The sequence below is a fragment of the Roseomonas sp. USHLN139 genome (assembly GCF_037145735.1).
Taxonomy (GTDB): Bacteria; Pseudomonadota; Alphaproteobacteria; order Acetobacterales; family Acetobacteraceae; genus Pseudoroseomonas.
Genome location: NZ_JBBCWY010000017.1, coordinates 1 through 47,466, shown reverse-complemented (window position 1 = coordinate 47,466; position 47,466 = coordinate 1). Strand labels below are relative to the sequence as shown.

The 47,466-nt window shown below is 68.7% G+C and carries 67 protein-coding genes; 24 read left to right on the top strand and 43 right to left on the bottom strand.

Annotation, left to right across the window (positions count from 1 at the left end):
* The 8 genes from WFI16_RS25485 to WFI16_RS25450 all read left to right on the top strand — a co-directional run.
* On the top strand, window positions 1–193 hold a 193-nt coding region (locus WFI16_RS25485), incomplete at its 5' end, for a hypothetical protein (protein ID WP_419900677.1).
* Entirely contained in the window at window positions 190–465 is a 276-nt protein-coding gene (locus WFI16_RS25480) for a DUF2312 domain-containing protein (RefSeq protein ID WP_419900676.1), read from the top strand. The genes WFI16_RS25485 and WFI16_RS25480, both read left to right, overlap by 4 nt.
* Before the next feature lie 134 nt (window positions 466–599).
* Window positions 600–788, top strand: coding sequence for a hypothetical protein (locus WFI16_RS25475; RefSeq protein ID WP_419900675.1), 189 nt, complete (start codon window positions 600–602; stop codon window positions 786–788).
* Window positions 785–2,041 carry a DUF2800 domain-containing protein gene (locus WFI16_RS25470; RefSeq protein WP_419900674.1) on the top strand — a complete coding sequence of 419 codons (1,257 nt, stop codon included), beginning with the start codon at window positions 785–787 and terminating at the stop codon, window positions 2,039–2,041. The genes WFI16_RS25475 and WFI16_RS25470 overlap by 4 nt, the downstream gene beginning before the upstream one ends.
* A gap of 18 nt (window positions 2,042–2,059) precedes the next feature.
* Window positions 2,060–2,677: an ssDNA-binding protein gene (locus WFI16_RS25465; RefSeq protein ID WP_419900673.1), complete on the top strand. Its 618-nt coding sequence runs from the start codon at window positions 2,060–2,062 to the stop codon at window positions 2,675–2,677.
* Window positions 2,678–2,743: 66 nt separating this feature from the next.
* Window positions 2,744–2,998: a hypothetical protein gene (locus tag WFI16_RS25460; RefSeq protein WP_419900672.1), complete on the top strand. Its 255-nt coding sequence runs from the start codon at window positions 2,744–2,746 to the stop codon at window positions 2,996–2,998.
* Entirely contained in the window at window positions 2,995–3,579 is a 585-nt protein-coding gene (locus WFI16_RS25455) for a hypothetical protein (protein ID WP_419900671.1), read from the top strand. Before WFI16_RS25460 ends, WFI16_RS25455 begins: the two co-directional genes overlap by 4 nt.
* Window positions 3,580–3,593: 14 nt before the next feature.
* The gene (locus WFI16_RS25450) at window positions 3,594–3,719 is read left to right on the top strand and encodes a hypothetical protein (RefSeq protein WP_419900670.1); all 126 of its coding nucleotides are present in this window, start codon (window positions 3,594–3,596) and stop codon (window positions 3,717–3,719) included.
* Here WFI16_RS25450 and WFI16_RS25445 read toward each other — a convergent pair.
* From WFI16_RS25445 to WFI16_RS25380, 14 genes are all read right to left on the bottom strand, one after another.
* The gene (locus WFI16_RS25445) at window positions 3,712–4,227 is read right to left on the bottom strand and encodes a hypothetical protein (protein WP_419900669.1); all 516 of its coding nucleotides are present in this window, start codon (window positions 4,225–4,227) and stop codon (window positions 3,712–3,714) included. The two genes, WFI16_RS25450 and WFI16_RS25445, sit on opposite strands and share 8 nt — an antisense overlap.
* Before the next feature lie 245 nt (window positions 4,228–4,472).
* Window positions 4,473–4,925, bottom strand: a complete 453-nt coding sequence (locus tag WFI16_RS25440; RefSeq protein WP_419900668.1) for a hypothetical protein — start codon at window positions 4,923–4,925, stop codon at window positions 4,473–4,475.
* 57 nt (window positions 4,926–4,982) lie between these two features.
* Window positions 4,983–5,300, bottom strand: a complete 318-nt coding sequence (locus WFI16_RS25435) for a hypothetical protein (protein WP_419900667.1) — start codon at window positions 5,298–5,300, stop codon at window positions 4,983–4,985.
* Window positions 5,301–5,691: 391 nt separating this feature from the next.
* Entirely contained in the window at window positions 5,692–6,333 is a 642-nt protein-coding gene (locus WFI16_RS25430; RefSeq protein WP_419900666.1) for a hypothetical protein, read from the bottom strand.
* Window positions 6,334–6,335: 2 nt separating this feature from the next.
* Window positions 6,336–6,848: a glycoside hydrolase family 108 protein gene (locus WFI16_RS25425; protein WP_419900665.1), complete on the bottom strand. Its 513-nt coding sequence runs from the start codon at window positions 6,846–6,848 to the stop codon at window positions 6,336–6,338.
* Window positions 6,845–7,477, bottom strand: a complete 633-nt coding sequence (locus WFI16_RS25420) for a dATP/dGTP diphosphohydrolase domain-containing protein (RefSeq protein WP_419900664.1) — start codon at window positions 7,475–7,477, stop codon at window positions 6,845–6,847. Before WFI16_RS25420 ends, WFI16_RS25425 begins: the two co-directional genes overlap by 4 nt.
* Window positions 7,474–7,686, bottom strand: coding sequence for a hypothetical protein (locus WFI16_RS25415; protein ID WP_419900663.1), 213 nt, complete (start codon window positions 7,684–7,686; stop codon window positions 7,474–7,476). The genes WFI16_RS25420 and WFI16_RS25415 overlap by 4 nt, the downstream gene beginning before the upstream one ends.
* A gap of 44 nt (window positions 7,687–7,730) precedes the next feature.
* The gene (locus WFI16_RS25410; protein WP_419900662.1) at window positions 7,731–8,879 is read right to left on the bottom strand and encodes a metallophosphoesterase; all 1,149 of its coding nucleotides are present in this window, start codon (window positions 8,877–8,879) and stop codon (window positions 7,731–7,733) included.
* Window positions 8,879–9,169: a hypothetical protein gene (locus tag WFI16_RS25405; RefSeq protein ID WP_419900661.1), complete on the bottom strand. Its 291-nt coding sequence runs from the start codon at window positions 9,167–9,169 to the stop codon at window positions 8,879–8,881. The genes WFI16_RS25410 and WFI16_RS25405 overlap by 1 nt, the downstream gene beginning before the upstream one ends.
* A gap of 44 nt (window positions 9,170–9,213) precedes the next feature.
* The gene (locus tag WFI16_RS25400) at window positions 9,214–9,600 is read right to left on the bottom strand and encodes a hypothetical protein (protein WP_419900660.1); all 387 of its coding nucleotides are present in this window, start codon (window positions 9,598–9,600) and stop codon (window positions 9,214–9,216) included.
* A complete protein-coding gene (locus WFI16_RS25395; protein ID WP_419900659.1) occupies window positions 9,597–10,448 on the bottom strand; it encodes a hypothetical protein in 852 nt (283 codons plus the stop codon). Before WFI16_RS25395 ends, WFI16_RS25400 begins: the two co-directional genes overlap by 4 nt.
* Before the next feature lies 1 nt (window position 10,449).
* Window positions 10,450–11,232, bottom strand: a complete 783-nt coding sequence (locus WFI16_RS25390) for a hypothetical protein (protein ID WP_419900658.1) — start codon at window positions 11,230–11,232, stop codon at window positions 10,450–10,452.
* Entirely contained in the window at window positions 11,229–12,881 is a 1,653-nt protein-coding gene (locus WFI16_RS25385; protein ID WP_419900657.1) for a hypothetical protein, read from the bottom strand. The genes WFI16_RS25390 and WFI16_RS25385 overlap by 4 nt, the downstream gene beginning before the upstream one ends.
* Entirely contained in the window at window positions 12,878–16,963 is a 4,086-nt protein-coding gene (locus WFI16_RS25380) for a phage tail length tape measure family protein (protein WP_419900656.1), read from the bottom strand. The genes WFI16_RS25385 and WFI16_RS25380 overlap by 4 nt, the downstream gene beginning before the upstream one ends.
* Window positions 16,964–17,053: 90 nt before the next feature.
* On the opposite strand from WFI16_RS25380, the gene WFI16_RS25375 reads away from it, so the two are divergent.
* The 3 genes from WFI16_RS25375 to WFI16_RS25365 all read left to right on the top strand — a co-directional run bounded on the left by WFI16_RS25375 (window position 17,054) and on the right by WFI16_RS25365 (window position 18,632).
* Window positions 17,054–17,308, top strand: a complete 255-nt coding sequence (locus tag WFI16_RS25375) for a hypothetical protein (RefSeq protein ID WP_419900655.1) — start codon at window positions 17,054–17,056, stop codon at window positions 17,306–17,308.
* A 266-nt stretch (window positions 17,309–17,574) separates the two neighbouring features.
* Complete coding sequence (locus WFI16_RS25370) at window positions 17,575–17,910, top strand: hypothetical protein (RefSeq protein ID WP_419900654.1); 336 nt, start codon at window positions 17,575–17,577, stop codon at window positions 17,908–17,910.
* Window positions 17,907–18,632, top strand: coding sequence for an HNH endonuclease (locus WFI16_RS25365; protein WP_419900653.1), 726 nt, complete (start codon window positions 17,907–17,909; stop codon window positions 18,630–18,632). Before WFI16_RS25370 ends, WFI16_RS25365 begins: the two co-directional genes overlap by 4 nt.
* On the opposite strand, the gene WFI16_RS25360 is transcribed toward WFI16_RS25365, so the two are convergent.
* From WFI16_RS25360 to WFI16_RS25295, 14 genes are all read right to left on the bottom strand, one after another.
* A complete protein-coding gene (locus WFI16_RS25360; protein ID WP_419900652.1) occupies window positions 18,520–19,146 on the bottom strand; it encodes a hypothetical protein in 627 nt (208 codons plus the stop codon). The genes WFI16_RS25365 and WFI16_RS25360 overlap by 113 nt on opposite strands.
* Entirely contained in the window at window positions 19,146–19,475 is a 330-nt protein-coding gene (locus tag WFI16_RS26985; RefSeq protein WP_442970741.1) for a phage tail assembly chaperone, read from the bottom strand. The genes WFI16_RS25360 and WFI16_RS26985 overlap by 1 nt, the downstream gene beginning before the upstream one ends.
* Window positions 19,476–19,483: 8 nt before the next feature.
* Window positions 19,484–19,906, bottom strand: coding sequence for a hypothetical protein (locus tag WFI16_RS25350; protein WP_419900650.1), 423 nt, complete (start codon window positions 19,904–19,906; stop codon window positions 19,484–19,486).
* A gap of 94 nt (window positions 19,907–20,000) precedes the next feature.
* On the bottom strand, window positions 20,001–21,197 hold the full coding sequence (locus tag WFI16_RS25345) for a phage tail tube protein (protein ID WP_419900649.1): 1,197 nt from the start codon (window positions 21,195–21,197) through the stop codon (window positions 20,001–20,003).
* 63 nt (window positions 21,198–21,260) lie between these two features.
* Window positions 21,261–21,674: a phage tail terminator-like protein gene (locus WFI16_RS25340; RefSeq protein ID WP_419900648.1), complete on the bottom strand. Its 414-nt coding sequence runs from the start codon at window positions 21,672–21,674 to the stop codon at window positions 21,261–21,263.
* On the bottom strand, window positions 21,671–22,006 hold the full coding sequence (locus WFI16_RS25335) for a hypothetical protein (protein ID WP_419900647.1): 336 nt from the start codon (window positions 22,004–22,006) through the stop codon (window positions 21,671–21,673). Before WFI16_RS25335 ends, WFI16_RS25340 begins: the two co-directional genes overlap by 4 nt.
* On the bottom strand, window positions 22,006–22,590 hold the full coding sequence (locus WFI16_RS25330) for a hypothetical protein (protein ID WP_419900646.1): 585 nt from the start codon (window positions 22,588–22,590) through the stop codon (window positions 22,006–22,008). The genes WFI16_RS25335 and WFI16_RS25330 overlap by 1 nt, the downstream gene beginning before the upstream one ends.
* A gap of 10 nt (window positions 22,591–22,600) precedes the next feature.
* The gene (locus WFI16_RS25325; protein ID WP_419900645.1) at window positions 22,601–23,386 is read right to left on the bottom strand and encodes a hypothetical protein; all 786 of its coding nucleotides are present in this window, start codon (window positions 23,384–23,386) and stop codon (window positions 22,601–22,603) included.
* Window position 23,387: 1 nt separating this feature from the next.
* On the bottom strand, window positions 23,388–23,651 hold the full coding sequence (locus tag WFI16_RS25320; RefSeq protein WP_419900644.1) for a spike base protein, RCAP_Rcc01079 family: 264 nt from the start codon (window positions 23,649–23,651) through the stop codon (window positions 23,388–23,390).
* 19 nt (window positions 23,652–23,670) lie between these two features.
* Window positions 23,671–24,465 carry a hypothetical protein gene (locus WFI16_RS25315; protein WP_419900643.1) on the bottom strand — a complete coding sequence of 265 codons (795 nt, stop codon included), beginning with the start codon at window positions 24,463–24,465 and terminating at the stop codon, window positions 23,671–23,673.
* Complete coding sequence (locus WFI16_RS25310) at window positions 24,462–26,849, bottom strand: cell envelope integrity protein TolA (protein ID WP_419900642.1); 2,388 nt, start codon at window positions 26,847–26,849, stop codon at window positions 24,462–24,464. Before WFI16_RS25310 ends, WFI16_RS25315 begins: the two co-directional genes overlap by 4 nt.
* 66 nt (window positions 26,850–26,915) lie before the next feature.
* Window positions 26,916–28,148, bottom strand: a complete 1,233-nt coding sequence (locus tag WFI16_RS25305; RefSeq protein WP_419900641.1) for a phage major capsid protein — start codon at window positions 28,146–28,148, stop codon at window positions 26,916–26,918.
* Window positions 28,149–28,223: 75 nt separating this feature from the next.
* On the bottom strand, window positions 28,224–28,892 hold the full coding sequence (locus WFI16_RS25300) for a head maturation protease, ClpP-related (RefSeq protein WP_419900640.1): 669 nt from the start codon (window positions 28,890–28,892) through the stop codon (window positions 28,224–28,226).
* Window positions 28,882–30,210, bottom strand: coding sequence for a phage portal protein (locus tag WFI16_RS25295; protein ID WP_419900639.1), 1,329 nt, complete (start codon window positions 30,208–30,210; stop codon window positions 28,882–28,884). The genes WFI16_RS25300 and WFI16_RS25295 overlap by 11 nt, the downstream gene beginning before the upstream one ends.
* A 122-nt stretch (window positions 30,211–30,332) precedes the next feature.
* Between WFI16_RS25295 and WFI16_RS25290 the strand changes: the two genes are divergently transcribed.
* The gene (locus WFI16_RS25290; RefSeq protein WP_419900638.1) at window positions 30,333–30,518 is read left to right on the top strand and encodes a hypothetical protein; all 186 of its coding nucleotides are present in this window, start codon (window positions 30,333–30,335) and stop codon (window positions 30,516–30,518) included.
* Window positions 30,519–30,592: 74 nt separating this feature from the next.
* Window positions 30,593–30,967 carry a hypothetical protein gene (locus WFI16_RS25285; RefSeq protein ID WP_419900637.1) on the top strand — a complete coding sequence of 125 codons (375 nt, stop codon included), beginning with the start codon at window positions 30,593–30,595 and terminating at the stop codon, window positions 30,965–30,967.
* On the opposite strand, the gene WFI16_RS25280 is transcribed toward WFI16_RS25285, so the two are convergent.
* The 3 genes from WFI16_RS25280 to WFI16_RS25270 all read right to left on the bottom strand — a co-directional run bounded on the left by WFI16_RS25280 (window position 30,964) and on the right by WFI16_RS25270 (window position 33,851).
* On the bottom strand, window positions 30,964–32,805 hold the full coding sequence (locus WFI16_RS25280) for a terminase large subunit (RefSeq protein WP_419900636.1): 1,842 nt from the start codon (window positions 32,803–32,805) through the stop codon (window positions 30,964–30,966). The two genes, WFI16_RS25285 and WFI16_RS25280, sit on opposite strands and share 4 nt — an antisense overlap.
* Window positions 32,802–33,326: a P27 family phage terminase small subunit gene (locus WFI16_RS25275; protein WP_419900635.1), complete on the bottom strand. Its 525-nt coding sequence runs from the start codon at window positions 33,324–33,326 to the stop codon at window positions 32,802–32,804. The genes WFI16_RS25280 and WFI16_RS25275 overlap by 4 nt, the downstream gene beginning before the upstream one ends.
* A gap of 192 nt (window positions 33,327–33,518) precedes the next feature.
* Window positions 33,519–33,851: an HNH endonuclease gene (locus WFI16_RS25270; RefSeq protein WP_419900634.1), complete on the bottom strand. Its 333-nt coding sequence runs from the start codon at window positions 33,849–33,851 to the stop codon at window positions 33,519–33,521.
* A 582-nt stretch (window positions 33,852–34,433) separates the two neighbouring features.
* Between WFI16_RS25270 and WFI16_RS25265 the strand changes: the two genes are divergently transcribed.
* The 3 genes from WFI16_RS25265 to WFI16_RS25255 are packed head-to-tail and all read left to right on the top strand — an operon-like array spanning window position 34,434 to window position 35,232.
* Window positions 34,434–34,640: a hypothetical protein gene (locus tag WFI16_RS25265; protein ID WP_419900633.1), complete on the top strand. Its 207-nt coding sequence runs from the start codon at window positions 34,434–34,436 to the stop codon at window positions 34,638–34,640.
* Window positions 34,641–34,681: 41 nt separating this feature from the next.
* Entirely contained in the window at window positions 34,682–34,876 is a 195-nt protein-coding gene (locus WFI16_RS25260) for a hypothetical protein (RefSeq protein WP_419900632.1), read from the top strand.
* Window positions 34,873–35,232 carry a hypothetical protein gene (locus tag WFI16_RS25255; RefSeq protein ID WP_419900631.1) on the top strand — a complete coding sequence of 120 codons (360 nt, stop codon included), beginning with the start codon at window positions 34,873–34,875 and terminating at the stop codon, window positions 35,230–35,232. Before WFI16_RS25260 ends, WFI16_RS25255 begins: the two co-directional genes overlap by 4 nt.
* 57 nt (window positions 35,233–35,289) lie before the next feature.
* On the opposite strand, the gene WFI16_RS25250 is transcribed toward WFI16_RS25255, so the two are convergent.
* The 9 genes from WFI16_RS25250 to WFI16_RS25210 form a co-directional block, all read right to left on the bottom strand.
* The gene (locus WFI16_RS25250; protein ID WP_419900630.1) at window positions 35,290–35,559 is read right to left on the bottom strand and encodes a Txe/YoeB family addiction module toxin; all 270 of its coding nucleotides are present in this window, start codon (window positions 35,557–35,559) and stop codon (window positions 35,290–35,292) included.
* Complete coding sequence (locus tag WFI16_RS25245) at window positions 35,556–35,828, bottom strand: type II toxin-antitoxin system Phd/YefM family antitoxin (protein WP_419900629.1); 273 nt, start codon at window positions 35,826–35,828, stop codon at window positions 35,556–35,558. The genes WFI16_RS25250 and WFI16_RS25245 overlap by 4 nt, the downstream gene beginning before the upstream one ends.
* Before the next feature lie 133 nt (window positions 35,829–35,961).
* Window positions 35,962–38,418: a hypothetical protein gene (locus WFI16_RS25240; RefSeq protein ID WP_419900628.1), complete on the bottom strand. Its 2,457-nt coding sequence runs from the start codon at window positions 38,416–38,418 to the stop codon at window positions 35,962–35,964.
* A complete protein-coding gene (locus WFI16_RS25235; RefSeq protein WP_419900627.1) occupies window positions 38,415–38,831 on the bottom strand; it encodes a hypothetical protein in 417 nt (138 codons plus the stop codon). The genes WFI16_RS25240 and WFI16_RS25235 overlap by 4 nt, the downstream gene beginning before the upstream one ends.
* Complete coding sequence (locus tag WFI16_RS25230; RefSeq protein ID WP_419900626.1) at window positions 38,828–39,124, bottom strand: hypothetical protein; 297 nt, start codon at window positions 39,122–39,124, stop codon at window positions 38,828–38,830. Before WFI16_RS25230 ends, WFI16_RS25235 begins: the two co-directional genes overlap by 4 nt.
* Complete coding sequence (locus WFI16_RS25225) at window positions 39,117–39,425, bottom strand: hypothetical protein (protein ID WP_419900625.1); 309 nt, start codon at window positions 39,423–39,425, stop codon at window positions 39,117–39,119. Before WFI16_RS25225 ends, WFI16_RS25230 begins: the two co-directional genes overlap by 8 nt.
* Window positions 39,422–39,697 carry a hypothetical protein gene (locus WFI16_RS25220; RefSeq protein ID WP_419900624.1) on the bottom strand — a complete coding sequence of 92 codons (276 nt, stop codon included), beginning with the start codon at window positions 39,695–39,697 and terminating at the stop codon, window positions 39,422–39,424. Before WFI16_RS25220 ends, WFI16_RS25225 begins: the two co-directional genes overlap by 4 nt.
* Entirely contained in the window at window positions 39,690–39,908 is a 219-nt protein-coding gene (locus WFI16_RS25215) for a DUF1653 domain-containing protein (RefSeq protein WP_419900623.1), read from the bottom strand. The genes WFI16_RS25220 and WFI16_RS25215 overlap by 8 nt, the downstream gene beginning before the upstream one ends.
* The gene (locus WFI16_RS25210; protein ID WP_419900622.1) at window positions 39,901–40,095 is read right to left on the bottom strand and encodes a hypothetical protein; all 195 of its coding nucleotides are present in this window, start codon (window positions 40,093–40,095) and stop codon (window positions 39,901–39,903) included. The genes WFI16_RS25215 and WFI16_RS25210 overlap by 8 nt, the downstream gene beginning before the upstream one ends.
* Before the next feature lie 145 nt (window positions 40,096–40,240).
* Here WFI16_RS25210 and WFI16_RS25205 point away from each other — a divergent pair, with 145 nt between their 5' ends.
* Window positions 40,241–40,468 (top strand): hypothetical protein, encoded by a 228-nt coding sequence (locus WFI16_RS25205; RefSeq protein WP_419900621.1) that lies wholly within the window; start codon window positions 40,241–40,243, stop codon window positions 40,466–40,468.
* On the opposite strand, the gene WFI16_RS25200 is transcribed toward WFI16_RS25205, so the two are convergent.
* From WFI16_RS25200 to WFI16_RS25190, 3 genes are read right to left on the bottom strand one after another with little or no spacing between them, the layout of a single operon-like run.
* On the bottom strand, window positions 40,458–42,566 hold the full coding sequence (locus WFI16_RS25200) for a DNA polymerase (RefSeq protein ID WP_419900620.1): 2,109 nt from the start codon (window positions 42,564–42,566) through the stop codon (window positions 40,458–40,460). The genes WFI16_RS25205 and WFI16_RS25200 overlap by 11 nt on opposite strands.
* Entirely contained in the window at window positions 42,563–42,949 is a 387-nt protein-coding gene (locus WFI16_RS25195) for a hypothetical protein (protein ID WP_419900619.1), read from the bottom strand. The genes WFI16_RS25200 and WFI16_RS25195 overlap by 4 nt, the downstream gene beginning before the upstream one ends.
* Before the next feature lie 39 nt (window positions 42,950–42,988).
* Window positions 42,989–43,264: a helix-turn-helix domain-containing protein gene (locus WFI16_RS25190; protein WP_419900618.1), complete on the bottom strand. Its 276-nt coding sequence runs from the start codon at window positions 43,262–43,264 to the stop codon at window positions 42,989–42,991.
* Between the two features lie 143 nt (window positions 43,265–43,407).
* Between WFI16_RS25190 and WFI16_RS25185 the strand changes: the two genes are divergently transcribed.
* The 7 genes from WFI16_RS25185 to WFI16_RS25155 all read left to right on the top strand — a co-directional run.
* A complete protein-coding gene (locus tag WFI16_RS25185) occupies window positions 43,408–43,623 on the top strand; it encodes a hypothetical protein (RefSeq protein ID WP_419900617.1) in 216 nt (71 codons plus the stop codon).
* Window positions 43,624–43,658: 35 nt separating this feature from the next.
* Window positions 43,659–44,759: a DNA-methyltransferase gene (locus WFI16_RS25180; protein WP_419900616.1), complete on the top strand. Its 1,101-nt coding sequence runs from the start codon at window positions 43,659–43,661 to the stop codon at window positions 44,757–44,759.
* Between the two features lie 55 nt (window positions 44,760–44,814).
* Complete coding sequence (locus WFI16_RS25175) at window positions 44,815–44,964, top strand: hypothetical protein (protein ID WP_419900615.1); 150 nt, start codon at window positions 44,815–44,817, stop codon at window positions 44,962–44,964.
* Complete coding sequence (locus tag WFI16_RS25170; RefSeq protein ID WP_419900614.1) at window positions 44,951–45,145, top strand: hypothetical protein; 195 nt, start codon at window positions 44,951–44,953, stop codon at window positions 45,143–45,145. The genes WFI16_RS25175 and WFI16_RS25170 overlap by 14 nt, the downstream gene beginning before the upstream one ends.
* Window positions 45,142–46,527: a DEAD/DEAH box helicase gene (locus WFI16_RS25165; RefSeq protein WP_419900613.1), complete on the top strand. Its 1,386-nt coding sequence runs from the start codon at window positions 45,142–45,144 to the stop codon at window positions 46,525–46,527. The genes WFI16_RS25170 and WFI16_RS25165 overlap by 4 nt, the downstream gene beginning before the upstream one ends.
* A complete protein-coding gene (locus WFI16_RS25160) occupies window positions 46,524–46,928 on the top strand; it encodes a hypothetical protein (RefSeq protein ID WP_419900612.1) in 405 nt (134 codons plus the stop codon). The genes WFI16_RS25165 and WFI16_RS25160 overlap by 4 nt, the downstream gene beginning before the upstream one ends.
* Before the next feature lie 71 nt (window positions 46,929–46,999).
* Window positions 47,000–47,466 (top strand): hypothetical protein (locus tag WFI16_RS25155; RefSeq protein ID WP_442970740.1); only part of this gene is annotated, 467 nt, incomplete at its 3' end.

Below are 47,466 nucleotides of genomic sequence, written 5' to 3'. Positions count from 1 at the left end.
CCAGGCCGACCAGGCGGCCGCCCCGTCCGACCAGCCCGCGCCGCCGGCGAACCGTGACGAGCAGTTGGCCGCCGTTCGCGCCATGGCCAAGGCCAAGGGCGCCGCGTGGCTCCGGCCGCAGCTCGCGAAGTACCAGGTCGAGATGCTGTCCAGCCTGACCGACGCCCAGCTGGCCGAGATCCTGGCGTCGTGAGCGGCGAGGCGCAGCCCGGCGCCGGGCACAACAGCGAAGTCGGCGGCATCGCCGGCGACCGTCTGCGGTCCATCATCGAGCGCGTCGAGCGGCTCGAAGAAGAACGCAAGGCACTTGCCGGCGATATCAAGGATATTTTCAGCGAGGCCAAGTCCGCGGGCCTGGACGTGAAGATCATCCGCGAGATCATCCGTGATCGGCGCAAGGAACCTGCCGATATCGAGGAACACGAGACCATGAAGGATCTCTATCGCCGCTCGCTGGGCATTTAATTTGCCCGCTTTGTATCTTATATAGATACAGAAAGGACTGTGATGCTCCAGACTTTCACTGCCATGGCCGGGTGCCTCGTGATCCTCGCGGTCGCGGCCGGCTTCGGCGCATGGCTCGGGCGGGCGCGCCGCGCATGACCCAGGACACACCGCCGGTTCCGGCACAGGAAGCCGAAATGCGCCACCAGGCTCTGCTCGCAGCCGTGGAGACGGTGGCTCGCTGCGGCTCGCCGCCGAACCATACCGTCTTCATCGCGGCCGACTATCTCGCGTTCCTGCGCACCGGGCAGAAGCCGCTGGTGCCGGCGAAGGTCGGAAAATGACCCACGCCCAGCGCGCCCATTCCGTCCTGTCCGCCAGCGGCTGCAAGCGCTGGTGGAACTGCCCGGGCAGCGTCTCGCTGACCCAGGACATGCCGAATGAGTCCTCGGTCTTCGCCCAGGAAGGTACCCGGGCGCACGAACTGGCCGAGGCCTGCCTGGTGAACAAGCTGGACGCCGTCGAGTACGTCGACCGGCAGATCGGCGGCCACACGGTCACGGTTGAGATGGCCGAGGCGGTGCAGGTCTACCTTGACGAGTGCCGGCGCGTGCCGGGCGAGCAATGGATCGAGGTCCGTTTCAACCTGGACTCCATCAATCCGCCGGCGCCGATGTACGGCACCGCCGACTTTGTGGCGTTCGACCCCGAGACGCGCACCCTGCACGTCATCGACCTGAAGTTCGGCCAGGGCCTGCAGGTCTACGCCGAGGGCAACCCGCAGCTGCGGTATTACGCGCTCGGCGCGCTGCTGAAGTTCCCCGAGCTGGACGTGCAGCGCATCCGCGCCGTGATCGTGCAGCCGCGGGCCTTCGGCAAGGCGATCCGCGAGACCGAGATCGACCCGGTCGAGCTGATCGAATGGTCCATGACGCTGATGCGCCGGGCCGAAGTCGCCATGCAGCCCGACGCCCCGCTGGCCGCCGGCGAGTGGTGCAAGTTCTGCCCGGCGGCCGGGCAGTGCCGGGCGCAGTTCGACCTGGCTGTCAGCACGGCCACGGCCGAGTTCGGCGAGGTGGTCGAGATTATCGAAGGGTCCGAGGTCGCGGCCCTGGCCGCGCCCGTGGCTATCGACCCGCGCACCCTCTCGCCGGTGCAGATCGCCGAGGCCATGGCGCTGGTGCCCGTGGTCGAGGGGTTCATCGCCGACCTGCAGAAGGTGGCGGCCGGCCTGGCGCGCCAGGGCCTGCTGCCGGGCTGGAAGATGGTCCCGACCCGCCCGTCTCAGAAATGGGCGGACGAGGCCGAGGCGGCGGGCATGCTGACCATGCTGCACGACCTGCCCGCCGATGCCGTGTTCGAGCCGCGCAAGCCGATCTCCCCGGCCGCCGCGCGGAGCCTGCTGGCCGAGCAGATGCTCGCCGCCCGGCTGGCCGAGCACACCAAGGGCCGCAAGCCCACCAAGAAACAGGCGACAGAGGATGCCGCGGCAGCCCTGGCCGACCTGATCGTGTCGGCGTCCAGCGGCGAAAAGCTGGTCCCGGTCGCCGATGAACGCCTCGCGCTGCCGCCCGGCGGCGACGAGTTCGCAACCTGACATCCTGAGATCCTGACCATGACCAAGCTCCTGACCCCGAACGTCGTCCTGTCCTACCCGCACCTCTTCAAGGCTGTGCTGCGCAAAAACGCCAAGCCGGACGAGAAGCCGCAGTTCTCGGCGGCCTTTCTCTTCGACGAGGCCGCGCTGACCGCGCCGGAGACCAAGGCGATCCTCGCCGCGGTCATGGAGGCGGCCTATGCCAAGTGGGGCAAGAAGACCGTCGACACCTGGATCGAGGAAGGCACCTTCGAGCTGCCCTTCAAGAAGGACATCGTCTCGAAGGGCTACCCCGAGCGCTTCAAGCGCTACATCAGCTGTGCCAGCGGCGCCGACTACCCGCCGGCCGTCGTCGGTCGGTTCAAGGACCCGAAGACCGGCAAGCTGGAGGTGATCACCGATGCCCGCCGGCTCTACCCGGGCGCCGTGGTGCGCGTCTCCGTCACCGTGCGCTGCTACGGCGGCGAGAAGGGCTGGAAGCCGGGCGTCAAGCTCGACCTGGCGAACGTCCAGCTGATCGACGACACCGCCGAGCGCCTGACGGCCGGCGGCGCCGGCGGCGAGCCGGACGAGTTCGGCTCGGGCGAGGAAAAGCAGGCCGGCACCGACGCCGACTTCGACTCCCTGCTCGGCTGATCCTCGCAACCCAGGCCGGACGCAGCCCGAACTGCGTCCGGCCTGTCTCTTTTAGAGCAACATTCTATGGACCAGGATCTCGAAAACCTCTGGCTCGATCGGTACGTGCTCAGCGTCGAGCAGGTTGAGCAGCTGATCCACGAAGTCGACGACCTGCGCGCGAACCAGCCCGCGGTCGACGAGCTGAAGGGTCGGATCTGCGAAATGGAGGCCGAGGCGAAGGACCGCGCCGCCGAGATCGCCGGCCTGCAGGCCGAGATCGCCGCCAGGAATGTCGCCATCGTTGCCGCCCGCACCGCTCTTGAAAGCATCGCAGCATGACCCCGACGATCCAGACCTACACCGGCCGGCTGTTCAGCCTGGCGCGGCCCTGCGCCGCCGACGTCCATATCGACGACGTGCTGATTCCGCTGACCCGCCTGTGCCGCTTCACCGGCCACACGCTGGAGTCCTCCTGGACGGTCGCCCAGCATACGCTGCTCTGCGACGATCTCCGGGCGCCCGACACGGACCCGCAGACCCGGCTGGCGATCCTGCTGCACGACGCGGCCGAGGCCTACATCGGCGACATCAGCCGGCCGCTGAAAGCGCTGCTCGGCCCAGCCGTCCGGAATGTCGAGGCGCAGGTCGCCGCGGCGATCTTCAAGGCCTTCGACGCCGACGAAGTGTTCCTGGACGAGGGCGAGATCAAGCGGGTCGACGACCTGGCGCTGGTGACGGAGAAGGCGATGCTGCTGGCCGACAGCCCGGAATGGCCGGGCCTGCCGCGCGATACGACCCGCAGCTGCATCGCGCTGTCTCGGGTGTCCAAGCTGCCGTGCGTTTTCACCGAGCTGGCGAACCGCCTCGTCGAGACCATGAAGGCCGCCGAATGCAGCCCGCTCCCGACCCTCGGCCTGTAGACCCCGACCAGGTCGTGTTCCAGCTGGAGCACGCGGCCAAGCTGCATCCTGGCTGGCATTGGGTCGAGCAGCACCGCTCGGCGATCGCCGCCATCCGCCAGCTGCAGGCTGAGATCGCCTTCCTGAAGTCCCTCATGTGACGGCCGGCCGGCACGATAAGCTTTTGTTATCGTGCCGGCCCTCCTTTGCCATTATCGCTGCCAGAATTTCGAGCTGCTCGGCCACCGTGCGGACCGGCTCCGCAGGTACCAGCCGCAAGAAAGTCTTAGGTATATTTCTAAGAACTGGTTCGGCGACATTCTCCGAACGCAGGTCCGGCGCCAGCCAGAACGACAGCCGCCAATGGATCTGGCCGCCAGTCCGCACCGGGCGGCGCTTCACGCGCAGCGCGCCGGCGGCGACAAGCCGCTTCATGCAGGCGGACACCGTGCCTAGCCCGACGCCCGCGCGATCCGCGATGCGCCGATATCCCGGATCGCACCGGCCAGTCTGCCAGTTCAGAAACGAGACGAGGCCGCCGTACACCGCGGCGTCGGTGGCCGTGTGCCGGGCGCGGCGAGAGCCGGTGTGGCGGCGCGTCGGGCCGGCGGCCAGGCGCAAGAGGGACTCGTGATTGGCGCGCGCTTCCGCACGCGTGAGCACTCGCATGGTGCACGCATCCTGTCGAAAGGCCGAGCGCTCCCGCTCGCAAGTTGGCGCTTGCGTTCGGACGGTCGGCGAGGCAGGATGCGGGTCAGAGAACTACCGCGGCCTGCCAGATAAGGCGGTCCTGAAAAGCTCCCCGGTTGGCGCCAGGGAGCTTTTCGCGTTTCAGAGGGTCGGAATCGGCGTCAGTTCTGCTCCAGCTGCTGAACGCTGCACCGTAAGCGCCTGTTCTGTCTGGCGCAACCGACTCACTCGGTCGCCGGCGCGGCCAGACGGGCGGGCTGCGGCTCTGGTTCTGGCGCGCCCTTGCCCTGCAGCTGCTGCCGGAACTTGGCATAGAGCGCCTTGCGGATCGGCTCCGGCACGGCATCGCCCAGCGCGGCTAGGCGGACCACCTGCTCGTTCACGCGCTCGATGCGATCGAGCGTGACCGCCGGTGTCACCAGCCGCACGTTCGTCGCGGCGGCGGCCGCAGGCGCGGCACCAGGCACCACGGCCGGCATGCGTCGGTCGGCCTGGATCTTCTGGCGGATCGCTCGCGAGATCCATTCGCCGATCTCCTGCCCGTCAGCCTTCGCCCGCTTGATCGCCATGTCGCGCACGTCGGCCGGGATGTTCTTGATCGTCCAGGGCTTCCAGCGGTCGGACTGGCCAGCCTGCTGGTCTGCCTGGGACGCGGTCTGGTCGGACTCGTCAGTCATCAGTCTGCCTCCACGGGGGTTGAGGCAGACCGGATAGCGCACAAGTCCGACCGCTGCCTAGCCCGGTCTGACTTGCAGGCCGGCCAGGTCGCGCGCCACGCTCAGCAGCAGCGCCTCGTGCCCCGTGCCTTCGCCGCTGTAGAGAGTCAGCGCCACGGCCGCCTTTTCCCGGCACCCGTGCAGGGTATGCGCAGACGTTTCCGCAAGCACATCCGTCGCTTCGTCCAGCTCGCCGCAGAGTCGCGCATGCTCGGCGAGCGCGGCGGCTGGCCACGGCCCCCGCACATCCGCATAGGCGTCCGCGATTTTGCGGGCAGCCTCGTTCAGGTCGAGCACCGTTTTGGTAAGCCCGGGCACGGCAATATCGTGAGGCATTTCAGTCTCTTGTGGGAGGGCAGTTCTGCATGTGCCGTATAAAACATACGTATGTCAACACTATTGCGTGAGATACGTATGTTCCACAACCTACGCAACCAGGGCATGATTAAGCCCTTGAGAGGATTCGCCTCTCGCGCGATACGGCGGAACATGCGCAAACCTCTGAAAACTGAGCGAATCCAAGTCTTGCTCTCCCTCGATGACCTCGGGCGCATAGACGATTGGATGTTCGCCAATCGGTTACGCAGCCGAGGTGAAGCCATACGGCGCCTGATCGACACCGCCCTCTCGAATGAGAACGTAAAGAGAACACCGGAACAGGGCAAGAAAAAGGCCCCGCCGTAATGTTCCGGCGAGGCCTTGTGAACGGCGCGGCTGAGCGAGAGCGTCAGGCGGCCGGCAGCGTCTTCCCGAGCAGGACGGGGCTGCCGACGCTGATGGTCGGATCGCCGGCCAGCAGCTTGCCCAGCTGGGCGGCGACCATGGCCGTGACCGCCTCGGGCGTGACGCCGCGCTTGCGCAAGGTGTCCGGCACGCGCTCGGCGACATACTCGGCACCTTCGGCGACGGCGCCGGCGATCAGCCCGGGCGTGGAGATCGGCTGGCCGGACTGCACGATCCGCGTGTAGGCCAGGCCGCCGCCGCGCCCCACGGTCTCCCAGATATCCGTGTTGAAGCCGCGCTTGCGCAGCTCGGCGACGAGCGCCCCGCCGATGCCGGTCAGCACCGCCAGCAGGATTTCGGAGAGGAAGGGCCGCAGGGCGTCCAGCACACCGCCGGCGGCCGTGACGACCGTGTCCGCGGCGTGCGCGGGCGCGGCGAGCAGCAGCAAGGCGCCGGTGACGGCCCAGGGCAGCGCGAAGCGCCGCGCGGCGAAGATCGCGGCCAGCGAGCCGCCGACCAGCAGGAACGTCAGCGCGACGACGAGTCCGCCCCAGAACGGCAGCGTCACCAGCCACCAGGACCAGTCGATATGGCCGGTCAGCTTCAGCCCGACGAACAGCAGGCCGAGCAGCGGGATAATGGGCATGGTCAAAAAGCCTTCAGGCTGAACAGGCGCCGGAACCAGCCGCGCCCGTAGGTGGAGAAGGTAGGAAGCGCAGCCATGAACAGCGCCCGCTCGGTCAGCATGTGCGCGCGGACCTGCGCGGCGCCGCGCTGCTGGACGGCCGACTGCACGGCGCGCAGCGTGGCGGGGCCGAATAGCCCGTCCGCCGGTGACCCGACGACCTGCTGCAGCCACTTCACGGCGCGCGACATGCCGCTGTTCACGGCGGCGTCGGCCAGCGCCCAGGCGATGCCCGGCGGCAGCGCCTCGAAGGACTGCGGGAAGTAGCGGACGCGGTAGATCCCGGCCGCATCGGCCAGCGTCAGGTTGCGGATATCGAGGGTCGGGAACGTGTTCGCGGCGATGCCGTACTTCGTGCCCAGCAGCTTGCCGACGCCTTCCTTGCCGCCGGTCCAGTTGCCGGGGTCGCGCGGGTCGTCGGAATAGGCGCCCTCGTGCTCCATCAGCTGCGCGAACCAGTCGTCGAAGAGGCTCACGGCACGGGCTCGAAGCAGTCCGCCGGCCAGGCGCAAGACTTCCCGTAGAGCAGCAGATGCCGCACGCCGAGAATCGTCCGCTCACCTCGAACACCGTACTTTTCGCCGGCGTAGATAGAGACGGTATCGTTGTACCACGGGTCGAGGTTCGACCACTCCTTGACGACGCGCACCGAGCGCATATCGCTGGACGTCTTCACCGGCTGATCGGCGATCGTGAAGTGCTGCGGCGCGCGTTCGGCGTGCAGCGCCTTCAGGCGGGCGACGTGCGGCGTCAGCTCGGTCATCAGCGCGGCCAAGCCGCCGGGCGTCTGCCGGTCGTCGTGCAGCTTCCCGGCGGCCTTGGCATCGACGAGGATCGCCAGGCAGGCTAGCGCCGCGGCGAGGTGCGGCACTCCATCGTCGGCGTCGACTTCCTCGCCCTCGAACCAGCGGTCCATGTGGCGCCGGAGCGCGTCGTAATAGATCGAGGCTCGCACGCCGGCGTGCCGCCAGTTCGACCGGCCGTACTTCAGCGCGCCGTTCAGCAGCGCGACGCTGCCCATGGCGGTCGCCGTGGCCGGCCAGAGGTGCAGCGGCAGCTTGTCGCTGCCGATCGCGTCCTTCGGGTTGCTGGGCTTCGTGGTCACGGGATGGCCGCCAGCTGGTTCATCACGGCGCGAGCCGCATAGCGCTTCAGAGTCTCGACCTGGGTCTCGCCATAACTCGGCATCCGGCCGGCATGCAGGTCCGTCAGGAACTGCCCGACCGTGTTGAACTCGGCCTCGAAGGCGGCCGGGTTCTCGGTGTAGTCCTGCATCCAGAGGTTGAAGGCCTCGGCCATCAGCACGTCGTCCATCGGATCGCCTTTCGGGAGCGTTCTTGTATCCTATTACGATACAGTCAGCGCCTACCTTTGCCCATTGCGATGTCCAGGACGGGCTCCTTTTCGGTGCGCTGGTAGAACTTGCCGCCTACCATAGCCGCCGGGTGCGACAGGTCGACATACTCGAATTGCGTGCGGCGGCTGTGCGTGTCGCAATGCGCCAGCAGGAAGCCGTTCGCCCACTTCTCGCCGTTGCAGTACGACGCCTCGCGCTGGTGGCCGGCGCCGATCTGGTGCCATTCCCAGGGGCCGTAGACCGGCGAGTATGCCGTCCAGACGATGTGCTTGTGATGGTGCCCCGACGCGCCCGGGATGCCCATGGCCCGCATCTCGGGGAAATGGCCGAACAGCAGCGAATTGTCCCAGAGCGTGACGTAGTTCTTGCGCAGCTGCTGGGCGACGTCCCGCTCGTTCCAGGCAGTCATGTCGGCGCGGGCGATGTAGTTGACGCCGTAGGACTCGAGGCCCAGCAGCTTCGGCACGGTGTACCCGTGCAGGTCCGCCAGCACGACCATCATGGCCTGGGTCTGTTCGCCCATGTGGCGCAGCAGCCGGAATTCGTGGTTGCCCTCGACGAACAGGATCTCGGAGTCCGGCGCGGCGCGGCGCAGGTCAGCCAGGAAGGCATGCACCCATTTGATCGCCGGCACGATCGAAAACTCACGCGGGTCTCGGGTGTGCTTGCTGAACTCGGGCAGGTCGAAGATGTCGCCGTTCAAGACGATCTTCTCGGGCTTGGCCCGGGCCGCGGTGTCGATCACGACGCGGCGGAAGAACGGGTCGCAGTGCAGATCATGCACGTCCGACAGCACCAGGGCGGTCTGCCAACGGCGCGACGACGGCCGGAGGTACTTGTCCTCCCAGCCCGCCTTCTCCTTCGTCAGCGCGCGCAGCTTGTCGACGCTGGCGTGCTTGGCGATGTGCTTTTCGAGGCGGTGCGCGTGCCGCGACAGGATGATGCCGGCCTGGCGCTTGAATTCCTCGAAGGTGCCGAAATGCACGTTCCAGGCGGACTCGGCCAGCCGGCCTTCGACCCGGAAGCGGTTGCGCGTGACGACGCGGTCGACGTCGCTCTGTGCGATCCGGCGCAGCTCGCGGATGCACTCGGCCCGGCTGGCTTTGGTGACCTTGCTCTCGTCCTGCGAGAGCGGCACGTCCCGCGCCATCAGCCGGCGCTGACCTGCTGCAGATACTGGACGATCGCCCAGCCAATGCCGGCCAGCACCAAGCCCCACAGCACTGAGCCGGCCGGCTTCAGCACGTTGCCGACGAGGTTCGAGGCGCCCTGGCGCTGAGCATTCTGCTGCAGCAGCAGGTCGAGCTTGGAATGGATCGCGGAAAGGCCGCGCTCGACGGTGCCGATACGCTTCGAGTCCGTCTGCTGCAGGACTTCCAGGCGCGTCAGGCGATCGCGCTCCGACCAGCCGGAGGCATTGAAAGGTTGCTCGTCCGACATAGCCGGTCCTTTTACTTGATGGCGTAGCCTAACGATTCCGTCAGTCACACCGCAATTGCGGCGCGGAACATAGCGTCGACTTGCGCCTCGGACAGGCCGAACTGCGTCTGCGCTGCCACAAGCCGAGCGTGCCGCCGCTCGAAAGTTTGCGCGTTCAGCCACCAGATGCGAGCGCGCTTCGCCTCGATCCGGTCCGGGTCGCTGTCCGGCAGGTTGTCGGTCGCGGCCAGTGCGGCCAGCGTGACCTCGTCCATGGCCGTATCGAGCGCGCGCCCGTCCGGCAAGATGAAGCCGGCCATGATGTCCATGGCCTGGGCGCGGCTGACGACCTGCGGCACGGGCGATAAGGCAGCCAGACGATCGGCTTCCATCTGCGCCAGGTCGGCCTCGTCCATTGGCACGAGCACGCCGTCGATCATCTTCGCCGTCATGCGTCCGGAACCCCCAGCAGGACCGCGCGGCCGGCGGTCGTGTTGATGCCCTTGAACCCGATGCGGACCGCGGTGCCCATGGCCGCCGGGATCACGCGGAAAGCCCCGACCACGCGCGACGTGATGCCGTCGAGGTTCCGCAGCTGATAGGCGTCGAAGGTGCCGTTGATCCGCCCGGCCGCTGGGCGACTGAACCGCATCTCGAAGAAGATCTGCTCGACCGTGCCGTCCGTCAGCGTGATCTCGGTCTCGCTGCCTCCGCCCGATGCGTTGATCGCCGGGCCGAAGACGCCCGCCCCGCGGAAATAATCGAAGTCGCCGGCCAGGAAGCCCGCGCCCTGGCTGAAGCGCGCATAGGCGATGCCCAGCGAGGCTGGCGCGAAGCCGGAGACGATCAGCCGGAACGCCGAGTAGCCGGCGTCCAACGTCAGGTCGACCGCGCCGATCGGCGAGGACACGACGACCTCGCGCAGCTTGTGCTCGCCGGCCTGGTACGGCAGCAGGTCGGCCGGCAGCTTGCGCGTGGTCTCGTCGAGCAGCGGCAGCAGCTGGCCGGCGGCCCAGGCGAAGACCCGAACGCTTCCGGTGAAGCTAAGGCGCGCCGTCGTGCCGGCGGTGTTCTCCAGCACCTTCAGAATCTGGATTCGGGCCGGGCTGGACAGCACGCGCGCCATGACGATCTGGCCCTGCGACCCGTCGTGCATGCCGACCGGGATCTCCGTGTTCGCGGCGTAGCGAGACAGGAAGGTGCGCGCGCCGGCGGCCGCGCCGGCCAGTGTCACCGTCGCCGAGGTGCCGGGATTGTTCGCCGTCTCTTCAACGAAGTCGCCGATGTCGTACACCGCCATGCTACAGCCTCTCGTCGATGCGGGCGCGCCAGGCGCGCAGGTCCGCGGCGCCGTACGGGAAGGTGAAGTCGCTGTTCGTCTGCAGGCGGCCGAACAGAGCCTCGCGCTGCATGTGCTCGCTGTCGGGCGTTGGGATGACCAGGATGTTCTGCCCGGTCCAGGCGACGCGGGCCATTTCCTCGACCTGCAGCCACTGCTCGGCCTCAGTCGTGGCGTCGTGCGCGAGGACGTAGCCGCGGCGATAGAACTCGGGCCGGACCAGCAGGCCGCCGTTCTGGGTCTCGCGTTCCGTGGTGCGGCCGGTGGGGCTGTATGCCGACGACGGGCTGATGTTGATGTCGGGCTGCCAGACCGGGCCGGCGAAAGCCAGAGGGATGTTCAGGTTGCCGTCTGGATTGCCGGGGTCCGAGATATCGATCCGCAGCCAGCGCGCGGTGCGCTCTGTCGGCGCGATATGCACGACCTGCCGATAGCCGCGCACCGGGCCGGGCAGCAGGCCGCTGTCATGCTGGTTTAGCGTGAACTGCGTGGGGCCGAGGCGAATGCGCACCGTGGCGTCCGGCGTCAGGTTCGTGCCGGCCAGCGCGAAATCCCGCCAGGTCACGGACGCGCCGGCGTCGAGATGCAGCGTGGCGCTCAGCACGCCGTCCTCGGTCTGCCAGGCGCGCGCCGGGCTGCCTTCCGGGCTGCGCAGGTTCTCGGCCGGCAGCGCCGCGGATTCCGACGTGACCAGCAACGTGCCGGCCAGGAACCTGTTCTCGTAGCCGAAATGGACGTTGCTCATACCAGGACCGTCAGCGTGATCGTTCGGGACTTCAGGCTGATATTCCTGCGCACGATTCGGCACAGGGTGCCATTGCGCAGCGAGCGGATCGGATAGTCGACGTGGACTATGGTGCCGAGCGGCAGCGACAGCGCGTCGTCGATGTCCAGCGGGATCTCGAAGAGTCGGCGGTCCTTCCCCCACAGTTCGCCGAAGGCCTGGCCGACTTCTGTCGCATCCGCCTTAGTCAGTAGGCGCGTGGAGACGACCGCCGGGTCATTCGGCACCCGATAGGCCTGCAGGAGGGCGGTGTCCTGCCATGCCAGCGCAACCTGGTCGGTCTGTGCCAGGAACGCGCGGCGCGCGTCCGTGACGTCCGGGTCCAGCGTGTTGCTGGCCTGCACCGTGTTGTTGCGGCTGTGGCCAATGCGCCAGCGCCAGGGCGACGGCGCCAGGCTGGTCGGCAAGCCGACCGGCCGCGGCGCGGCGAGCATCTGCCCGGCCGTGAGGCGGGCCGCCGGTACCGCATCGGCCGGCACCGCGCGGAGCAGGACGAGCGCCAGCTTGCCTTCCGGCGTCGGCACCAGCTGGGCGCCGATAGAGGCCAGGATGGGCGCGATAGCCTCGACCACCTGGACGGGGTCGGTCCAGAAATCGCCGGTGTAGAAGGGCGCTTCAGCGATAGCGGCCGTGAATGAAGGGACGTCCAGCAGCGACAGCGGCAAACCGGCGTCCTCGGTCAGCAGATAGCGGACCAGGTTCGCGGCGTAGGTCATCGGGCCGGCAACCGGAAAGTCCCCCACGGCGTCGCAGGTCAGCTCGCGCCCTTCCTGCAGCGGCGTACCGGTCTGGACGTACAGGCCGGTCGGGAGGCTGCAGGAGCGCCAGTGCCCGGCCGGCGGCACGCTGCCATACGGGTCGGTCGTATCGGCCGCCCGGTCCGTCCAGGCGTCGCCTGCGTCGTAGACCGCGGCGATCAGCCCCGGGCCGTCCGAGACTTGGTAAAGGCCGATCGACCGGTCGACCAGCACGGGCTTGACGTTCAGCACCGGATTGCCGACGCGGCCGCCGCGCAGCTTCGGGATCGGCTGGCCTTCCAGGTCGACCGTGCCCTGGTAGCCACCCGTCCCGGCGTACAGGCCGGTCAGCAGCGGCTGCTCCGTCCAGTACGAGGCGTCGCGGATCGGCAGCGTCAGCAGGTTCTCGCCGGCGACCCAGGGCTGGCCCAGGCCGGTGAACAGCGTGGCGAGGCCCGAGTATGCCGGATCGACCTCGATGCCTCTGGCGGCGTCCTGTGCCCGCCGGCCACGCCGGATTCTAACGACCCGGCGGTCGGCGTTGAAAAACCCTTCCGTCTGGTCGTACTCGCCGGTCGGGTTCAGCAGCTGGACCGAGCCCGCCGACCAGGCGACCGCCGAATTGCCCGGCTCCAGGTTCAGTGCCTCCTGGATCTCCAGGGCGCTGTCCAGGGTCGGCGGATAGGCCGCCACGCCGCCCGGGTCAGTGTTGCGGGTCCGGTATCCGGTATCGCTGGCGCGCAGCGTGGCCGTGGCCTCCAGCGGCGCGCCAGCAGGCGGCAGGCCCAGCGGCCGGATGCCGCGGGCGTAGCGCGCGCCGGCGCCCGCGCCGGGCCGGTACAGCTCGATCTCGACGATCGTCACGTCGCTCATGCGTTCACGCTCGCCCGGGCCGGCGCATTGGCCGGCAGGTTGTTCGCCTGGATGGCCGCCACGACGCGCGCGGCCATCTGCTCAATCGCTGCGGTCAGCTGGACCGTCGACGACCGTTGCTCAGCGATGAACACGGCATCCGTCAGGGCTTGGGCCGAGGCCGAGCTGACGCGGGACAGCGTGTTCGTGATCTGGCTGACCGTGTCGACGTAGCCGGTGCCGGAGCCGTTCACCTGGCCGGACAGCTGCCGGTAGGTCTCGGCCACGCCCTGCAGCTCGCCCAGCCGCGAGTAATCGCCGGCGTCGATCTGCGCCGACAGCGTCAGGAACTGCCGCTGGGCTTCCTGGAACTGCTGGCGCGGGTTGAGCACCGAGCCGGCACCGAAGGACAGCGACTGCGCATAGGCCGACAGGTTCGAGATCAGGCCCAGAGCGCTGGACGCGGCCGACTCCTGCGCCTGGCGCGCCCGCTCGGCGTACTGCTCGACGATGGACAGTCGCTCGGCGTTAAGCGTGCGCTCCAGGTCCAGCATGCGGGCAGTCACGTCCTCGGCCGACTGGCCCAGGCTTTCGAGGTTCGCCTTGTAGGCGGCGCGCTCGGCGATCGCCGCGATGTCGAAGGACAGCAGGTCGGCGGCCTGATCCTGACCGCCGGCGCGCATCCGGCGGATCTCCAGGCCGCGGTCCAGGCCCCACACCGCGGCGTCGCGCTGCTGCTGCAGGGCGAAGACCTGTTCCAGCTGCTTGGCCACCAGCTGATCGGTCGCCAGGCCCAGCTCGGTCGCCTTGACCTTGGCCGCGTCGAAGCTGGCCATGACCGCGTCGACGGACTGCTGAAACGCGCTGACGGCCTCCGGCGGGTTGACCAGGACGTCGTACACGTCCTTGACCCATGCGACATTGCCGAGCGCGCGGTCCAGGTTGTCGTCGCCGCCGTATGCCTTGCCCAGCTCCTGCTGGATGACCTGCTGCATGGTGGCGCTGCCGCCGCGCAGGCCTTCCAGAATCGCCAGCGTGAGGTTGCGCTGATCCTCTTCCGGGCTGGAGTCCTTCCCGAAATGCGTCTGTCCGGTCACGCTGGCGTCGATCGACAGCCCGAGGCTGTTGATCGTGGTGTTCAGCTTGACCAGCGCCTCCTGCATGGCGCCGACCGCCTCGGCGTCGTCCATCCACTTCGACTTGCTGCCGGTGACCGTCAGCTGGCCGTCGCTGTTCACCCCGTACTGCACACTGGCCGCCGGGTTCGGCTTGCCCGGACCGAAAAGACCGCCCAGGAGGCCGCCGGCGCCGCCGCCGATCAGCGCGCCGAGCGGGCCGCCGACCAACAGCCCGAGACCCGCGCCGACACCCGCGCCGATCATGCCGCCATTCGCCTTGCCGCCCACCAGGCTGTTGAGCAGCGTGCCGATGGCAAAGCCGCCGCCAACGCCCGCCAGCGCGCCGCCCAGGGTGGTGGTCCCGGCGCCATAGAAGGCGGTCGTCGGCGCCGCGGCACTCATGGGGCCGAACATCTGCCCGGCGCCCCAGAGCGGCGTGCTCATCAGACCGCCCAGGCCGCCGGCGCCGGCAAGACTGCCCAGCCCCAGCATCTCCGTCAGGCTGCCCATGCCGAGCACTTCGGAGATGTTGCCGAAAGCCCCGACACCGGAAAGCAGGCTGCCAGCGCCTCCAAGCAGCCCGCCGCCAGAACCGCCAGAGGCGACCGTCAGCGCGCCGCCCAACGTACCGCGTGCGCCGCCCAGCAGGGCGTTTAGGGCCGGGTTGATGACTCCCAGCTTCAGCACGTCCTGGACCACGGACGACATGACGCCGCGGGCGATCTGCCCGAAGGAGATCGCCTTCAGCGAGCCTTGCGAGAACGCCTCGGTGATGGCGTCGCCGACACGGTCGAAGGCGTTCTCGCCGATCCGGCCCAGCTCCGCCCAGCTGTTCGACAGCTGCGTGTTCTCGCGGGTCTGGTCCGCGATGCGGCGGGCGTTGTCCTCCCGGCGCTTGCTCTCTTCAGTGCCGAGTTCGTTGCCTTCGGCCAGGATCTTCTGCCGCTCACGCAGAGCCGCCAGCTCGCGCTCGCGCTCGTCAGCGGTCAGGCCGATCAGCTTTCGCTCGTCGTCCAGCGCCTGAAGCTGGCGATCCTGGCCGGCCAGCGCATCCTGCTCAGCACGGGCGCGCTGCTCGGCGCGCAGCCGCTGGTAGCCGTCGACGAGATCGAGGACGGCCGCCTGCTGCTCCTTCGAGCCGACCGTCCCGTACTTCATGCTCTCGCGCCACGCCGTGGCGGCGTCCTCGGCGTCCTGCGTGGCGCGCACGCCTTGCGAGACCGCCGCGGTCACGGCGGCTTGCGCTTCCGCCTGCTGGTAGAGGGATTGGCGCGCCTCGCTCAGCTGTCCGTTCAGCCGCTGTTGCGTGAGGGCGCGCGCCTCGGCGACGACCGCCGCGCTGGCCATGCCGCCGGACGCCTGGCGCGCCGCCTCGTGAGCGTCGTGCTCGGCCTGCGCCAGATCCCGCGCCGCGCCTTCGGCGACGCCGGCCAGCTTCGCCTGATTCGCCAGCCCGCGCAGGAAGCCGCCGACCGGCCCCTCTAGGCCGGCATACTGCGCGCCCAGCTCGGCCAGCGCGGCGCGGACGTTGCGCGCCTCGTCCGCGGTGATGCCGGGCGTGTTCAGCGCATCGCGCAGACCTTGCTGCTGCGCGCGCAACGTCTCTCGCTGATAGCTGCGCGGATTGATCGACGCGACCTGCCCGAGCGCGGACTCAATGCGACTGCGGTCGGTGACGACCGGAGTGCCTCCGGAGCCGCTGCCGGCGGTTGACGCGCTGCCGCCGCGCCGAAGACCCAGCAGAGACGCCACGCCGGAGCCTTCCAGAACCTTGGCGTCCAGCTCGGCGGCCATCACGAAAATATCGCGCATCATGCCGAAGAACCGGGTCGCCAACGGCGTCATCTCTTGGACGGCCTGCTGCAGGACGTCCTTGGCGTCACTGAGCATCTTCTCCAGATCGGATCGATTGTTGGCCGCCCCGGCAGTTGCCTGCTTCACGCGATCCAGAACCAGCGCGTAGGCCTCGCCTCTCTTGCCCGCCAGCTCCATCAACTGAACCTGTCGGGTCAGCGAGTTGGTGAAGCCGGTCAATTGCTTCTCGGCCAATTCGCGGGCGACGTCCGCCGGCTCGCGCATCGCTTGGGCCAGCGTGGCGGCGGCGGTTGGCAGATCCTGGCCCATGACGGTCGCCAGATCGCCAACAACCCGCTGGAGCGCCTCCAGATCTTTCGCGGTGCCGGTAAAGGACCGACTGCTGGCCAGGATCTGGCCAGCAGCGCGTGCATCTGAAGTGCTGAACTGAGAAGAGGCGGCGAACGATTTGGACGCTTCGTTGACCGTCGCGGCCATAGCCTCGTAGTCGGTGCGTGTTGCGCGCAATCTGTTCTGGAGGTTGTTCAGACTGCGTTCATTGGCTTCGGCGAGCACCGCGAGCGTGCCGAAGACAAGCGCCGTTCCCGCGATTGCAACGCGGCTCGCCGTCATCTCCTGCCGCAGCAGCGCCCAGGCGCGCGTCGTGCCGCCGACCGCGCCGGTCGCCTGCGGCCCCTGCTGCATCATGATCAGAAAGGGGTTCTGGCCGCCGGCCAGCTGCACGACCGCGTCCTGCAGCTGATAGGTGAGATTCGTCACTTCGTGCGCCTGCAGCTTGATATGCTGCGTGCCCTGCTGCGTGATGGCGCTTAGCTCACCTGCAGCCTGGTTAGCGGCGCGCAGCGCAGCGGCCCGCTTCTCTACAAGCGCGGTCGCGCCGGCGACGGATCGATTATATTCTTCGAGGCTGGTCTTGCCCTTCGCCATGTCGTCGGACAGGCGACGCTCGACGTCCGCCAGCGACCGCTTCGCCGAGGCGAGATCCTGGGCCGCCTTCGTGACAGGGTCGAACGACCGCTTCAGCGACGACGCGGTGCGGCCAACCTTCGTGACTGTGGCTTCAACCTTGTCGCCGGCGGCAGCCAGCTTCTCCAGGTCAGCCGTGGCGGCTTTCGCCCCGGACGAGACCTGATTGTCGAAGGTGACGACCTGGCGGGCGACGTAGTTCATGCGTGTATCTTATTGGGAGACGCGCATGGCAGGAATTGCGTTCGCCGTCAGCCTTGGGCTGGGCTACAATTCGCCTTTTAAGGGAATGTCATGGAGCTTCTGCTCGCCGCCCCGCTGGTCGGGGTGGTCTTCTATTTCCTCGGCTGGCGGTACGTCCTGGCCGGTGTCGGCTGCCTGGTGGCGGCTCTGATTCTATGGCCTTTGCTGAGACCTCCAAATCAAAAAGATATCTGCGTGCAACAGGCCGAAAATAGCTTGCGAGCCACTCGTGAAGACTGGAGAGAAATGGCTATCGTGGTTTGCCAGGCATCAGAGAATTATTCTCGAAATCGGTATCTTGACTAAGGGCTTTCTCTATAAGCCTCCGCGCGGCTTCTGCACGAGCAGGCAAGTCCGGCTGGGCGCGGCGCCATGCATCTATCTTGTCCTCCAGTTCCGGAGACAGGCGCATTTCAAAACGACTGGGTTTGCGGTCCATGGACGTAACATACGTAGCTTACGGCTATATCGTCAATCTGTTTGACGTTTTCCGTAGGCTACGGTAGCTACGTAGCCGCCGGACAAGGCGCTCGAACGCCCTGCCCGGCTGACCCGCAACACGGAACGAACCCATGTCACAGGCTGCTGACCAGCTTACCGACCTTCGCCTCTCGTGCGAAGTCTTCACCGCGCTCGAACAGGTCTCCCACCGGCTCCAGGACCGCGCCCGGACGTGCCGCGACGAGCGCCGGCTGCGCCCCTTGCTGGGCGAGATCTTCGCGCAGCAGATGCCCCTGCTGGAGGCCATCACCGCGACCCGCGCCGCCTCGCTGGCCGACATGCAGGCCAAGGCGCGATGCCTGGACGCGTGGATGCCGCGCGGCTCGCTGCTCTACGGCACGCCGGAGGAACGCATGGCCGCGTCGCTGCTGCGCGACCTGCTGGAGCCGGAGGGCGCCGCGGAATGAAGACCTGCACGAAGTGCGGCGAGACCAAGCCGCTGGAGGCCTTCAGCCGCCACAGTGAAGGCCGGCTTGGCCGTCGTCCTGACTGCAAGGCCTGCAAAGCAGAACAGGACCGGGCTTGGCGCGCAGCCAATGCTCTGGCGATCAAGCCGAAGAAGGCTGCCTACTACCGCGAAAACAAGGACGCCCTGGAGCCATCCCGAAAGGCATGGCGCACGAAGAACTCCGCTGCCATCATCGAGCGAGTGTCGGAATGGCAGGAAGAGAATCGCGACCGGGTGCGGGCCTGTCATCGCGCCTGGGCGGCCCGCAATCCGGATGTTCGCGCAGGGGTCGAGGCAAAGCGGCGAGCCCGCAAGCGCGAGGCCCAGGTCGAACCAGTTGGTCTGCTCGACGTGATCGCCCGAGACGGCCTGAGCTGCTACATCTGCGAGCGACTCTGCGATCCGCGTGCGCCGCGCGGTGCCCGCGACAAGGCCGTGCTGGAGCATGTGGTGCCGCTGGCGAGTGGCGGCACGCACACGATGGCGAATCTGCGCCTGGCCTGCGATCCGTGTAATACGGTGAAGGGCTATCGCCGCACGCCCGAGGAAACCCGGGCGATCGTCCTGGCTAATCGCGGACGCGGATCTCGATCGCCGGGTATTCCACGAAACGGCCGACCTGGCCGGTCTTCCTGCGATAGCGGCCCGGAAATTCGAGCGTGTAGACGCGGCGCGCGGTGACCGTGTTGCCGAAGCGCGCCGACACGGCGCGCGCAGCGTCGGCGTACATGCCGGCCGGCGTGCTGAAGCGCAGGCGGCGCTTGCCTTCGAGCTGCACGTCGGCTTTGCGGCTGTATGGCACTGAGGCGAAAATATGCACCTCGGCGTCCGGCGGGATCTTGTCGATGTCGAGGCTGCCTTTGCGGACGTCCCGGCCGTTGACTGCGATCATGATCGAGTCGACCAGCTTGCCGGTCACCCGCGGCGCACGCGCCTCCAGGTATTCCAGGGCGAAGGCGACGGCGTCGCGGATGTAGACGAACTCGTGGACGATCGTGCCGCTGTCCGGATTGACTGATTCAAGCTTCGCGCCTTCGCGGCCGTCGACGAAGACCTCGAACTCCGGACTGGCCTGGCCCTCGGCGATCAGCTTCGCCGCGCCTTCGCGCGCCACCTTGGCCAATTTTTCCGAGCGCGCCTTCGGCGACAGCTCTGCGTCGACGAACACCTTGATCTGGCTGCGCAGGGAAGCCATCAGCGCGGCTTCCCTGCGGTTGCCTTCTTCACCTGCTTCGCATGCCAATCGGCGTACACCGAGTCCATCTCCCGCAGGCAGTAGTCAAGGAAATCGACGTCATCGGCTGGCCGGCCGTGAAACTCGGTCCATTCCCGCACCAGCTTCCACGGGATCGAACCGGGCACCGGCGCGGCCAAGCCGCCACCTCTCCAGTTCCGATCCGCCGTCAGCCGGTGCCACGCGCGCCAGATCCAGGCGAGATGATCCGGGATGTCCGGCGCGGGGAGGTGCCGCCCCTTGGCCTCCTGCTTGTCGCGGAAGGCCTGGGATACGGCGCCCCATTCCAGGCTGAGATTCAGGCCGGCGCAGAGAAACCCGCGGCTTCCACCTTGTCCTCCTGCGCGACACGGCCGACCATGGCGGCGGCCCGCAGGCAGGCCTCGCGCAGGTCGCTGTACTCGACGTCGGCCAGCAGCTTGCAGAAGTCGGCGAAGGCGAGCGGCTTGCCGGCGTCGTCCTCGATGTTGCGCACGTCGAGCAGGACGTGCTCGCGCAGCGCGTCAACGACGTGACGGCGGAAGATGGCGCCGGGGATCTTGGACTGGTCGCCGCCGAAGCCGGTCGCGGCGCGGCGCAGCTTGGCGGCCAGCGCGTCGCGATACTGGTCGGTCAGGCCGCGGGTGCGGATCTCCAGGTCGTCGTACTCGTCACCGGGCGAGATCCACTCGCCCTGTTCCAGGGCGATCTTGTTCAGTCGGAAGCTGGACAGCTTGGCCATGATGGCAACCTTCGGGTGTTGCTCGGGCTATGAAAGTCGGGGACGGCGCCGCCCGAACAACGCCGCCCCCGTGATCCGGCACCGCCGGAACTGGTTACACGACGGGCAGGCGGTCGATCCGGACCGTGCCGCCGACGCCGGCGCGCGGGTTCCCCTCCAGGTCGAACTGCGCCATGACGCTCGTGCTCGGCCCGCCGGCATTGACGCGCGGGTTCTGCAGGGTCGCGTTTTCGAGCGTGATGACGTAGGCGTTGCGCGCGTCGTCGTAGAGGATGAAGGACAGCGCGCCCTTCGTGCCGGCCTTGAATCGCTCGTAGGCGTTCAGGCTGTCGAACAGCATCGAAACACTGCCGCCGGCCTCCAGCAGACCCCTCACCTGGCCCTTGGCCGCGGGCGATCCCATGGCATAGGTCTGCGCGGCGCCGGTCTTCGTCAGAGACAGCGAGAACTGGTCGACGTCGTCGCCCCACAGCGCGCCGTCGATGCAGAAGCCGCCGAAGCCGTCGACCGAGTCATGCACGGCGCCGGTCGGCGCCTCGGCCGCGGCGCCGGTCGAGGCCTCGGCCGTCGCGGACACCTCATCCTTCGACTGGCCGGTGAAGGAACCGTTCAGGAACTGGCCCGTGCCGCCGGACAGCTGGCCGGCGCTGAGATAGGTGCCCGGCTCCCGGAAGAACATGTCGGCCGCCATCTTGCGCTGCACGTACAGCGTCGTCACGGCGACGCCGTTCATCAGCGTCGAGGCCCGAACCTTCGCGGCGGTGCCGGCAGGCGTCTCGGTGACGAAGGGCAGGCCGATCGGCGTCAGCGTCAGATCGGACCCGCTCGCCTTCGAGGCGACGCGATAGATGCCGTTGTTGGCGGCGTTCGTGAACCCGCCGAGGCGAATCCACTGACCGGCGCTGATCGCCTGGAACTTGGTCCCCAGGGTGCTGGTCAGCTTGTTCGTGCCGGCGGTGATCGTGATGTCGCCGCCGATGCCGTTGATTGCGACGGCCGCCTGCCAGTCGCCGTTCAGCAGCGCGGCGAGCCAGTCGTCATAGGTCCCGAAGGACAGGGCGAAGTTCAGCTGACCGCCAGCGGTGACCCGCTGCGTGACCGCGGCCTGCACCTCGCCGCGCGCGTTCAGCTCGGCCGGCCGGGCACGCTCGTTCGACGTCGCGAAGCTTTCGCCGGTGGTGCGGATCTTCTGAAACGCCACGGACGGCAGGACGCCATAGGTGACTTCCTTGGCGAAACTGATTTCGACGTCGTTGGATTCGACCGCCGCCTGGTAACCGTTCGTCGGCATGCCTGCCTCTCGTGCGAGTTTGTATCCTGAGCGGATACAGTAGGCTCGCGCTCGAATGCTGGTCTATTGCGTCGACACGTCCTGCACGCGATAGCCGAGTGACAGCGGCAGGCACCACCACGTCGACGCCTTGCCGTTCTCGTCGTCCGCGCCAAGCCCGATGCTGCCGCGACCCCACACGACCTTGCGCGGACCCAGACGACGAAACAGCTTCGCGATCCGCTCTGCCATTCGCCGCGCGTCTGCGGTGCCGTGGCCTTTCGGCACCAGCACGTCGACGAACAACTCGCCCTCTTCGGACCAGGATGCGGTCGGCCCCATCTCGATCGGCCGGAAGGAGTCGCCGACCATGTCGACGCGCAACCACATCGCCTCCCCCGGATCGACCGGCAGTTCGTTCGGCCACTCGATCGGCACGCCGAGATCTGCGGCTTCGAGGATCGCCCGCGCGTCAAGCCACGGTCCCGGACTGCTCATTTCCCGCCCCTAATCCAGAGGGTCCAGCCGATCAGCTCGGCACCTTGATAGACGGCCGTGGCGCCTTTCACCGTCCAGCGCTGCCCGTCCAGCAGCAGCGTGTCGTCGGCGCGCGGCGGCCCCGGCCAGGCGGCCGGAACCAGGCCGATCTCGGCTTGCTGGTCGCCCTGCAGCACGCCGCCGGTCAGCTCGTTCGGCAGGAACGCGTGAGGGATCGTCGGCAGCGTCTGCTCGGCGTAGCTGACCGGCGTGGCGCTGGTCTGGCGCCGCAGCGTTCCAGGCCGGCCACGGCGCGCCAGGAACCGCTGCCGGCTGTCCGCGAACGCGCCCATCAGACCCGAGCCTTCCAGGGCGCCAGCTGGTCGCGGATGTCCTCCGTCAGCACCATGCCGGCGCCCTCGAAGTAGGTGATGCTGCCGGCGCCCTGGATCGACTCCTGCTTGATCCCGGGATCGCGGCCGCGCGCGACCCAGCCCATGACGATCAGCTGCAGGGCGATCGCCTCCAGGTCGGCCGGGATCGTCTCGAAGCCGCTCAGGTAAGTCACCGTCACCGGCAGGTCGGCGCCCCAGGCCCGCGGCGTGCCGCCCTCTACGCGGTGCAGCAGCCCGGAGCCGGGCTCGATGGCGTAGCTGCCCGGCTCCAGCATGCCGCCGGAGGCCGCCACAGCGTCCAGACGGGCCACAGGGGCGGCCGAGAGGATCAGCGGCCGGGTGATCGAGTAATCGACCCCGTCGCCGCGGCTGAAGGTCTCGGTCAGTTGCTGCAGCCCGAACTCGCGGCCGCACTCGGTCGAGATCAGGCTCGACGCCTGGCGAATCAGGCGCTCCAGCTTGGCGTCCGAGGACGAGCCGGAGATGTCCAGCTCGTCCTTCGCGACTTCCAGGGTGGTCAGGGCCGTGACGGTCGTGATCATGCGGCGCCTCCTAGGCGGCCAGGCCGAAGTCGAGGGCGAGGTAATCGCGAAGCGTGGCGAGGACCGGGCTTTGCGCCGCAGCCAGCACATCGGTCGACAGGATGACGATCGCCGCCAGATCGCCCCGAAAGACCGACGACGGCACACCTGCCGGGAGGTTCCCGCATCCCAGGTAATTCGTCTGGTTGCGGATCGCCGAGAGGCCGGCTCGCGTCAGCACGGTCGGCGCGACCGCATCCCGCTTTGACTTCACCGTCCCCGCCGCGCCGTCGAAAGCGGCGATCGCGACATGGAAGATATCGGCCGACACGGCTCCCGCGCTGGCATTGTTGTCCCCGGCCACCAGGGCGGCGTTCTGCACCTGGTGCCGCAGCGCCAGTGTCGTCGGGTCCAGGTAGATGCGATGGTTGTCATTGGACGTCGTGGTCTGGCCGAAAATCGTCTGCACGGCGGCCGAAGCCGGCGATCGGAACACGAACAGGTTCGTGTAAGCCCCGGTCGGATGGTCGGCCAGGTATGTCAGGCCCTGCGCGCCGGAGAAGCGGGCTGCGGCTTTACCGAGGATCGCGTCGGCGATGACGGAAGGCCGCTGCGCGCTCGGCGCGTTGCCGAAATGCCGCCCGTTGCCCGATCGGTCGAGCAGCGTCTCGATGTTGCCGCTGCCGTCCAGCACCATGGCGCCTTCGCTGACCGTGTGCCAGCTCCACATGCCGGGCAATGCGGATATCTCAGCCGGATCGACCCGCCGGCGAGCCGTCCGGCGTGCGCCGGAGGCGTTCGGCCCGATGCCCAGCATGCTACCAGCCTGCGACGATGTTCGTGGCGGTGGTGCCCGTCGCAAGCACCCGCCGGGCGCGGAGCGGGAGCAGCGTGCCCGACACCACGTTGTAGAACGGCACCGCGACGCCGGACGCACCTTGAACGACGACGGTGCCGCCCCCTCCGATCCACAGCCCCCGGGGCCGGGTCGGCAAGTCGACCGTGTCCGAGGGCGTGACCGAGACGAAGTCGGTGAACGGGCTGTCCAGGCCGCTGGTACGGTCCTCGAAGAGATCGGGCATGGCTTGTGCTTCCGTTCGTTCAGATCGTCTTCGAGAAGGCGGTCTCGAAGTAGCCGGCGAGGAAGGCCAGGGTCTCGGCCTGAGACGGGTCCAGCAGGTCGACCGACATGACGATCATCTCGGCGCCGTCGCCCTTAAAGCCGCTCGCCGGTACGCCGGACGGGAAGTTGCCGCAGCCGTAGTAGTTGGTCAGACTGTTGATCGCCGTCAGCCCGGTCTTCGTCACCACGGCCACCGCCTGCGCATCGACCTTTGCTTTGACCGTGTTGGCCGCGCCGTTGAAGCTCGAAATCAGGATATGCCATTCGTCCGCGGCCGCGACCCCCGCATTGGCATTGGCATCGCCGGCCGCCAGCACGCCGTTCTGCGCCTGGTGATGGAACGCCAGGGTGTTCGGGTCGAGATAGGAGCGATGGTTGTTGTTCGACGAGGTCGTCTGCCCGAAGATCGTCCCCGTGGTGGTGGACGCCTGCGGCTTCACGACCAGGATATTCGTGTATGCACCGGTCGGATGGTCGCCCTGGTAGATCAGGCCCTGCAGACCAGCGAAGCGAGCCACGCCACGGCCATTGATCTGCTCGTCGACGAACGCCGGCCGCGCCGCGGCCGAGACGCCGCCCAGCGTCCGCCCATTGCCCGAGCGGTCGGCGACGGACTCGATATTGCTGCTGCTGTCGAGCGTCACAAAGCGGCGCTGCAGCGAATGCCAGCTCCACATACCGGGCAGCTTCGGGATATCCTCGCCGTAGTTCGGCGCGAAGACCAAGCGCGGGTCCGGCTCCGTCGGGACGATGTCGACTTTGAAGAGGCTCACGAGACGGTCTCCTGGAAGGTGACGAGCCAATTGGGAAGGGTGACGCGTGGCAGGGTGACGGCCGGGACCAGATTGTCGTCGCGGACGTTGCCCCAGGCGCCGGGCCGCTGGCCGTAGCCGCCGCCGATCGAGGTCCAGGCGTAGCTGAGGGTGCCCGGCGCAGCAGCGTCGAGTTCGATGGCGATGATACCCGCGGCGGCGTTGGTGATCGCCACGCTGACGATGTTCGCGCCGTCGTACTCGAAGCCGTAGTTGGCGCGCTGCGGCAGAGCGGTGGTGTCGAAGACGATGTTGCCGCCATAGGGGCGATTGAGCGTCAGGGTGATGGTGGTGCCAGAGCGGCTGACGCTGGTCGGCATGACCGGCTTCCAGCTGGTGTTGCCCAGCCGAACGACCTGATGCCAGCAGCGGGCCTGGTACTCGCCGAGGATGGCGTAGCCGATGGCGCGGAGGTGGACGCTGTCGGAGACGCCCAGGAAGTATTTCGGGCAGGCCAGATAGAAGCCGGGAAGGCTCTTGGCCGCCTCGTACTGTGCGATCTGTGCCGGCGTGCCCGGGCCTGCGTAGCTGCTGGCATTCAGCTGGTCGATGATCATCACGATCGACGGGTGCCCCGCCGGCAGCAGCGGAAGGCAGCGGCTGTTATAGGAGTCCTTCAGCTGCACCAGGCTGGCGAGGTAGGCCTCCTTCGTGGTGTAGGGGATATCAGCGCGCTCCTGCTCCCCCTGCGTCCACATGATGGCCGGCAGCTCCACTGCGCGGCCATAGTCCGAAGCAATAGCAATGGCTCGCGCCAGCTCGGCGACACCGTTCTCGAAAGGCTGGCTGCCGGACTGCAGCTGAGAGATCTTCCGCCCGCCCTGTCCGTGCGAGCGCCAGACCATGTCGGAGATGGAGCCGCCGCGCCGGGTAGCCTCATAGTGCAGCCGGGCCATCATCGAGGGGCCGGCCACCTGGCCGCGCAGCAGGTCCGTGTCGGTGTCGTCCTGCGCCGGCACGAAGTCGACGATCTTGCTGGTGTCCTGGATCGCGCCTTTCGCGCCGCGCAGCCCGGTGTTCAGCATGTAGCTGTAGGCGGTGTAAGGTGACGGGTTCAGCCAGAAACCTTCGCCGGCGGCGAAGTGCTCCTGCTCCATGCCGCCGATACTGAGCGACTGGCCGGCCTGCCAAATCAGGGTGATGACCGACGCCAGCGAAGCGGTGCCGAGACGGCGGCTGCCTCCGCTCCCGAAGTCTCGCCGGAACCGGCCGATTGTCTCCGGGCTGAGCGCCCCGATATCGACCAGACCGGTCCGCTTGTTCACCGCGACGCTACGGATCGGCGTTCCGTTCGGCATCGTCGCGCCGATCAGGTCGATATACCCGCCTTCGTCAGGCACCAGATTCGAAATGCGGACGCCGGACCCGTACAGATCCTCGGCCAGTCGCAGGAGCGACTCGGGCGCGAGCGCGCCCAGGTCGATCAGCCCCGTCCGCTTGCTGACGGCGACCGTGCGGACCGAGATGCCCGCGGCGGTGCGAAGGTCCAGCAGGTCGACATAGCCGCCCTCGTCCGCCACGGTCGTCGTGATGCGCAGACCCGAGCCATAGAGATCATGGCCCAGCCGGTCGAGGCTTTCCGTCTCCAGGGCGCCCAGGGCGCCGAGGCCGGTGCGCTTGTTGACCGCCAGAAACAGGATCTGCTTGCCGCTGACCGCCTTCGGCGCGATGACGTGGACATAGTCGTCATCCGTGGCGGTGGCCGACTTGTGGAAGTCGAGGCTGACTGCGCCGGCAAGCCGAAAGCCGCCCAGGCGCAGGTCGCCCGCCATCTGCTGCGAGCCGTCGAGCGGCAGCCGCTGACCGGCCGCGGTCGTCGCCGCCAGGACGGCGTCGAGGCCTACGAGGGACAGCGCCGGATTAGTCGAAGGGACCGTCGTCTCGACCGTGGCGCCCTTGACGTAAAGCACCGCGTTTCCGCCCGTCGCGACGAAGAACGATCGTCCCGTGGCGATATTGCCGTCTGCGAAGCCTTCCGCCGCGCTGAGCTTGGTGCCATATGCGGCCGCGCCGGCGATTAGGGATTGGACCTGCCCCTGCGCGGCCTGCGCCGCGGCGGCGGACCCGGCCGCGCTGGTCTTATTGGCCTCGGTCGCTTGGCGCGCAGTCTCCACCGCCTGTTGCGCCGCCGTGACGACTCCGGCGGCAGCCTGCACCTCGTCCTTGCGCTCGCCGGCCTGCCGCGCGGCTTCCTCCGCGGCACTCTTCCTCTGCTCTGCTGCCTCGGCCGCGTCGGTGGCTTCCTTCACCTTCGGCTGGACCGCGTCGAGAGCGGCGCCGCGAGCCAGCGTATCGAGGCCCGGCGTCAGAGTCGCAGGAATGGAATTGCCGACGATACCGGGCATCAGTGCGCCTCTTGTAGCCTGTCAGAAGACACGCCGGACGCGGCTGCGCCCGGCGTAGGCGACGGTTTAGGTCGCGCTGTGGCGGTACGCCTTCACTTCGGCGTTCGCGGTGATGTAGCGGCCATCGGACCGCATGTAGGCGAGGTAGCCGACCTGGGCGAACTCGGCATACCGCTCGCGCAGGACCATCATCTGCACGGACATGACGTCGCGGATCATGTACGAGCCGAAATTGCCGAACAGGATCGACTTCGCATTGGCCGCCGGGACGGGCATGTCCTGGTTGACGGTGATCGGCTTGCCGAACAGCGTGTCCGGCTCGCCGACCAGCACACCCTGCTGCCAGATATACCGGCCCTCGGCATCCTTCAGCTTGCGCAGACCGGCCAGGGTGGTGTCGTGCAGCATCCAGCGACCGTTGTTGCGGACGGCGGGGTCGATGCTGTGCTGCAGGTCGATCAGGCTGTCCGGGGCGACGGTCACCGTGGCGCCGGTGGCCCCCGTGGCGCCGACCGCGGCGCCGGTGACGACACCCTGCGGGCCGGCCGTGCCGGCGCCGGTGGTCATGTCGGCGTTCAGGCCACGCGCGAAGCGGGTCATCATGGCGTTGCGGATCAGCGCGTCGAAGTCGAAGGCGCTGTCCTGCAGCAGCTCGACGGACACCTTCAGGACGCCCGTGGCGTACTTGTAGGAGCCGATGTTGACCTGGCCGAACACCAGATCGTTGTCCGCCGTGATCTCGGCGTTCTCGCCGATGATGCGCGCACGGTTGGCGGTGTCGTCATTGGTCGGCCAGGGGATGGTCGTGCCGTTCGCGGTCGACAGCACGCGGGCCGCCTCGCGAACGCCGCCGAAGGCCTTGAGCGTCACCAGCATCTCGCGGGCGTATTCCGGGGCGATCGTATAGCCGCCGGCGCTGTTCGGCGTGGTCGCGGCGACGCCGTTGATGCCGCGCCCGGCCAGCCCGTCGCGGTAGTGCTGCTGGTCCTCGGGCGACAGGGTGCGGACCGCACCGCGCAGCACGGCGGTCAGGATGCGCTTCTCGCGGGCCATGGCCTCGGCCTGCTCGTCCGCCGAGCGGTTGTGCTGCTCCGCGGCGGCGCCGTGGATCTGCGCCAGCTCGGCGGCCTCGCGGTCGGCCGCCTCCAGGGCGGTGATCCGCGTCATCAGCTTGCTGGCCTCGGCCATCATAACTTCGGACTGGGCGAACGCCTCGTCGCCGGCGTCCTCGGCCGAGATCAGGGCGCGGGCGTCTTCGATCAGCTTGGCCCGCTGCGCGCGGAGCGCTTTGCTACGCATGTCGTTGTCCTCTGCTGCCGTGCAGCGGGTTGTGTATCTTGCCCGGATACAATACGGGCGAAGAATTCCGACCGTCTATTGCGACGGCAGCTCGGCTTCGGTCAGCAGCAGGCGCGCGAGCGCGCGGGCCTTCCGTTTGTCGTCCTTCGGCGGCTCGGCCGCGGGCGGCGCGATCACCGTCTCGGCGAAGCCCGCGGCCTTGGCCTCGTCGGCGGTGTACCAGGTCTCGGCCGCCATCGCCCCGACGATCTCGTCGACGGGCTTGCCGGTGCGCGCGGCATAGACCGCGGCCAGCTGCCCGTCGATCTTAGCCAGCACGCCGCCGACCTGCGCCAGGTCGTGCTCGTTCCCGCCGGTGATGGTCCAGGCCTTGTGGATCATGTACATGCTCGCGGACTGCATCGTCAGCTTGCCGGCCAGCGCGATCACGGACGCCATGGACGCGGCCAAGCCGTCGACCACGGTCTCGACGCCGGGCTTGTGCGCCAGCAGGGCATTGTACATGGCCAGGCCGTCGAAGACGTCGCCGCCGGGGCTGTTGATGCGGACACGCACCGGCTGGTCGCCGACGCTGGCCAGCGCCGCGGTGAAGTCGCTGGCGGTCACGCCCCAATAGCCGATCTCGTCGTACAGCAGGATCTCGGCCGGCTGGTCGGCCTTGGCGGCGCGCACCTCCAGCTTGCCCTTCGGGCCGGCCTCGTACAGGGCCAGCACCCGGCCCGAGTACCGCTTCTCACGCTTCATTGGTCTGCTTCCCTGCGGCGGGCGCCGGCGGCGTCCGGGATTCGCCGGCCTTGGCCAGCGGGATCATGGTCGAGTTGATCAGCGGCTGGTCGCCGCCCGGCACCGGCGGCCGGCGCTTTCGACGCCGCGCCTCGTTGGGCAGCAGCTGCGCCGAGAAAATCTCGATCTGCGCCACCTCGGCCGACGTCTTGGCATCCATCGCCAGCATCGCGTCGCGGTTGAACTCGCAGTAATCGACCGAGTCCGCGAAAAGCTTGGCGTTCAGCTCGGCCTCGATGCAGCACAGTACCTTGTTGAACCGGAACTTCAGGAAGGCGAGCGTCTTCTGCTCGACCCCGGTACCCCAATCGGTCTGGTCACTGGCGTCGATAAGATGCGGCGGCACGTCGAAATATTGGCAGATGATCTCCGCTTGCAGCTTCCGTTCGTCCAGCGTCGCCAGCTCCAGCGGCGTCATCTTGACCGCGGTGAACTTGCTGTCCTTGTCGACGTAGACGACCCGGCCCGCGTTGCGGCGCCCGGTGTTCGATCCGTCGAACTGCGCTTTCATCCGCTTGGCGCCTTCCGGCGTCAGGCTGGGCGGCAGCTCCACCACGCCGGACGGCCGCGTGGCGTTCTCGTGGGCGTGGCCGGCCTCCTGCGCGAAGGTGCGCGCCAGGGCGATCGCCTCCTGCGCGAAGGCGATTCGGGCGTCGCCTTTCAGCCCCTCGAACGACGGGCCGACGAAGTGCAGCATCTCGTCGTGCGGGATCGTCTCGGTCGAGCCGTCCTCCAGCTGGCACTGATACCAGCTGCGGTACTGGTGCCGCAGGATGGTTACGCGCCACGGCATAACCGGCTCCAGGCCCCGCACGCGGCCGGCCAGGTCGTACCGGATGATGGCGTAGGCGTTGCCCCACAGCATCAGATGCGTGCCGACCAGCTCGCGCCATGTGAAGGCGGTCATCGGCCGGCCGGGATAGATCACCCGATCCAGCAGGCGCGCCGCGACGCTGTCGCGCACGCGGTCCTGTCCGCCGTCGTCCTGGTCTCGATAGACGTTCAGCGGCAGCGAGGCGATCAGGCCCGAGATCAACCGCACGCAGGCATGCACCGTCGAGACCCGCATCGCGGTCCATTCGGTCACGGCCGGGCCGACCGCGTCGACATCACCCATGCCGGCCCAGCCTGTCAGCCAGGCGGCGGGGTTCGACAGGGACGTGCTCGGGTTCTCCAGCGACGCTGAAGCCGCGAAGGTCGGCTCGCGCCGTTCCGCTGTCGGCCGCGAGCTGAAGAGGGGCCAGGCCATAAGGCGCGCAATCCTGCTGTAGCTTGCCAAGATACTATCCTGTCGCCAGAGCAGACCGCCATTGCGGCGCGAATCGGCTTGCAAGCCTGTATCTTATAAAGCTACAACGTCGATGCCGGCGCAATGGCGCGACGGCCAAGAGGAGGCCGCCCGTGCTGCATCTGGCAGTTACCGACGAGCAAAAAGACGACCTGGTCCTGGCACTGACCATGGCCATGCGCGACCAGGATCTGCTGCTGCGCTACGGCCGGCCGACCGGGCCAGAGGCCGAGGAAGCGCGCGACCGCGCTGCCCGCTTCAGCCAGCTCCGCGCGCACATCACCAGCCGCCAGGGCTGACGCATCGGGCGCCGGGTCTCGGCCCGGCACTCCATGCGCCAGGGTGGCGCAGACGCATCGCAAGGCATCCGAACATGGCTCAGGCTCTCGCCGCGGGTGATTCCGTGGTCTATTCGCAGACCTTCCTCGACAACGTGGCGCGGCCGTGCGGCGCGCGGGTCGCCGACCTGCGGGGCCGGCTCGACCGGGTCGAGTACGGCTGGCTCGGGACCGTCGACTGGTCGGACGGCAAGCGCACGACCGTCAACCTCTCGAACCTGGAGCGGCACACACCGGCGCCGCAGCCGGGAACGATCGTCTGGGTGCCGGAAGGGTACGATGCCCGGCCAGACGGCTCGCTGATCCGGTTCATCCCGGCGGCGCGCCGCGGCAGCCCCGTCTTGGGCGTGCTGACCGGCCTGCTGGTCACCGCCGCCGCCGGCGCGCTCGGCTGGGCGATCTTCGGCTAGTCGAACAGCGCCGCATAGACGTCCTCGCGGTCGAAGACCGACACCGGCGCCACGGGCGCGCCGGTGTGCGAGGCGCCCATCGCCATCGTGACGGCCAGCAGCGGGTCGATACGGCCCGTGGCCTTCCGCTTGTCGAATCTCCGGTTGCCGCTCGGGTCGGCCGCGACGACGGCCGAGGCGTTCGCCCAGCGCAGCACCGGATTGCGCTGGATCGCCAGCTGGCCCTTGATGATGGCCTCTTCCAGCTGGCTGATCGAGCGCGGCATCCACAGGACCGTCTCGGAATTGAACCCGCTGTAGCCCTGGCCGTGCCGCACCAGGCGCAGGCCGATCTGCTGGTGCGCCTCGACCTCTCCGTCGTCGATCCAGGCGTCGAAGCCGATGTCGTCGCAGGCCCGCAGGAAGTCGTCCATCTGCGCGTTGTCGTATGCCAGGGCCTTCAGGTCGTGCCGGGCGGCCAGCTGCTGCACGAAGCGCGCCACATGCCCCTTGTCGATCAGCCGGCCGGCCGGGGCGAATAGCCACTCGGCGTCCTTCCAGGCGCGATACGGCACGTTGTCGGTGCGGGCGCGCTCGTCCATCGTGTCGCCGGGCGTCCAGGACCACGTCGCCACGGACCGCCGGCCGTCCGGGTGCAGCCAGACCGCCGCCAGGGCGGTCAGGTCGCGCTTGCTGGACAGATCCAGGCCCAGCCAGCACGGCAGGCCGATCAGCTCGTCCGGCTTGAAGTCGGCCTCGCACGCCTCGTAGGCGTCCCGGTCGATCCAAGGCGCCGCGGCGTCGGTCGGCTGGCAGAAGTTCAGCCGGCGGACGATCGCTTCCTTGCTCGGCATGCCCCGGGCCTGTGTGACCTGCTCGCGCAGATACTGCATGCCGAAGGTGTGGCCCAACGACGGGTTCGCCTTGGCCCAGCAGGACTCGTCTTTGAACGGGTCGTCGTCCTCGTCCAGGCCGGCCACGTAGCTGAAGAACGCGTCGTCCATCAGGTCGCCGCGGGCCACCTTGCCGGCATATTCCCGGTACTGCGCGCAGACGCTGGTCCGGTCGGCCTCGGCGTTCGTGATGGCGAACATCAGCGCCTGGCGCCGGCCCTTGGTGCCGGCCCGCAGCATCTCGACAGTCGTGTTGTCGCGATGCTCGTGGATCTCGTCCAGCAGCGCGCAGTGCGGCCGCGGCCCGCTCTGGCCGTCGCCGCTGGCGATGGTGCGGAAGAAACTACCCGTCTTCAGGTAGGCAAGGTTCCATTCCTTGCCATCGCCGCCCGACTTCTGCAGCCGGGCCGACAGCGCTGGCGACTGGTCAACCATGGCCACCGCGTCGCGGAAGAGGATCTGCGCCTGGTCCTTCTTGAACGCGGCAGCGTACACCTCGGCGCGCGGCTCGCCGTCCGACGTCAGGCAGTAGATGCCCACGCCGGCGGCCAGCGGCGACTTGCCGGACCCCTTCCCGGTCAGCACGAAAGCCATGCGGAACCGCCGGTAGCCGGTCGCCAAATTGACCCAGCCGAACAGCGAACCGACCACGAAGACCTGCCAGGGCAGCAGCTCGAACGGCGCGCCCTCGTGCTCGCCGCCGTTCAGCCGGAGCACCTTCGGGAAGAACGCAAGCGCCCGGTCGGCCTTCTCCCGGTCGAAGAACAGCCCTCGCTTGTGCCCGTCCGCCAGGTCGCGCAGATGCCGGGCGCATTCGCCGCGCACCAGCGGCCCGGCAGGCAGCTCGCCCGTGGTGACAGCCCTGGCGTAGAGGGTGACGGGGTGGTCAGGCGCACCTGCCAGGGTGGTCGTGGGGGCCTTGGCGCGGGATGCGCGGGGCTTGCGAGCCGGTTTCTCGGCGGTCATCCGAAGAACGCGTCCGCCTCGTCCGCCGGGCCTGCGTCGCCGCCCGTGACCTGCACCTTCGACCGCGCCGCCGGCGTGAGGCCGAAATGGCTCAGGTAAGCCATGACTCGCCGGTCTGCGTCGGCCACCAGCGCCACCTCCGGCCGCGTGCGGAGCATGTAGCCGCCCGTCGCCGACATCGTGGCGTAGGTCGTCACGCCGCCGGCGGCCACCGTCACGTCTGGCCCGCCGCCCGTGCCTCGGATGACGAACGGCTCGGCCAGGGCGGCGCGCGCCGCGTCGCGCTCGGCGTGCGCGTAGCAGAGCGCCAGGACGGCCGGGATGTCGGCCTCGGTCAGCACGCCCATGCGGTCCAGCCGCGGCACGTAGAGGCGCCAGGCGCGGGCCACGGCGTCCGGCAGGCCCGGCGGCGCGAGGCGCGGCGCCTTGCCCGGCTTCGGCTCGGCCGGATTGGCGCGCGATTTCCGCTCCGTCCCGGTGACCAGCTTCAGATGACTCGGCTTGCGGGGCCTTCCGGCCATGTCAATTGCGTTCCTCTAGAAACTTCTGCCATTTCGGTTCGGTGCATTCCGAGGAGCACCGCTCGGTTTGGCCCTCAATCCGGCAATCCTTTTGACCCTCCCCGGGGCGCCGGCCCGCCGAGACGTGCCCCGCCCGGCGCCGCTGGAGGCCGCCCAGGGCGGTCCGGAGGGATGGACGAGGCCGCATGCCGCTCAGCCGCCCGAGCCGCTGGCGGGCTTCCCTGGCGCTCTGTTCCACCTGTGCTGAGGGTCGGCTGGGCGCCCGTCGACCGAGGCGCCTGGGATGCGGGGGGCATTGCCGAAGGCGCCGTCCTGCCGCGCCGTCTTGCGGCTGTGGCAGCTATGGCAGAGCGCCTGCAGGTTCGAGGGGTCGAGCGGCGCGCCGCCCTTCCGCATCGCCAACTTGTGGTCGACGTGGCCTGCCCGCTTGCTGCAGCCGAACGCCTCGCAGACCGGAGTGCTGCGAAGCTTGGCGCGGCGCGCGTCCCGCCATGCGGCGGTCTGGTAGAAGGGATTGCCCGGCATGCCTGGACCCTACAGGCCGAGCGGGTGCGTGGGCTATTGCGATGTAGCGGTTTAAGATACCGCTGGGTTTGCCGGATAATGCGGGTTTCTGCCCCGCCTACCCTATAGCGATTCTCTTTTACGAATATACGACATCACATACCGTATCTATCTAAATGAGAATCGCTCTCTAGGGGGTAAGGAGAAAACCAGCGAAAGCCTGCATACCCAGCGGATCGGGCTTGAAACGGGTCGTATATGTATCTTACATAGATACTCAGGAGACCGAATCATGCCTCTGACCTGCGTATCTTGCGGTAAAGCGTGCCACCATAAAGCCACGAGGCCGGCATGCACGGCGTGCCGGGACCAGCAGGCGCCGCCTGGCGCACGGGACCGGCAGCGGCGGCGGCGTGCGGCGGCGCACCGGAAATGGCAGGACGCGGCACCCGTCCCTCTCGACCCGCTGCGCGCTGAGCAGGCGCGCGCCCGGGCCAGGGCGTACCATGAGAAGCGGAAGACTGACCCGCTGTACCGTGCGAAGAAGGCCGAAACCGCCCGCCTCTGGCGCGAGGCCCGTGAACTGGAAAGGATGCTGGGCTGATGGAACAGAGACAGGCGATCGAGTGGCGGACCTGCGAGGCCTGCGGCTTCACCAGCACCAGCCGAGGCAGCCCGACCGTCATGTGGTGCGACGGATGCCGTGACACCGTCCCGAAGCGGCCGGCCGGTAATTGCCTGCGCTGCCCGGACGAACACAAGCTGACGCCCGCCTGCCCGCATTGCGGCGGCCGGTTCGGGCTGGGCTGATGGCTCGCGCACCGGCCCCGCCCTGCGTGCCTGAGCCAGGCTTGGCTGCCCGCCTGGCTGAAGCCGAGGCCGTGCTGCGCTTCTATGCGGACCGCGCTTCCTACTGCGCTACAGGCGGCTATGCTCGGCCGATCGACCGGGATCTCGGCCGCAGGGCGGCGCAGTATCTCGGGACAGACCGCTGCCCGTTCGAGGCCGCAGCGGAGGAACGCGACCTGGAGAGGATGCTGCGATGACCAAGCCCGAGGATCTGCGCAGTCCGGAGGCCCGGGCGGCCTACCTGTACGACGTGCGGCGCGAAGGCGACCCGGCGGCGATCGCCGAGGCCGAGCGGATCGTCGCGGCGGCGATCCAGATGTACACGCTGCCGCCGCTACCGCCGGGGCCGCTGACCTCGCGCGAGACCTACATCCTGACCGTCTGTGGCGGGGAGACGTGGCGCGCGCCGGCGCTCTTAGAGCAGCAGGCGGGCATCACTGCCGGCGAAATCGCTGCCCTTCTGGAGCGCGGGCTGCTGGAGCGTCACGAGGCCTGGAACGGCGTCCGCACGGCCACCGCCGGCCAAGCCTGGGCGGACTTCCAGACTCGCTAGTCTGACCGGCGCGGCGTCCAGGCAGACCGGAGAGCGGACCGGTCTGCCTCCATGTGGTCAGTAGTGATAGCGGCACTGCGCGATGATTATGCGCTGGTCCGTACCTGCCTTGCCTTCGACGCGGTAAACTAGGCGATGCTCCTGTGTGATCCGCCGGGACCACCAGCCGGAAAAATCCCCTTTCAGCGCCTCTGGCTTGCCAATGCCAGAGAAAGGGGTCCGCCGGACTGCCTCAATCAGTTCGTTGACCTTGTTCAGCGTATCAAGGTCGGTGGCTTGCCAGTGCCGGTAGTCTTCCCAGCCCTGCTCTAGAAAGTAGACTCTCACTCGGGCAGTGCGTGTTCAAGCTTCAGCTCGTGCAGCTCCCCCGCGCCCTGCTCGTAATCGCGGATCGTGCCGAGCAGGCGCGCCGCATTGCGCGGGCTCCTGAGCAGATGCACCGTCTCCTGCCAGCCTTCAAACTCGCTTTCCGACATCATCACCACATTGGGCTTGCCGGCCGAGCGCGTGATGATGACCGGGGCTCGGCTCTCGACCGCCTCGTCGAGGTAGCGAGCGAGGTTCTGGCGCAGATTGGTGTACGACACGTGGGACATGGTCAGCTCCTAACAGCGTACAGGTTCCTGTACGCTTATTAGTGTGCGGAATTATCGGACACAAGGATTATGTTCCGGCTGCGCGGTTAATTCCCCGAGAGAGGTTAATTCCGGGTTTGAGGTTAATTCCGCATCAGCCCAGCAGCCGCTCGAACTCCAGCACGTTGCTGCCTTCCGGCCGGGCCGCCGGGGAGGCGCCGTCCAGCGTCCACATCGCCACCCCCGTCCGATTGAGGCCGGCGCGTCGGACTGTCAGTCCGCCCGTGGGCACGTCTCGCTGCGCCATCAGCCAGCGGCCGAGCCGCCGGGAGTTGATCGTCCCTCCGGCGCCGGCGACATCCATCAGGGCTTCCCGCAGGTCGGACCGCTGGGCAGACCGCTCGATCAGCTGGGCGGTCGTGACGTCGTCCGCTCCGAACGCTTCGGCCCAGGACGAGACAACCGCCAAGCGCTCGTTCCGCCGCGGGTCGTTCTCCCGGGCGGTGCCCATGCTGTCGACCGGGTCGGCCTGGCCGAGCCAGACCAGCGCGCCGCGCACCAGGTCAGACCAAGCCTCGTAGCTGCCCAGGGCGCGAGGCAGACCCGGTCGGCCTGCCAGCACGTAGGCCCGCAGCACGGTCAGACCTGCCACCACGAAGCGGCCGCGGTCGGCCATCACCAAGTCGGCCGGCGCCGCAGCGAACTGGCGCTTCTCGGGCTGCTCCATCTTGGCGTCGAGCCGGCAGAGCAGCGTGCGGCGGGTCAGGTCGGCCGCCACGGTCAGGTTGTTGCCGTTCGCCAGCACCATCTGGTTCGCCTGGACCGTGACCTCGGTCGACCCGCCAAGCGGCCGCACCTTCAGCTCGGTCTGGGTCAGGATCACCGCCAGCTTGGCCCCCGACAGCTCGCCCTCGATGTTGTCCAGCACCAGCACCGGCGCGCCGGCGAGCAGCGCAGAGTCCAGCACCTTGGCGTTCTCGGTCTCGTCGTCCCGGCGCCACGGCGCGCCGGCGGCCTTCCGGCCGGTCGAGATCAGGGTCGCCAAATCCAGCAGGTAGGACTTGCCGGTGCCCGGGGTTGGCGCGGTCAGACCGTGCATGGGCGCCGTGGGCAGACCGCGTCGGACCAGGCTGGTCAGGATCATCGACAGGGCGACCGCCCGGTCGACCGGGCCGACGAAGGGGAACTCGTCCAGCAGGCCGTCCAGCAGCGCCAGGGCAGACTGCGCGTCCGCCTGGGTCGGACTGGCCGGCACCGGCGGGAAGCTCAGGCCCTGGTGGTCCAGCAGAAGCCCGGTCTGTTCGTCGTAGCCCGGCCGGTCCAGGACCGAGCCGTCCGGGCGCAGCGTTGGCGCGTAGACCACGCCAGCCAGCACCGGCAGCCGCCAGCCGATGCCGGCGCGCGCCAGGTAGGTCCGGGCGACGGCGATCGGCGGTCCGACCCGCACCCATTCCTCTTCGCGGGCGTCCCAGCGCTCCCAGATGGCGGTCCGACCCAGCACCTCCTGCAGTCCGACCTCGCCCAGCGGGACGACGGCCAGCGAAACGCCGCTCTTGCCGCCCGGGTGCCGGATGCGCGCCAGGCCCGCCCGGACGACCTCGCCGCCGCGCTGGTAGACCAGCTCGTGCGACGCCAGCAGCGAGGCCTCGGCCAGGTTGACCATGCCGGTCAGGTCGTCGGCCCGGATCTGGATCGTCGGGCGCGGCGGCGGTCCGACCGGGGCGGACCCGTCGTCGAACTCGCTGCCGCCGGTGGACGGCTCGTAGGGCGTGGCCTTGGCCAGCGCGCCGGCCAGGGCGGACTCCATCTCGCCGGGGTTCGGCGGGCGGACCGCGGTCGCGCAGGCGTCGGCCAGGGCGGTGCTGGTCTCGGCCTCGTCGAGGTGGCCCGACAGGATGAAGGGCGCGACCATGTAGGTCGCCCGCAGCAGCACGGGGTGCGTATCCCCGCCGGTCATACCGAGCAGCAGGTCGCAGGCAGACCGCAGGGTGTCGGACGCCCGCTCGTCCGGCCCGGCGTCCGGCCGGTGGATGACCTGCGGCGCGGCGACCGGCTCCAGGCGGATCGGGTAGGTCTCGGGCAGACCGACCGCCTGGTCGATCGTGCGCTCGCCCTCGACCAGCAGCACCGTGTGCGAGGCCGACCCGGTATGACCGATGTAGTAGGCCTGGGACAGCGTGAAGGATTCCCGGGCCAGGACGCCGCCCAGCAGGGCGTTGACCCGGGCGGTCAGACTGGCGCGCAGCTCGGGGCCGACCGGGGCAGACGTCGGGCAGACCACGCGCCAGCGCGGCAGGTCGGCGAGGTGCGACGGGCTGGTATAGAACAGGGCCGTGATGCCGGCGCCGCGCAGGATCGCCGCGGCGTCCTCCATCGGCATGTCCATGGCGTCATAGTCGGCCTCGATGCCGGTGATGGCCGTGACGTTGGCATTGTGGCGCAGGCTGCCCTTGGGCGTCCGGCGGTCGCCGAAGACCGCCAGCTTGATCCAGGGCAGGTCTGCCTTGGCCGCGGCCCGGGTAGACCGGGCCATCTCGGCGATATCGGCCAGGGTCATGTCGCGCTGAACGGCGCGGGCCGCGGCCTGGCTGTCGAAGAAGGTGACGATCACAGCCTGCCGGCCTCCACATCCGCCCGGGCTTTCCGGGCCTTGCGCACCACGCCTCGATAGCTGGCGCGGCGGTTCTTTTCGGCGTCCGGGCCAAGGAAGCCGGACGTCTCGTGCTGCAGCAGGGCGTCGACCACGGCGAACAGGCGCTCGGCCCGGGCCATGGCCTTCGCCGCGTCCGACATCCACGACAGGTAAAGCCGGCGCGCTTCCAGCGCCTCGGCGCGCAGTCGCTCGATCTCCGCGGCCGCGGCGTGCTGGATCGGCGAGGCCTGGTGCCGGCGGACGAACTCGGTGGGATTGGACGGCTCGTCGCCGCCGGCCGGGCCGAGACCGTCGGTGATCGGGATCCGGTAGACGCCGCGCAGCCGGTCGACCAGGGTCGCCGGGTCTGCGGTTTCGGGATGGATGATCACCGGTCGGACTCCAGGGCAGGCGAGGCAGACTGACACGGCCCGGGGTCCGACTGCGATTGCGCGGCGTGTTTCAGCGCGGCCCGGTTCGCCATGCCCTCGGCGATCTGCAGGAAGTAGCCCGGGGCCACCGGCTCGAGGATCGCCGCGGCCTCGCGCAGCCGGCCGTCCGGCAGCAGGCCGGTATCGTGCCAAGCCAGCAGCTCGCGGCAGACGGCCGGCAGGTTCGCCTCGAGGGCCACCCGCGCGGCGTCTACGGCCTGGACGTAGGAGAGGGCCGGCCGGGCCTCAGCCATGGACCTTGTCTCGCTCGGCAAGCAGGGCGTCGGCCTGCAGATAGGCGACCTCGGCCATGCGCTGCATGTGCTCCGGTTCCGGCCAATCCGACGCGGCGGTCAGCGAGGCATACATCCCCGCAATGATCTGGCCGGCGAGCCGATCCCGCAGCGCCCGGTCCGGCCCGGCCTGTATGCGCCGGACCGCTTCCGCCGCGCTGGACAGGCAGACGTTGTGCGCCTCTCGGTACAGCCGGGCGGCCTGCAGCGTGCAGCCGGCCAAAGCAAGCCGCTGGATCTCGGCCTCTGTCTCGGCGGTCATGCCCGGCCGCCCCGGCCATACGGCGCGGCGAGGGCCGGCGACATGCTGGTCTGGCGCGTCGGGGCAATGCCGGCCGGCGAGCACAGGGCGTCGACGACCGCGGCATACGGGTCGCGCTTCGGCCGGGGCGTGACCTTGACGCGGCAGGCGAGCCGGTTAGGCCCGGTGTCGATTGCGGCGAGCCGTGCCTGACGACGGGACGGCCACGGGCTGGCAGTGAATTGCGACCCGTCCGGGCGCTGGTACACGTTGACCCAGAACGGCTTAGACATGGCTGACGCTCGCGGGCAGGGCGAGCGTCATGCTGCGGTGCCAGTCGTCGAACCGGCGGGCCCAGATCTTTCCGTTCTGCCCCTGGTAAACCACGGTCTTCGGATAGCGGGGCTCGTCGAACTCGTTCGCGATGCAGAGCACCGCGTAGAGCTGGCCATTTCGATGCTGCCAAGTTGAGCCCGGTTCGGGATGCTTCAGGGATTCAGACATGGCGGGCGGTCTCCTTCTTCGCGGTGATCAGGGTCACGGCGCCGGGCAGGCGGGGCATGGCGAGCAGCGCCGCTTCGTGCGCCTCAGGGCGGTTCCAGGCCTCGACCAGGCAGGACCAAGCCCGCCGGCGGCCGCTGGGCAGCGTGAAGGCGACCCGGACCCGGAACAGAGCGAACTGGCGGGGCATCGAGGCGTCTCCTGCTGTCCCGCCAGTTGTATCTTATTGGGCAACACTCAGGCAAGCGGAGTCCTTCATAGAGGGATCGAATCGCCTCCTGTCTTGCTCTCGGCGACACGCCTGCGCCGGCGGGCCGGCCGTGATACCCTCGGGCATGGATACCGCCATAGTCCTCGGCATCGCCTGCCTGCTGTTCCTCGCCGTCCGCCTCGCCCGTCAGCGCCGGCTCGCCCTTGTCGGGCTGGTCGTGCTGGGCATCCTCGCTCTGGCCGCCCTGCTGCCGCAGCAGCACGGCACGGGCGACACCAGGGCTGAGAAAATGCAGGCGTGCCGCGTCCTGGGCGGCACGCTGGAGCAGTGCCGGGCCGCCGTCAGCCCTTAAGGTAGCGATCGGCGGCCGAGCTGTCCGCGGCCAGCGGGCAGTCGCCCAGCCAGTCCGGCTTGCGCTGCATCACCAGGGCGACCAGGCGCGCCGCCTCGTCGGCGGTCTCGGCCATGTAGTGCGGCACCAAGCAGCCGGCCTCGTCGTGGACGGTCAGCACCGGGAACATGTCCTCGTCGGCCAGCTGCAGCAGCGCATAGGCCATCACGTCACGCGCCGTGGCCTGGGTCAGCACGGCCGCCCAGATCCCGCCATAGGCCGCGAACTCGGTCCAGCGCGTGGTCTTCGGGTCCTCGGCCCGGAAGATCACGGTCAGTCGGTCCTCGCCCCACGGCGTCTGGCGGTAGGTCAGGCGCGGCCACCAGTGGAAGATGCAGTGGCCGGACGGCAGGCGCAGCAGCAGCGCCTTGGCGTTCCGCTTGAACCCCACGCCCTTGTCGCCGACCGGGAACAGCCGGCCGTCCGGCGGGGCCTGCATGCAGGCGATCGCCGCGCGCTCCAGGTCGGACCACAGTCGGACCACCTCGGGATTCGATTCCCGCCAGGCCGTCTTGATGGTCTCGGCCTCGGCCTCGGCGATCTTCAGCTTGTAGATCTTGGCGAAGGCCATGAAGGCGCCCTTGCCGCCGCCGTAGCCGCAGGCCAGTTCCGACACCTTGCCCGTCTGGCGCTGGTCGTCCGTCACGCTGGCCGCGTCACAGCCGGCGATCTTGCCCGCGGCGACCCGGTACAGGTCCGGGCCTTTCCGCTTCGGCTTGCCCTTGGCATCCGTGCCGGTGATCGTGTCGTAGTCCCGGAACGCCTGGACCTTCCACTCGGCGCCAGCCAGCCAGGGCAGGATGCGGGCCTCGATCTGGCTGTAATCGCCCCGGGCGAACCAGTGATCCGGCTCGGCGATGATGATCGGCCGCAGCAGCTCGGCCGCCAGCACCATCGCCGGACCGTACAGATCCTCGGCCAGCTCCAGGCACAGGCCGGCGATCAGCTCGGCGATGGCCTCGGGGATGTTCTTCACGGACCCGCCCCGGGGCAGATTCTGCAGCTGCAGGCCGCGCGAGCTAAACCGGCTGGTGCCGCTGGCGCCGCAGTAGACGAAGCAGCCCTTCACGGTGCCGTCCGAGGACAGGCGCTCCCGGATCGTCCGGTACTTCGCCGTCGACGACTTGCCGTTGTCCTGCCGGATGCGCAGCACGTCGCGCACCAGCGGCGGCAGGTCTTCCCGTTCCAGCAGCGCAGCCAGCGCGGCCTTGCCGATGCCGTCCTCGCCCAGGTTGTCGTCGGCGTCGTATTCCTGCAGCCAGCGCGTGATCGCGCCGTGGTCGCTGACGCGCAGCACGCGGCCATTCGTCAGCCGGGCCAAGCGCTGGTTGACCGCCGCCTCGGCCTCGGCGACCAGCTGCGTCACGGCGTCCAGCAGCGCCAGGTCGATCCGGACGCCGCGGTCGTTCATGCGCTCGGTCTGCAGCCATACCCCGCGCTCCATGCCGTACAGCTCGGGCAGCAGGCCGTCGATGGCGTGCTCGACCTCGACGTCGATCGCGCAGTAGGCGGACAGCCGGGCGACGCTGTCAGGGTCTTCCAGCCATTCCGGCGGGCCGGCGGCGTGCTCGGCCTTCGCCGCGGCGAACTCGTCGGGCGTCTCGTCGCGGCGCTTGCGGCGGAAGGGCAGGGGCTTGCACATGCGCAGCATCAGCGCCTTGCCGTCCTTGTCCTTCTGCACGGCCAGGCCTAGCGCGGCGCCGGCGCCGTCCAGCGACCGAGGCAGTCCGAAGCACGCGGCCCGGGCGGCGGTGCAGTTCCAGCGTTCCAGCGGGATCGGGCGGCGGACACCGAGGCGCCGGCCCGGCGGGCCGTTCAGCATCGTGCGCTCGAAGCCGGCATTGTGCGCGACGACGGTCACGGCGGGATTGTCGAGCAGGTCCAGCAGTTCGTCAGGAAATCGAGTCGCCTGCAGGAACGTCCACTCGCGCAGCGGGCCGTTGTCGAGTTTCCAGCGTGCGACAATAATCCGAGTCGATTCGTCTTCGCTGTAGACGTAGACTCCGGTCTTCGTCAGGTCGACGCGGCTGCGCGTCTCCAGATCGAGATGCAGCCTCATGCCGCACCGGCCTTGCCGTGCTCAGCCATATCTTCGCGGACGCCGTGAAAGGTGCGCTCGCGGCCAGGTGTCGCGAAGCCGGTCGGCAAGCCGTCGTCGCAGCGCTGCAGATCGTCCCGGCACGCGGTGCAGTGCCGGACGCCGAAATGCGGGCTGTCGAACACGGTCGGGCAGCGCATGCACTTGCGCCGGCGCGCTTCGCCGGGTTTTCCGGCGCGCTCAGCCGGCTTGTGCAGCAGCTTCCAGCGATAGGACACGCACCAGCCAGACGGGCGGCCGAGGCGGTGGGCAATTTCGCGCCACGTCAGGCCCTGCGCGTGTAAATCGCAGATCGCCTTATCGTCGGCAGCGGTGAACGGACGGGATGCCATGCGGACCTCCATGGGTCCGCATGTATCTTATTAGGATACAGCGGGCAACGTTTATCGCCGAGCGCGACGCGGTTTCGTCAGGTAGTCGTACAGCGGCAGGGCCGGGTGATCCGGGTAAAGCTCTTTGAACTGCTGTATGATCTGCAGATAGTGATGCAAAGAAATATTGATTGAGCCTGACTCGATCTTACTGACCGCGTCTCGATTCCAGTTAAATATATCCGCAACTTCCTGCTGCGTCATACCTGCGCCTTCGCGCATTTCTCTTAAGTCTTGGCCGGCCTTCTGCAGAAACAGCTTTGCGAAGTCGTCCACTTTCTTGCGCATGTACAGTAGCCTTTCTGATATGACTCGGTTTGTAGCCCAACAAGCTACACTTGAACAGAGGAACCTTAAAAAGGGCCTTGCAGGCCTCAGGGAAACCCTCGTCACCGTTGCGTGTTGTAGCGTATCAAGATACAAGATCAGACATGACCGCGCTCAAACAGTGGCTCGCCAGCCGCAACCTTCCGGCCAAGTGGCTCGCGACCGAGCTGCAGTGCCATCGTGTCACCGCGCACCGGTATATCCGGGCGGAAGATATGCCGCGGCCCGCCCGGGTCGCCCGTATCGAGCAGATCACCGAGGGCGCTGTCGGCGCCGCTCAGCTTCAGCTGGACTACCAGGCGCGCAGGGCCGCCTCGTGAGCGGCCGCCTGCTCTGCGGAGATTGCACGGAAGTCATGCTGGATCTGGCGCTGGCCGGCGAGCAGGTTGACGCGGTGATCACCGACCCGCCGTATCACCTGACCAGCGTGGTCAAGCGGTTCGGCAAGGAAGGCGCGGCGCCGGCGAAGCACGGCACGGACGGCCTGTTCGCGCGCCAGTCGCGCGGCTTCATGGGCAAGGAATGGGACGGCGGCGACATCGCCTTCCAGCCCGAGACCTGGCGCCTGGCCTTCGACCTGCTGAAGCCGGGCGGGCACCTGCTGGCCTTCGGCGGCTCGCGGACCTATCACCGGATGGCCGTGGCGATCGAGGACGCCGGCTTCGAGCTGCGCGACACCGTCATGTGGCTGTACGGGACCGGCTTCCCGAAGTCGCACGATGTGTCGAAGGGCATCGACAAGATGCTTGGCGCCGAGCGGGAGAAGGTAGCGCCGAAAAGCGTCATCGGCCACCAGCGGAACATCGGCAACGTCCGGCCGTATATGCTGGACCCGAATCATATGACGGTCAGCGACGAGCCGGCGTCGCCCGAGGCCGCCCAATGGCAGGGCTGGGGCACGGCCCTGAAGCCCGCGTTCGAGCCGATCATCGTCGCCCGCAAGCCGCTGGCCGGCACCGTGGCGGCGAACGTCCTGGCGCACGGGACCGGCGCGCTGAACATCGACGCATGTCGGGTCCAGGGCGAGGACAACCCTGTCAAATGGGACAAGCCTCGAGGCGGCATCTGGACGACCGACAGCGCCGCGACCGGAACCCTGGTCGAGAACCCCGCCGGCCGCTGGCCGGCGAACGTCATCCACGACGGCAGCGAGCAGGTCGAGGCGGCGTTTCCGGGCGAGGCTGCCCGGTTCTTCTACTCGGCCAAGGCCAGCAAGGCCGACCGCGCCGACAGCAAGCACCCGACCGTCAAGCCTCTGGCCCTGATGCGCTACCTGTGCCGGCTGGTGACGCCGCCGGGCGGCACGGTGCTGGACCCGTTCAGCGGCAGCGGCACGACGCTGCAGGCCGCCATGGAGTGCGGCTTCAACGCCATCGCCATCGAGCGCGAGCCGGAATACCAAGCCGATATCCGGCGCCGGATTGACGCGCTCGAACTCGAATCCCTCTGTGCCTGAGGTGTATCCTATGGAGATACAAGAGCCCCGCTGGGGCTGGTGGGCGAAGGGGCCGGTGTTCATCCCGCTCCCGAAGCGCCCGCTGATCGACGCCGGCTTCACGCAGCCGCCGTTCACCGTGACGCGCCCGGACGGGATGGTCCTGCGTGTCGTCGAGGAAACGGCCGAGTGCCCGTACAAGGTGGCGACCGATGCCCCGGCATGAACCCGAGATCATCGGCCAGCGGACGCAGCAGATCGCCGAAATCCTGCTGCCCCTCGATATAGGCGAGATGCTGTACATCCTCGGCTTCCTGGCCGGCAAAGTGCTGACCGACGTGCCTGATGACAAGCGCGCCGCCGCGACAGGCGCCCTCGCCCAGGCGATCGAGGCCGGCCGCCGGTGAATCTCCGGCCGTACCAGGTCAGCGCGGACTCCCGTATCGACCGGCAGTTCGCCGGCGGCGCGCGGCGCGTGCTGGCCGTGCTGCCGACCGGCGGTGGCAAGACTGTGATCTTTGCCAGCCGCGCGCTGCGCAGCCCGGGCCGCGTGCTGATCCTGGCGCACCGCAAGGAACTGATCCGGCAGGCGGTCAGCAAGATCCCCGGCTCGTCCATCTACCCGGGCCGGGACGCCGGTCGGATCGTGGTCGGCAGCGTGCAGACGCTGGCGCGCCGCCTGGACCGACTGCCTCGGTTCGACGACATCATCGTCGACGAGGCGCACCACACCGTGGCCGGCCAGTTCCGGCAGCTGCTGGACAGCCAGCCGCAGGCTCGCGTGCTGGGCGTCACCGCCACGCCGGAGCGCCTGGACGGCAAGGGCCTGGGCGACTTCTACGAAGCCATGGTCCTCGGCCCGTCCGTGCAGGAGCTGCAGGCGCTGGGCTACCTGTCGCCGGTCGAGGTGTACGCTCCGGCCGCGCCGCCGGACGTCCAGGCCCTGCACACCTTAGCCGGCGACTTCAACCCGCGCGAACTGAATACGCTGATGGACACGCCGTCCGTCACCGGCGACGCGGTCGACCATTACCAGTGGTATTGCCCGGGCAAGCCGACCATCGGCTTCTGCGTCTCGGTCGAGCACGCCAGGGCGACCGCGGCCGCCTTCCGTGCCGCCGGCTGGCGTGCCGTGGCCGTCGCCGGCGACGACCCGGCCGAGCACCGCGACGGCGCCCTGGCCGGCCTGGCGGCGGGCACGGTCGAGCTGGTCTTCAGCTGCAGCCTGATCGACGAGGGTCTGGATATCCCGGCCGTCTCGTGCGTGATCGACCTGGCGCCGACCAAGTCCCTCGGCCGCTGGCTGCAGCGGGTCGGCCGCGGCATGCGCCCTGCGCCGGGCAAGCGGCACATGTGGCTGCTGGATCACGCGGGCAACACGCTGCGCCACGGCATGCCGGACGAGCCGCGCCCGTGGAGCCTGACCGGCCGCGAGCGGCGCTCGATCACCGTGCCGGCTACCCGGCAGTGCCCGGACTGCTTCGCCATCCACCGGCCGGCCGCGTGCTGCCCGGGCTGCGGCTTCGACTACGAGGCGGCGCGCGTCGCGGCCGAGCGCCGGGAGATCGAGCGCCGGGAGGGCGAGCTGGCGCGGCTGACGCCGGAGGACCGCCGGCTGCAGATGCTGCGCAGCGCGCCGCTGGCCGAGCTGACCGCCGGCGCGACCTTCGAGCAGTTGCAGGAGATCGCCGCCGCGCGCGGCTACAGCCCGGGCTGGGTCCGGGTCCAGACGAAGTTCCGGCGCGGCGGCCTGCCGGCGCCCCGGACCAGCGGAGAGGAATTCGCATGACCGGCAAGGCCGAGGCCGTCATCCAGGCGGAATGTCTGCTGGCGGTCGGCTCACATCCCGACGTCCGGCTGTTCCGCAACCACGTCGGGAAAGGCTGGACGGGCCAGGAGGCCCGCATGCCCGGCCTGCCGCCAGGCGCCGTCCTGCTGCTCCAGGCGCGGCGCGCGACCTTCGGCCTGTGCCCCGGATCGTCCGACGCTATCGGCTGGCGCACGGTCACGGTGACGCCAGACATGGTCGGCCAGCGCGTGGCGGTGTTCGCCGCGCCGGAGTTCAAGACGCTGGCCGGCAAGCCCCGCGAGGACCAGCAGCGATTCATCGCCGCGGTGCAGCGCGCCGGCGGATTCGCCGGGATCGCTCGAAACGCGCACGACATGGAAAAGTTGCTTCTTCTGCCTTAAATCCGTTGCCGCGTGTTGCGTATTAAGATACAGCTTTCATTGTCGCAAGACAGTCATCCCGAGGAAATCCGATGCTTCACACGCAGGTCAGCTTTCAGATCCAGACCGCGGACGACGCGGTGCGCGCGACGCGCATCATGGCCGCGATCCAGGCCGAGTATGACGGCCCCGAAGCCGACGTGGTCGACACCGCCCTGCCGCCGGCCGTGATGCCGGAGACGGTCAAGCCCCGCCAGCAGCGCCAGTCCCGCCGCAGCGCGCCGGTCGACCCGGTCGAGGCATACAACGCCAAGGCTGCCGAGCAGAACGTCGCCCCGATCGAGCCGCAGTCCGACCCGGCGCTCGTCCAGGCGGACCAGCCGACCGTCCAGTCCGACCCGGCCCCGCAGTCGGACCAGCCGGCCCAGCAGTCCGACCCGACGCCGCCCCAGGCCGACCAGGCGGCCGCCCCGTCCGACCAGCCCGCGCCGCCGGCGAACCGTGACGAGCAGTTGGCCGCCGTTCGCGCCATGGCCAAGGCCAAGGGCGCCGCGTGGCT

Excerpts from the sequence above, each read along its gene's own strand:
- WFI16_RS25475 (WP_419900675.1), top strand. The coding sequence starts at position 600 with ATGACCCAGGACACACCGCCGGTTCCGGCACAGGAAGCCGAAATGCGC.
- WFI16_RS25470 (WP_419900674.1), top strand. The coding sequence starts at position 785 with ATGACCCACGCCCAGCGCGCCCATTCCGTCCTGTCCGCCAGCGGCTGC.
- WFI16_RS25465 (WP_419900673.1), top strand. The coding sequence starts at position 2,060 with ATGACCAAGCTCCTGACCCCGAACGTCGTCCTGTCCTACCCGCACCTC.
- WFI16_RS25460 (WP_419900672.1), top strand. The coding sequence starts at position 2,744 with ATGGACCAGGATCTCGAAAACCTCTGGCTCGATCGGTACGTGCTCAGC.
- WFI16_RS25455 (WP_419900671.1), top strand. The coding sequence starts at position 2,995 with ATGACCCCGACGATCCAGACCTACACCGGCCGGCTGTTCAGCCTGGCG.
- WFI16_RS25445 (WP_419900669.1), bottom strand. The coding sequence starts at position 4,227 with ATGCGAGTGCTCACGCGTGCGGAAGCGCGCGCCAATCACGAGTCCCTC.
- WFI16_RS25440 (WP_419900668.1), bottom strand. The coding sequence starts at position 4,925 with ATGACTGACGAGTCCGACCAGACCGCGTCCCAGGCAGACCAGCAGGCT.
- WFI16_RS25435 (WP_419900667.1), bottom strand. The coding sequence starts at position 5,300 with ATGCCTCACGATATTGCCGTGCCCGGGCTTACCAAAACGGTGCTCGAC.
- WFI16_RS25430 (WP_419900666.1), bottom strand. The coding sequence starts at position 6,333 with ATGCCCATTATCCCGCTGCTCGGCCTGCTGTTCGTCGGGCTGAAGCTG.
- WFI16_RS25415 (WP_419900663.1), bottom strand. The coding sequence starts at position 7,686 with ATGGACGACGTGCTGATGGCCGAGGCCTTCAACCTCTGGATGCAGGAC.
- WFI16_RS25410 (WP_419900662.1), bottom strand. The coding sequence starts at position 8,879 with ATGGCGCGGGACGTGCCGCTCTCGCAGGACGAGAGCAAGGTCACCAAA.
- WFI16_RS25405 (WP_419900661.1), bottom strand. The coding sequence starts at position 9,169 with ATGTCGGACGAGCAACCTTTCAATGCCTCCGGCTGGTCGGAGCGCGAT.
- WFI16_RS25400 (WP_419900660.1), bottom strand. The coding sequence starts at position 9,600 with ATGACGGCGAAGATGATCGACGGCGTGCTCGTGCCAATGGACGAGGCC.
- WFI16_RS25395 (WP_419900659.1), bottom strand. The coding sequence starts at position 10,448 with ATGGCGGTGTACGACATCGGCGACTTCGTTGAAGAGACGGCGAACAAT.
- WFI16_RS25390 (WP_419900658.1), bottom strand. The coding sequence starts at position 11,232 with ATGAGCAACGTCCATTTCGGCTACGAGAACAGGTTCCTGGCCGGCACG.
- WFI16_RS25385 (WP_419900657.1), bottom strand. The coding sequence starts at position 12,881 with ATGAGCGACGTGACGATCGTCGAGATCGAGCTGTACCGGCCCGGCGCG.
- WFI16_RS25380 (WP_419900656.1), bottom strand. The coding sequence starts at position 16,963 with ATGAACTACGTCGCCCGCCAGGTCGTCACCTTCGACAATCAGGTCTCG.
- WFI16_RS25375 (WP_419900655.1), top strand. The coding sequence starts at position 17,054 with ATGGAGCTTCTGCTCGCCGCCCCGCTGGTCGGGGTGGTCTTCTATTTC.
- WFI16_RS25370 (WP_419900654.1), top strand. The coding sequence starts at position 17,575 with ATGTCACAGGCTGCTGACCAGCTTACCGACCTTCGCCTCTCGTGCGAA.
- WFI16_RS25365 (WP_419900653.1), top strand. The coding sequence starts at position 17,907 with ATGAAGACCTGCACGAAGTGCGGCGAGACCAAGCCGCTGGAGGCCTTC.
- WFI16_RS25360 (WP_419900652.1), bottom strand. The coding sequence starts at position 19,146 with ATGGCTTCCCTGCGCAGCCAGATCAAGGTGTTCGTCGACGCAGAGCTG.
- WFI16_RS25350 (WP_419900650.1), bottom strand. The coding sequence starts at position 19,906 with ATGGCCAAGCTGTCCAGCTTCCGACTGAACAAGATCGCCCTGGAACAG.
- WFI16_RS25345 (WP_419900649.1), bottom strand. The coding sequence starts at position 21,197 with ATGCCGACGAACGGTTACCAGGCGGCGGTCGAATCCAACGACGTCGAA.
- WFI16_RS25340 (WP_419900648.1), bottom strand. The coding sequence starts at position 21,674 with ATGAGCAGTCCGGGACCGTGGCTTGACGCGCGGGCGATCCTCGAAGCC.
- WFI16_RS25335 (WP_419900647.1), bottom strand. The coding sequence starts at position 22,006 with ATGGGCGCGTTCGCGGACAGCCGGCAGCGGTTCCTGGCGCGCCGTGGC.
- WFI16_RS25330 (WP_419900646.1), bottom strand. The coding sequence starts at position 22,590 with ATGATCACGACCGTCACGGCCCTGACCACCCTGGAAGTCGCGAAGGAC.
- WFI16_RS25325 (WP_419900645.1), bottom strand. The coding sequence starts at position 23,386 with ATGCTGGGCATCGGGCCGAACGCCTCCGGCGCACGCCGGACGGCTCGC.
- WFI16_RS25320 (WP_419900644.1), bottom strand. The coding sequence starts at position 23,651 with ATGCCCGATCTCTTCGAGGACCGTACCAGCGGCCTGGACAGCCCGTTC.
- WFI16_RS25310 (WP_419900642.1), bottom strand. The coding sequence starts at position 26,849 with ATGCCCGGTATCGTCGGCAATTCCATTCCTGCGACTCTGACGCCGGGC.
- WFI16_RS25305 (WP_419900641.1), bottom strand. The coding sequence starts at position 28,148 with ATGCGTAGCAAAGCGCTCCGCGCGCAGCGGGCCAAGCTGATCGAAGAC.
- WFI16_RS25300 (WP_419900640.1), bottom strand. The coding sequence starts at position 28,892 with ATGAAGCGTGAGAAGCGGTACTCGGGCCGGGTGCTGGCCCTGTACGAG.
- WFI16_RS25285 (WP_419900637.1), top strand. The coding sequence starts at position 30,593 with ATGGCTCAGGCTCTCGCCGCGGGTGATTCCGTGGTCTATTCGCAGACC.
- WFI16_RS25280 (WP_419900636.1), bottom strand. The coding sequence starts at position 32,805 with ATGACCGCCGAGAAACCGGCTCGCAAGCCCCGCGCATCCCGCGCCAAG.
- WFI16_RS25275 (WP_419900635.1), bottom strand. The coding sequence starts at position 33,326 with ATGGCCGGAAGGCCCCGCAAGCCGAGTCATCTGAAGCTGGTCACCGGG.
- WFI16_RS25270 (WP_419900634.1), bottom strand. The coding sequence starts at position 33,851 with ATGCCGGGCAATCCCTTCTACCAGACCGCCGCATGGCGGGACGCGCGC.
- WFI16_RS25265 (WP_419900633.1), top strand. The coding sequence starts at position 34,434 with ATGGAACAGAGACAGGCGATCGAGTGGCGGACCTGCGAGGCCTGCGGC.
- WFI16_RS25255 (WP_419900631.1), top strand. The coding sequence starts at position 34,873 with ATGACCAAGCCCGAGGATCTGCGCAGTCCGGAGGCCCGGGCGGCCTAC.
- WFI16_RS25245 (WP_419900629.1), bottom strand. The coding sequence starts at position 35,828 with ATGTCCCACGTGTCGTACACCAATCTGCGCCAGAACCTCGCTCGCTAC.
- WFI16_RS25230 (WP_419900626.1), bottom strand. The coding sequence starts at position 39,124 with ATGGCTGAGGCCCGGCCGGCCCTCTCCTACGTCCAGGCCGTAGACGCC.
- WFI16_RS25225 (WP_419900625.1), bottom strand. The coding sequence starts at position 39,425 with ATGACCGCCGAGACAGAGGCCGAGATCCAGCGGCTTGCTTTGGCCGGC.
- WFI16_RS25220 (WP_419900624.1), bottom strand. The coding sequence starts at position 39,697 with ATGTCTAAGCCGTTCTGGGTCAACGTGTACCAGCGCCCGGACGGGTCG.
- WFI16_RS25215 (WP_419900623.1), bottom strand. The coding sequence starts at position 39,908 with ATGTCTGAATCCCTGAAGCATCCCGAACCGGGCTCAACTTGGCAGCAT.
- WFI16_RS25210 (WP_419900622.1), bottom strand. The coding sequence starts at position 40,095 with ATGCCCCGCCAGTTCGCTCTGTTCCGGGTCCGGGTCGCCTTCACGCTG.
- WFI16_RS25205 (WP_419900621.1), top strand. The coding sequence starts at position 40,241 with ATGGATACCGCCATAGTCCTCGGCATCGCCTGCCTGCTGTTCCTCGCC.
- WFI16_RS25200 (WP_419900620.1), bottom strand. The coding sequence starts at position 42,566 with ATGAGGCTGCATCTCGATCTGGAGACGCGCAGCCGCGTCGACCTGACG.
- WFI16_RS25195 (WP_419900619.1), bottom strand. The coding sequence starts at position 42,949 with ATGGAGGTCCGCATGGCATCCCGTCCGTTCACCGCTGCCGACGATAAG.
- WFI16_RS25190 (WP_419900618.1), bottom strand. The coding sequence starts at position 43,264 with ATGCGCAAGAAAGTGGACGACTTCGCAAAGCTGTTTCTGCAGAAGGCC.
- WFI16_RS25185 (WP_419900617.1), top strand. The coding sequence starts at position 43,408 with ATGACCGCGCTCAAACAGTGGCTCGCCAGCCGCAACCTTCCGGCCAAG.
- WFI16_RS25180 (WP_419900616.1), top strand. The coding sequence starts at position 43,659 with ATGCTGGATCTGGCGCTGGCCGGCGAGCAGGTTGACGCGGTGATCACC.
- WFI16_RS25170 (WP_419900614.1), top strand. The coding sequence starts at position 44,951 with ATGCCCCGGCATGAACCCGAGATCATCGGCCAGCGGACGCAGCAGATC.
- WFI16_RS25160 (WP_419900612.1), top strand. The coding sequence starts at position 46,524 with ATGACCGGCAAGGCCGAGGCCGTCATCCAGGCGGAATGTCTGCTGGCG.